Source organism: Trinickia mobilis, assembly GCF_017315705.1.
Lineage (GTDB): Bacteria > Pseudomonadota > Gammaproteobacteria > Burkholderiales > Burkholderiaceae > Trinickia_A > Trinickia_A mobilis.
The window spans coordinates 113,592-169,303 of sequence record NZ_JAFLRF010000009.1 but is presented as its reverse complement, the minus strand read 5'-3'; the positions used below and the strand labels follow the sequence as shown (position 1 = coordinate 169,303).

52 protein-coding genes, 1 other RNA gene and 1 pseudogene (2 of these 54 cut by a window edge) are annotated in these 55,712 nt (G+C 64.8%); 31 read left to right on the top strand and 23 right to left on the bottom strand.

Annotation, left to right across the window (positions count from 1 at the left end; translation table 11 throughout):
- The 7 genes from J3489_RS15025 to J3489_RS14995 all read left to right on the top strand — a co-directional run.
- Positions 1–612: the 3' portion of a MotA/TolQ/ExbB proton channel family protein gene (locus J3489_RS15025; RefSeq protein WP_206999255.1), read on the top strand. Its footprint begins 99 nt before the window's first position; only the last 612 of its 711 coding nucleotides appear in the window; its start codon lies off the left edge, out of view; its stop codon occupies positions 610–612.
- 29 nt (positions 613–641) lie between these two features.
- Positions 642–1,085, top strand: coding sequence for an ExbD/TolR family protein (locus J3489_RS15020; RefSeq protein WP_206999253.1), 444 nt, complete (start codon positions 642–644; stop codon positions 1,083–1,085).
- A gap of 188 nt (positions 1,086–1,273) precedes the next feature.
- Entirely contained in the window at positions 1,274–3,868 is a 2,595-nt protein-coding gene (leuS, locus tag J3489_RS15015; protein WP_206999252.1) for a leucine--tRNA ligase, read from the top strand.
- A gap of 68 nt (positions 3,869–3,936) precedes the next feature.
- Positions 3,937–4,488 (top strand): LPS-assembly lipoprotein LptE, encoded by a 552-nt coding sequence (locus tag J3489_RS15010; protein WP_206999250.1) that lies wholly within the window; start codon positions 3,937–3,939, stop codon positions 4,486–4,488.
- Between the two features lie 39 nt (positions 4,489–4,527).
- Positions 4,528–5,640, top strand: a complete 1,113-nt coding sequence (gene holA, locus J3489_RS15005; RefSeq protein WP_206999248.1) for a DNA polymerase III subunit delta — start codon at positions 4,528–4,530, stop codon at positions 5,638–5,640.
- Positions 5,641–5,836: 196 nt separating this feature from the next.
- Positions 5,837–7,117 carry a glutamate-5-semialdehyde dehydrogenase gene (locus J3489_RS15000; RefSeq protein ID WP_206999246.1) on the top strand — a complete coding sequence of 427 codons (1,281 nt, stop codon included), beginning with the start codon at positions 5,837–5,839 and terminating at the stop codon, positions 7,115–7,117.
- 24 nt (positions 7,118–7,141) lie between these two features.
- Positions 7,142–7,558, top strand: a complete 417-nt coding sequence (locus J3489_RS14995; protein ID WP_206999245.1) for a CopD family protein — start codon at positions 7,142–7,144, stop codon at positions 7,556–7,558.
- Positions 7,559–7,691: 133 nt separating this feature from the next.
- Here the strand turns inward: J3489_RS14995 and J3489_RS14990 are convergent, their stop codons facing one another.
- Positions 7,692–8,534, bottom strand: coding sequence for a MurR/RpiR family transcriptional regulator (locus J3489_RS14990; protein WP_206999429.1), 843 nt, complete (start codon positions 8,532–8,534; stop codon positions 7,692–7,694).
- Positions 8,535–8,871: 337 nt separating this feature from the next.
- On the opposite strand from J3489_RS14990, the gene edd reads away from it, so the two are divergent.
- The 4 genes from edd to J3489_RS14970 all read left to right on the top strand — a co-directional run bounded on the left by edd (position 8,872) and on the right by J3489_RS14970 (position 13,534).
- On the top strand, positions 8,872–10,737 hold the full coding sequence (edd, locus tag J3489_RS14985) for a phosphogluconate dehydratase (protein WP_206999243.1): 1,866 nt from the start codon (positions 8,872–8,874) through the stop codon (positions 10,735–10,737).
- A 25-nt stretch (positions 10,738–10,762) separates the two neighbouring features.
- Positions 10,763–11,398, top strand: a complete 636-nt coding sequence (eda, locus tag J3489_RS14980; protein WP_374193453.1) for a bifunctional 4-hydroxy-2-oxoglutarate aldolase/2-dehydro-3-deoxy-phosphogluconate aldolase — start codon at positions 10,763–10,765, stop codon at positions 11,396–11,398.
- Positions 11,399–11,652: 254 nt separating this feature from the next.
- Complete coding sequence (locus J3489_RS14975; protein ID WP_206999238.1) at positions 11,653–13,014, top strand: GntT/GntP/DsdX family permease; 1,362 nt, start codon at positions 11,653–11,655, stop codon at positions 13,012–13,014.
- 25 nt (positions 13,015–13,039) lie between these two features.
- The gene (locus tag J3489_RS14970; protein ID WP_206999237.1) at positions 13,040–13,534 is read left to right on the top strand and encodes a gluconokinase; all 495 of its coding nucleotides are present in this window, start codon (positions 13,040–13,042) and stop codon (positions 13,532–13,534) included.
- Positions 13,535–13,644: 110 nt separating this feature from the next.
- Here J3489_RS14970 and purB read toward each other — a convergent pair whose 3' ends face one another.
- Positions 13,645–15,033 carry an adenylosuccinate lyase gene (gene purB, locus J3489_RS14965; protein WP_206999235.1) on the bottom strand — a complete coding sequence of 463 codons (1,389 nt, stop codon included), beginning with the start codon at positions 15,031–15,033 and terminating at the stop codon, positions 13,645–13,647.
- Between the two features lie 146 nt (positions 15,034–15,179).
- Here purB and J3489_RS14960 point away from each other — a divergent pair, with 146 nt between their 5' ends.
- From J3489_RS14960 to J3489_RS14945, 4 genes and pseudogenes are all read left to right on the top strand, one after another.
- Positions 15,180–16,136 (top strand): LysR substrate-binding domain-containing protein, encoded by a 957-nt coding sequence (locus J3489_RS14960; protein ID WP_206999234.1) that lies wholly within the window; start codon positions 15,180–15,182, stop codon positions 16,134–16,136.
- 215 nt (positions 16,137–16,351) lie between these two features.
- Positions 16,352–17,656, top strand: coding sequence for a Glu/Leu/Phe/Val family dehydrogenase (locus J3489_RS14955; RefSeq protein WP_206999233.1), 1,305 nt, complete (start codon positions 16,352–16,354; stop codon positions 17,654–17,656).
- Positions 17,657–17,876: 220 nt separating this feature from the next.
- A pseudogene (locus J3489_RS14950) lies at positions 17,877–18,008 on the top strand (amino acid ABC transporter permease); the annotation flags it as partial.
- The gene (locus J3489_RS14945; protein WP_206999232.1) at positions 18,005–18,730 is read left to right on the top strand and encodes an amino acid ABC transporter ATP-binding protein; all 726 of its coding nucleotides are present in this window, start codon (positions 18,005–18,007) and stop codon (positions 18,728–18,730) included. The pseudogene J3489_RS14950 and the gene J3489_RS14945, both read left to right, overlap by 4 nt.
- Before the next feature lie 108 nt (positions 18,731–18,838).
- On the opposite strand, the gene J3489_RS14940 is transcribed toward J3489_RS14945, so the two are convergent.
- Positions 18,839–19,744 (bottom strand): class II glutamine amidotransferase, encoded by a 906-nt coding sequence (locus tag J3489_RS14940; protein WP_206999231.1) that lies wholly within the window; start codon positions 19,742–19,744, stop codon positions 18,839–18,841.
- 255 nt (positions 19,745–19,999) lie between these two features.
- Here J3489_RS14940 and pyrC point away from each other — a divergent pair, with 255 nt between their 5' ends.
- The 3 genes from pyrC (at position 20,000) to rnpB (ending at position 22,508) form a co-directional block, all read left to right on the top strand.
- Entirely contained in the window at positions 20,000–21,088 is a 1,089-nt protein-coding gene (gene pyrC, locus J3489_RS14935) for a dihydroorotase (protein ID WP_242540028.1), read from the top strand.
- A gap of 79 nt (positions 21,089–21,167) precedes the next feature.
- A complete protein-coding gene (locus tag J3489_RS14930) occupies positions 21,168–22,025 on the top strand; it encodes a DUF3025 domain-containing protein (RefSeq protein WP_206999425.1) in 858 nt (285 codons plus the stop codon).
- Positions 22,026–22,093: 68 nt separating this feature from the next.
- Positions 22,094–22,508, top strand: an RNA gene (gene rnpB, locus J3489_RS14925) — RNase P RNA component class A.
- Between the two features lie 62 nt (positions 22,509–22,570).
- On the opposite strand, the gene J3489_RS14920 is transcribed toward rnpB, so the two are convergent.
- Positions 22,571–22,993, bottom strand: a complete 423-nt coding sequence (locus J3489_RS14920) for an OsmC family protein (protein WP_206999229.1) — start codon at positions 22,991–22,993, stop codon at positions 22,571–22,573.
- Positions 22,994–23,629: 636 nt separating this feature from the next.
- Between J3489_RS14920 and rplM the strand changes: the two genes are divergently transcribed.
- From rplM to erpA, 3 genes are all read left to right on the top strand, one after another.
- Positions 23,630–24,058: a 50S ribosomal protein L13 gene (gene rplM / locus J3489_RS14915; RefSeq protein ID WP_075158980.1), complete on the top strand. Its 429-nt coding sequence runs from the start codon at positions 23,630–23,632 to the stop codon at positions 24,056–24,058.
- Positions 24,059–24,069: 11 nt separating this feature from the next.
- Positions 24,070–24,462, top strand: a complete 393-nt coding sequence (gene rpsI / locus J3489_RS14910) for a 30S ribosomal protein S9 (protein WP_206999227.1) — start codon at positions 24,070–24,072, stop codon at positions 24,460–24,462.
- Positions 24,463–24,665: 203 nt separating this feature from the next.
- Positions 24,666–25,031: an iron-sulfur cluster insertion protein ErpA gene (gene erpA / locus J3489_RS14905; protein ID WP_206999225.1), complete on the top strand. Its 366-nt coding sequence runs from the start codon at positions 24,666–24,668 to the stop codon at positions 25,029–25,031.
- 84 nt (positions 25,032–25,115) lie between these two features.
- Here the strand turns inward: erpA and J3489_RS14900 are convergent, their stop codons facing one another.
- Complete coding sequence (locus J3489_RS14900) at positions 25,116–26,276, bottom strand: anhydro-N-acetylmuramic acid kinase (protein ID WP_206999223.1); 1,161 nt, start codon at positions 26,274–26,276, stop codon at positions 25,116–25,118.
- 192 nt (positions 26,277–26,468) lie between these two features.
- Here J3489_RS14900 and tyrS point away from each other — a divergent pair, with 192 nt between their 5' ends.
- The 3 genes from tyrS (at position 26,469) to J3489_RS14885 (ending at position 29,062) form a co-directional block, all read left to right on the top strand.
- Positions 26,469–27,719: a tyrosine--tRNA ligase gene (gene tyrS, locus J3489_RS14895; protein WP_206999221.1), complete on the top strand. Its 1,251-nt coding sequence runs from the start codon at positions 26,469–26,471 to the stop codon at positions 27,717–27,719.
- A gap of 70 nt (positions 27,720–27,789) precedes the next feature.
- Positions 27,790–28,248: a D-aminoacyl-tRNA deacylase gene (gene dtd, locus J3489_RS14890; RefSeq protein WP_206999219.1), complete on the top strand. Its 459-nt coding sequence runs from the start codon at positions 27,790–27,792 to the stop codon at positions 28,246–28,248.
- Positions 28,249–28,390: 142 nt separating this feature from the next.
- Positions 28,391–29,062, top strand: coding sequence for a histidine phosphatase family protein (locus J3489_RS14885; protein ID WP_206999217.1), 672 nt, complete (start codon positions 28,391–28,393; stop codon positions 29,060–29,062).
- Positions 29,063–29,121: 59 nt separating this feature from the next.
- Here the strand turns inward: J3489_RS14885 and J3489_RS14880 are convergent, their stop codons facing one another.
- The 7 genes from J3489_RS14880 to dusB form a co-directional block, all read right to left on the bottom strand.
- The gene (locus J3489_RS14880; protein ID WP_206999216.1) at positions 29,122–30,057 is read right to left on the bottom strand and encodes an oxygenase MpaB family protein; all 936 of its coding nucleotides are present in this window, start codon (positions 30,055–30,057) and stop codon (positions 29,122–29,124) included.
- A 30-nt stretch (positions 30,058–30,087) separates the two neighbouring features.
- The gene (ruvB, locus tag J3489_RS14875) at positions 30,088–31,152 is read right to left on the bottom strand and encodes a Holliday junction branch migration DNA helicase RuvB (protein ID WP_206999215.1); all 1,065 of its coding nucleotides are present in this window, start codon (positions 31,150–31,152) and stop codon (positions 30,088–30,090) included.
- Positions 31,153–31,337: 185 nt separating this feature from the next.
- Positions 31,338–31,919, bottom strand: coding sequence for a Holliday junction branch migration protein RuvA (ruvA, locus tag J3489_RS14870; protein ID WP_206999214.1), 582 nt, complete (start codon positions 31,917–31,919; stop codon positions 31,338–31,340).
- A 63-nt stretch (positions 31,920–31,982) separates the two neighbouring features.
- The gene (gene ruvC / locus J3489_RS14865; protein WP_206999213.1) at positions 31,983–32,525 is read right to left on the bottom strand and encodes a crossover junction endodeoxyribonuclease RuvC; all 543 of its coding nucleotides are present in this window, start codon (positions 32,523–32,525) and stop codon (positions 31,983–31,985) included.
- A gap of 235 nt (positions 32,526–32,760) precedes the next feature.
- On the bottom strand, positions 32,761–34,326 hold the full coding sequence (purH, locus tag J3489_RS14860) for a bifunctional phosphoribosylaminoimidazolecarboxamide formyltransferase/IMP cyclohydrolase (protein WP_206999212.1): 1,566 nt from the start codon (positions 34,324–34,326) through the stop codon (positions 32,761–32,763).
- A 37-nt stretch (positions 34,327–34,363) separates the two neighbouring features.
- Positions 34,364–34,597 carry a Fis family transcriptional regulator gene (locus J3489_RS14855; RefSeq protein ID WP_137333806.1) on the bottom strand — a complete coding sequence of 78 codons (234 nt, stop codon included), beginning with the start codon at positions 34,595–34,597 and terminating at the stop codon, positions 34,364–34,366.
- On the bottom strand, positions 34,594–35,649 hold the full coding sequence (dusB, locus tag J3489_RS14850) for a tRNA dihydrouridine synthase DusB (protein ID WP_206999211.1): 1,056 nt from the start codon (positions 35,647–35,649) through the stop codon (positions 34,594–34,596). Before dusB ends, J3489_RS14855 begins: the two co-directional genes overlap by 4 nt.
- A 303-nt stretch (positions 35,650–35,952) precedes the next feature.
- Here dusB and J3489_RS14845 point away from each other — a divergent pair, with 303 nt between their 5' ends.
- Both J3489_RS14845 and J3489_RS14840 read left to right on the top strand, forming a co-directional pair.
- Positions 35,953–37,185 carry a DUF6402 family protein gene (locus J3489_RS14845; protein WP_309491373.1) on the top strand — a complete coding sequence of 411 codons (1,233 nt, stop codon included), beginning with the start codon at positions 35,953–35,955 and terminating at the stop codon, positions 37,183–37,185.
- Between the two features lie 65 nt (positions 37,186–37,250).
- Positions 37,251–37,547: a hypothetical protein gene (locus tag J3489_RS14840; RefSeq protein WP_206999209.1), complete on the top strand. Its 297-nt coding sequence runs from the start codon at positions 37,251–37,253 to the stop codon at positions 37,545–37,547.
- 95 nt (positions 37,548–37,642) lie between these two features.
- On the opposite strand, the gene J3489_RS14835 is transcribed toward J3489_RS14840, so the two are convergent.
- Together J3489_RS14835 and J3489_RS14830 are read right to left on the bottom strand one after the other, a co-directional pair.
- Positions 37,643–38,896, bottom strand: a complete 1,254-nt coding sequence (locus tag J3489_RS14835) for a UbiH/UbiF/VisC/COQ6 family ubiquinone biosynthesis hydroxylase (RefSeq protein WP_206999207.1) — start codon at positions 38,894–38,896, stop codon at positions 37,643–37,645.
- Positions 38,897–38,912: 16 nt separating this feature from the next.
- A complete protein-coding gene (locus tag J3489_RS14830) occupies positions 38,913–40,397 on the bottom strand; it encodes an aminopeptidase P N-terminal domain-containing protein (RefSeq protein WP_206999205.1) in 1,485 nt (494 codons plus the stop codon).
- A 255-nt stretch (positions 40,398–40,652) separates the two neighbouring features.
- Here J3489_RS14830 and J3489_RS14825 point away from each other — a divergent pair, with 255 nt between their 5' ends.
- Positions 40,653–41,264, top strand: a complete 612-nt coding sequence (locus J3489_RS14825; protein ID WP_206999203.1) for a glutathione S-transferase C-terminal domain-containing protein — start codon at positions 40,653–40,655, stop codon at positions 41,262–41,264.
- Positions 41,265–41,440: 176 nt separating this feature from the next.
- A complete protein-coding gene (locus J3489_RS14820) occupies positions 41,441–42,283 on the top strand; it encodes an ABC transporter permease (protein WP_206999422.1) in 843 nt (280 codons plus the stop codon).
- Positions 42,284–42,296: 13 nt separating this feature from the next.
- Here J3489_RS14820 and J3489_RS14815 read toward each other — a convergent pair whose 3' ends face one another.
- The 3 genes from J3489_RS14815 to J3489_RS14805 form a co-directional block, all read right to left on the bottom strand.
- Positions 42,297–43,910, bottom strand: a complete 1,614-nt coding sequence (locus J3489_RS14815; RefSeq protein WP_206999201.1) for an FMN-binding glutamate synthase family protein — start codon at positions 43,908–43,910, stop codon at positions 42,297–42,299.
- Positions 43,911–43,973: 63 nt separating this feature from the next.
- The gene (gene mnmA / locus J3489_RS14810) at positions 43,974–45,137 is read right to left on the bottom strand and encodes a tRNA 2-thiouridine(34) synthase MnmA (RefSeq protein ID WP_206999199.1); all 1,164 of its coding nucleotides are present in this window, start codon (positions 45,135–45,137) and stop codon (positions 43,974–43,976) included.
- Positions 45,138–45,141: 4 nt separating this feature from the next.
- Positions 45,142–45,711 carry an NUDIX hydrolase gene (locus tag J3489_RS14805; protein WP_206999197.1) on the bottom strand — a complete coding sequence of 190 codons (570 nt, stop codon included), beginning with the start codon at positions 45,709–45,711 and terminating at the stop codon, positions 45,142–45,144.
- Positions 45,712–45,919: 208 nt separating this feature from the next.
- Between J3489_RS14805 and J3489_RS14800 the strand changes: the two genes are divergently transcribed.
- The 3 genes from J3489_RS14800 to J3489_RS14790 are packed head-to-tail and all read left to right on the top strand — an operon-like array spanning position 45,920 to position 48,857.
- Positions 45,920–47,071 carry a Re/Si-specific NAD(P)(+) transhydrogenase subunit alpha gene (locus tag J3489_RS14800; protein WP_206999195.1) on the top strand — a complete coding sequence of 384 codons (1,152 nt, stop codon included), beginning with the start codon at positions 45,920–45,922 and terminating at the stop codon, positions 47,069–47,071.
- A gap of 10 nt (positions 47,072–47,081) precedes the next feature.
- Positions 47,082–47,402 (top strand): proton-translocating transhydrogenase family protein, encoded by a 321-nt coding sequence (locus J3489_RS14795; RefSeq protein ID WP_206999193.1) that lies wholly within the window; start codon positions 47,082–47,084, stop codon positions 47,400–47,402.
- A complete protein-coding gene (locus J3489_RS14790; RefSeq protein WP_206999191.1) occupies positions 47,403–48,857 on the top strand; it encodes an NAD(P)(+) transhydrogenase (Re/Si-specific) subunit beta in 1,455 nt (484 codons plus the stop codon).
- A gap of 303 nt (positions 48,858–49,160) precedes the next feature.
- Here the strand turns inward: J3489_RS14790 and J3489_RS14785 are convergent, their stop codons facing one another.
- The 6 genes from J3489_RS14785 to J3489_RS14760 form a co-directional block, all read right to left on the bottom strand.
- The gene (locus J3489_RS14785) at positions 49,161–49,847 is read right to left on the bottom strand and encodes a helix-turn-helix transcriptional regulator (protein WP_206999190.1); all 687 of its coding nucleotides are present in this window, start codon (positions 49,845–49,847) and stop codon (positions 49,161–49,163) included.
- A gap of 163 nt (positions 49,848–50,010) precedes the next feature.
- Positions 50,011–50,409 (bottom strand): VOC family protein, encoded by a 399-nt coding sequence (locus tag J3489_RS14780; RefSeq protein WP_206999188.1) that lies wholly within the window; start codon positions 50,407–50,409, stop codon positions 50,011–50,013.
- Between the two features lie 286 nt (positions 50,410–50,695).
- Positions 50,696–51,988: a THUMP domain-containing class I SAM-dependent RNA methyltransferase gene (locus tag J3489_RS14775; RefSeq protein ID WP_206999187.1), complete on the bottom strand. Its 1,293-nt coding sequence runs from the start codon at positions 51,986–51,988 to the stop codon at positions 50,696–50,698.
- A 154-nt stretch (positions 51,989–52,142) separates the two neighbouring features.
- Positions 52,143–54,284: a site-specific recombinase gene (locus tag J3489_RS14770; RefSeq protein WP_206999185.1), complete on the bottom strand. Its 2,142-nt coding sequence runs from the start codon at positions 54,282–54,284 to the stop codon at positions 52,143–52,145.
- A 132-nt stretch (positions 54,285–54,416) separates the two neighbouring features.
- Entirely contained in the window at positions 54,417–55,208 is a 792-nt protein-coding gene (locus J3489_RS14765; protein ID WP_206999183.1) for a PqiC family protein, read from the bottom strand.
- Positions 55,205–55,712, bottom strand: the final stretch of a protein-coding gene (locus J3489_RS14760) for a PqiB family protein (RefSeq protein ID WP_206999181.1). Its footprint extends 1,163 nt past the window's final position; the window shows 508 of its 1,671 coding nt (coding positions 1,164–1,671); the start codon falls outside the window, past its right edge; it ends in the stop codon at positions 55,205–55,207. Before J3489_RS14760 ends, J3489_RS14765 begins: the two co-directional genes overlap by 4 nt.

The window sequence follows — 55,712 nt, the reverse complement described above, 5'->3', positions numbered from 1 at the left end:
TTTTTGATCGTGAAAAGCTGGATGCTCGCGCGTGCGAAGCGCCAAGCACCGCGTGCGCTGACGCTGTTCTGGCAGGCGCCGACGCTCTCCGACGGCGTGCTCGCGCTGCGCTTCGCCGATAAGGAGCGCGTGTTCGCGCCGCTCGCCGAAGCCGCGCTCGAATCGGCCGAGGCGCACATGCCGGGCGCGCTGCTCGCGCGCGTCGAGCGCAGCGAGCGGGTGCTGCGCGCGCTGCGTCAGGCGCTCGCCGCGTCGCAGCGGCGGCTCGAATTCGGGCAGGTGCTGCTCGCGTCGGTCGGCAGCACGGCGCCGTTCGTCGGCTTGCTCGGCACGGTCTGGGGGATCTATCACGCGCTCGGCAGCATTGCCGCGAGCGGTCAGGCGATGATCGAGAACGTTGCGGGGCCCGTCGGCGAGGCGCTCATCATGACGGCGTTCGGTCTGGTCGTCGCGATTCCCGCCGTGCTCGCGTACAACGTGCTCGGGCGCATGGCGCGGCAATTGTCGGAGGAGCTGGACGGTTTCGCGCACGACCTGCACGCCTACGTCTGCGCGCCGCAGGACGCCGCGCCCCACGAGGCGGCCTCGTCGCGCCGCGTCGAGGCGTCCTGAGCGCTAACTGAGCAACGCGGAGCGCAACCATGGCATTCGGCGGACTCGACAAGAAGCAGACTGCCGCGCCGATGGCGGACATCAACATGACGCCGCTGATCGACGTGATGCTGGTGCTGCTCGTCATCTTCATCATCACCGCGCCGCTCTTCACACACGCGATCCGGCTCGATTTGCCGAAGGTCGCTTCCGCCCCGGCACGCCAGACGCCGACGACCATCTCCCTATCGATCGACGCCGCCGGCAAGATCTACTGGAACGGCCAGCCGATTTCGCTCGACGCGATGCGCGCGAAGTTCGCCGAGGCGGGCAAGCTCGCCGAGGCACCGGAGATTCATCTGCGCGCGGCGCGTGCGACCCGCTATGAGGTGATCGCGCAAGTGATGGGCGCGGCACAGCAGGCGGGGCTCGAGCGTATCGGCTTCGTCACCGAACCGCCGGGCGCGAGCGCGCCGGCCGCCGCAACTCCATAGCGGCAGAGCGCTACGGGTAATCCGGCGCGAACGGTATAATCAGCCCTTTCCCCGCGCCGGCCGGGCGATGGGGAACCCGCTTCTCGACCGCATTTTCGTCATTTACAGCCACGCCCAACGCGCCCGGCGCCGCCCGCACGGTCAGGCGTCAAAGGGTGCGAACGCACAGCCAGCCCGAACCACACACCATGCAAGAAAGATACTTACCCGCCGACGTCGAAGCCGCCGCCCAGCAAGACTGGCGCGCCGCCGATGCCTACAAGTCCACGGAAATCGCCGGTAAGCAGAAGTTCTATTGCGTCTCGATGCTGCCGTACCCGTCGGGCAAGCTGCACATGGGTCACGTGCGCAACTACACGATCAACGACGTGATGTACCGCTATCTGCGGATGAACGGCTACAACGTGCTGATGCCGATGGGCTGGGACGCGTTCGGCATGCCCGCGGAGAACGCAGCGATGGCGAACGGCGTGCCGCCCGCGAAGTGGACCTACGACAACATCGCGTACATGAAGGGGCAGATGCAGTCGATGGGCCTCGCGATCGACTGGTCGCGCGAGTTCGCGACCTGCAAGCCCGAGTACTACAAGTGGAACCAGTGGCTGTTCCTGAAGATGCTCGAAAAGGGCATCGCGTACAAGAAAACCGGCACCGTGAACTGGGACCCGGTCGACCAGACCGTGCTCGCGAACGAGCAGGTGATCGACGGCCGCGGCTGGCGCTCGGGCGCGCTCGTCGAAAAGCGCGAGATCCCGATGTATTACATGCGGATCACGCAATACGCCGATGAATTGCTGAAAGACCTCGACGGCCTCGGCTGGCCCGAGCGCGTGAAGATCATGCAGCAGAACTGGATCGGCAAGAGCTTCGGCGTGAACTTCGGCTTCCCTTACGAGCTCGACGGCGAGCAGAAGCTCTTGCGCGTGTTCACGACGCGCCCCGACACGATCATGGGCGTCACGTTCTGCGCGGTGGCCGCCGAGCATCCGCTGGCAACGCATCTCGCGAAAGGCAAGCCGGAACTGCAGGCGTTCGTCGACGAATGCAAGCGCGGCGGCGTCGCGGAAGCCGACGTCATGACGATGGAAAAGAAGGGCATGGCGACGGGCTTTTACGTCAAGCATCCGCTGACGCAGGAGCCGATCGAGGTGTGGGTCGGAAACTACGTGCTGATGAGCTACGGCGAAGGCGCGGTGATGGGCGTGCCGGGGCACGACGAGCGCGACTTCGCGTTCGCGAAGAAATACGGCCTGCCGATCAAGCAGGTGATCGCCGCCGAGGGGCAGCAGTTCTCGACCCAGGCGTGGCAGGAGTGGTACGCCGACAAGAAAGCCGGCGTTTGCGTCGCAAGCGGCAAGTACGACGGCTTGAACTACGAGCAAGCGGTCGATGTGATCGCCGCCGATCTCAAGGCGCTCGGCCTCGGCGACAAGCAAGTCACGTGGCGCCTGCGCGACTGGGGCATTTCGCGCCAGCGCTATTGGGGCACGCCGATCCCGATCATCCACTGCCCGAGCTGCGGCGACGTGCCGGTGCCGGAACAGGACCTGCCCGTCGTGCTGCCGGAAGACCTCGTGCCGGACGGCACAGGCAACCCGCTCGCGAAATCGGCGGCATTCGTGAACTGCACGTGTCCGAAGTGCGGCGCGCCGGCCAAGCGCGAGACGGACACGATGGACACCTTCGTCGATTCGTCGTGGTACTTCTACCGCTACGCGTCGCCCGACGCGCCGACGATGGTCGACGCGCGCACCGACTACTGGATGCCGATGGATCAATACATCGGCGGCATCGAGCACGCGATCCTGCACCTGTTGTACTCGCGCTTCTGGGCGAAGGTGTCGCGCGACCTGGGGCTCGTCAAGTTCGGCGAGCCGGCGAAGAACCTGCTCACGCAGGGCATGGTGCTCAACGAGACCTTCTACCGCGAAGACGCCGCGGGCAGGAAAACCTGGTACAACCCGGCCGACGTCAGCGTCACGCACGACGACAAGGGCCGCCCGATCGGGGCGACGCTGAACGCGGACGGCCAGCCGGTCGAGCTTGGCGGCATCGAGAAGATGTCGAAGTCGAAGAACAACGGCGTCGATCCGCAGCTCTTGATCGACCAGCACGGCGCCGATACCGCGCGCTTGTTCGCGATGTTCGCGGCGCCGCCCGAGCAGCAGCTCGAGTGGTCGGGCACGGGCGTCGAGGGCGCGAGCCGATTCCTGCGGCGCGCATGGGCGTTCGGTTTTGCGAACCAGACGGTGTTGCGCGAGCGCGGCGCGTTCGACGCAGCGGCGCTTGCCGATGCCGACAAGACGCTGCGCCGTGAAATCCACAGCGTGTTGAAGCAGGCCGATTTCGACTATCAGCGCCTGCAGTACAACACGGTGGTGTCGGCGGCGATGAAGATGCTCAACGCGCTCGAAGACGCGAAAGGCGCGCAAGGCGCGGTGCTGCGCGAAACTTACGGCATCCTGCTGCGCGTGTTGTACCCGGTCGTGCCGCACGTCACGCATCAGTTGTGGAGCGAGCTCGGCTACTCGGGCGAATTCGGCGGACTGCTCGATGCGCCGTGGCCGAAGGTCGACGAAAAAGCGCTCGAGCAGGCCGAGATCGAACTCGTGCTGCAAGTGAACGGCAAGGTGCGCGGCGCGCTGACGGTCGCGAAGGACGCGCCGCGCGAGGCGATCGAGCAGGCCGCGCTCGCGCATGAGATGTTCGCGCGCTTCGCCGAAGGCCGGCCGCCGAAGAAGGTCATCATCGTGCCGGGCCGCCTCGTGAACGTCGTGGCATGAGAATGAGCCGGGCGCCGCGCGGCCGGCTTCACCGCGCGCGCCTCGTCACTGCGAACCAAGGAGGTCATGTGACTCGCAGATCGTTTTTGACGCTTGCGTGCAGCGTGATGATGCTGTCCGCATGCGGCTTCCAGTTGCGCGGTCAGCAGGACTACGCGTTCAAGCGGCTCGCCATCTCCGGCGCCCCGGCACCGGTCGCGGCGCGCCTGACGCGCATGGTGCAGGGCGGCAGCGATACGGTCGTCGTCGATTCGACGGCCAACGCGGACGCGATTTTGACGATGTCCGAAGGGCGCGGGATCAGCACGTTGACGATGAACTCGCAGGGTCTCGTCGAGGAGTATCAGATCAGCTATTCGCTCAGCTACCAGCTCGTCGGTAAGGACGGAACCTTGTTGATTCCGCCGAGCGTGATTTCGTTGAATCGGGCGATGACCTATAGCAACCAGTACGCGACGGCGAAGGTGCAGGAGGCCGATCTGTTGTTCGCCGACATGCAGAACGACGCGGTCGATCAGCTTACGCGGCGACTTTCCCTCGTGCGTTCGCTGCATCCGGCTCCAGGACAGCAAGTGCCGGGTGTCGCGCCGCGCATCCCGTTGCCGTCGCCGCCGCTTTGATCGCTTCGTCCCTCCCGCTTTCGGTAATCGCACGCCCTCATGCAACTGCGACTTGACGCTCTCGAACCGCATCTCGCGAAGGGACTGGCGGGCCTGTACGTCGTGTATGGCGACGAGCACCTGCTCGCCCAGGAGGCGTGCGACCGCATTCGTGCGGCGGCTCGCGCCGCAGGGTTTACCGATCGCTCGGTGTTCACCGTCGAGCGCGGATTCGACTGGAGTTCGCTGCTCGGCGCCAGCCAGTCGATGTCGTTGTTCGGCGAGCGACAGCTCGTCGAGCTGCGCATCCCGTCGGGCAAGCCCGGCAAGGAAGGCGCCGACGCATTGAAGACGCTCGCGTCGGCCGGCAATCCCGACGTGCTGACGCTCGTCACGCTGCCGCGTCTCGACGCCGCGACGCAGAAAGCCGCCTGGTTCACCGCGCTCGCCGACGCGGGCGTGGCGTTCAAGATCGATCCTGTCGAGCGCGCGCAACTGCCGAACTGGGTGGGGCAGCGCCTCGCGCAGCAGGGCCAGCGCGTCGCCGCGGGCGAAGAAGGGCGGCGCGCGCTGCAATTCATTGCGGAGCGCGTCGAAGGCAATCTGCTCGCCGCACACCAGGAAATTCAGAAGCTCGGCTTGCTCTATCCGCAAGGCGTGTTGAGCTTCGAACAGGTGCAGGACGCCGTGCTCAACGTCGCGCGCTACGACGTCTTCAAGCTCAACGAAGCGATGCTTGCGGGCGACGTCGGCCGGCTTGCGCGGATGCTCGACGGGTTGAAGGGCGAAGGCGAGGCGACGGTCCTGGTGCTGTGGGCGATCGTCGAAGAGCTGCGCACGCTGCTTCGCATCAAGCGCGGCGTCGAGGCGGGCAAGCCGCTCGCGATGCTGCTGCGCGAAAACCGTGTCTGGGGGCCGCGCGAGCGGCTCGTCGGGCCGGCGCTGTCGCGCGTGACCGAACCGGCGCTGGAGCAAGCGCTATCGCTTGCCGCGCGCCTCGATCGCCAGGTCAAGGGCTTGTCCGGCTCGGCCGCCGACCGCCGCAACGGTCCGCCGCCAAACCCATGGGACGGGCTGTTCGAACTGGCGATGACGGTCGCGGCGCCAGGCAGATCGGCGCCGCGCCCCCCACCGGGCACGCCGTCGCAACAGCCGGCGCGTCGCGCAGCCTGATCGAGCACCGGCCGGCGACGCTAAGCGGAGCGCGTCACGCCACGCTACAATCGACTGCTGTTCGGGTTCAAATGCGGAAGTGCCGATGTATGCAGCAGGTTTGCGCAGCATCGCTTGGCCGTTCGCGTGTTCCGGCATTTCCGCCATTTTGTATGCACGTGCCTTTATGCATTCGCGCGGCACGACGAGAATCACCATGGATATCGACGAATACATGACCGGCCTCGGCCGCAGAGCGCGCCAGGCGTCGCGTGCGATGGCGCGGGCCAGCACCGCTGCGAAGAACGCCGCTCTCGAGGCGGTCGCGCAAGGCATCGAGCGTGATGCTCAAGCACTGACGGACGCCAACGCCCGCGACGTTGCGCGTGCGCGCGACAACGGCCACGATGCCGCTTTCATCGATCGCCTGACGCTTTCCGACAAGGCGCTGAAGACGATGATCGAAGGTCTGCGCCAGGTTGCGGCGCTGCCCGATCCGATCGGCGAGATCAGCAATCTGAAATACCGCCCGAGCGGCATCCAGGTCGGCCAGATGCGCGTGCCGCTCGGCGTGATCGGGATCATCTACGAGTCGCGCCCGAACGTGACGATCGATGCGGCCGCGCTGTGCTTGAAGTCGGGCAACGCGACGATTTTGCGCGGCGGTTCAGAGGCGCTCGAATCCAACACGGCGCTCGCGAGGCTGATCGGCGAGGGGCTCGCGGCAGCCGGCCTGCCGCAGGACGCGGTGCAGGTGGTCGAGACGGCGGATCGCGCGGCGGTCGGCAAGCTGATCACGATGACCGAGTACGTCGACGTGATCGTGCCGCGCGGCGGCAAGAGCCTGATCGCACGGCTCATCGAGGAAGGGCGCGTGCCGATGATCAAGCACCTCGACGGGATTTGCCATGTCTACGTCGACGATCGCGCGGACCTCGCGAAGGCGCTGAAAGTCTGCGACAACGCGAAGACGCATCGCTATGGCACCTGCAACACGATGGAGACGCTTCTCGTCGCGCGCGATATCGCGGATAAGGCGCTGCCGCCGCTCGGCGCGATGTATGCGCAAAAGGGCGTCGAGCTGCGTGTCGATCCGGCGGCGCGCAAAGTGCTGAGCACTGCTGCGGGGATTTCGCCGGGATCGCTGGTCGATGCGACCGAAGAGGACTGGCGCACCGAATATCTCGCGCCCGTGCTCGCGATCAAGGTCGTCGACGGCCTCGATGACGCGATCGGCCATATCAACACATACGGCTCCGCGCACACGGATGCAATCGTGACCGAAGACCACGACCGCGCGATGCGATTTTTGCGCGAAGTCGATTCTGCGAGCGTGATGGTGAACGCATCGACGCGTTTCGCGGACGGCTTCGAATACGGCCTCGGCGCGGAAATCGGCATTTCGAATGACAAGCTGCATGCGCGCGGGCCCGTCGGGCTCGACGGGCTCACCTCGCTGAAGTACGTCGTGCTTGGACATGGCGAAGCACGTCAATAAGGAAAAACAAACCTAGGCCGCCTGATGCTCTGGATCAAGACTTTTCACATTGTTCTTATCGCCTCTTGGTTTGCCGGTTTGTTTTATCTGCCGCGCATCTTCGTGAATCTGGCCATGGAGACCGAGCCAGCCGCGCAGCGGCGCCTTCTCACGATGGCGCGCAAGCTGTATCGCTTCATGACGTTCATCGCCGTGCCGGCGCTCGCGTGCGGCCTGTGGCTGTGGCTCGCGGTCGGGATCGGCCGCGGACAGGGCTGGATGCACGCGAAGCTCGGCGTGGTCGTGCTGCTGGTTATCTATCACGCCTATTGCGGACACTTGCTGGCGGTATTCGAGCGCGGCGAAAACCGACGCTCGGACAAGTGGTATCGCTTCTTCAATGAGTTGCCGGTGCTGGGCTTGCTCGCAGCGGTTGCGCTGGTGGTGCTCAAGCCGTTTTGACGTGTTGCCGCGCGCTCTGATTGACGGCTGACAGTTGATGAGCAGAAACAAAACGGGCTGCCGATTTCGGAGCAGCCCGTTTTGCATTGAAGTCGGTCCTGGCAGGGCCATTTTAGAAACGAGGCGCAGCCGCCTAGGTTCCCGTTCCAATCCGCCGGCGCGTAATCGTTTCCTTCGCCTTGCCCAGCTTGTCGACGAGATCGGGGCCGCGCTGCAACGCGACGCCCACTGCCAGGATGTCCCCGATCGCGAGATGCGACATGCGCGACGTCATCGGCGAAAACACATCCGCTTCCTCGGCGATGTTTGCTGAAAGGCTGACTGTCGCGATCTGCGCAAGCGGCGAGTTGCTGTGCGTAATCGCAATGACTTTTGCGCCGCAGGCGAGCGCGGAGCGGGCGGCGTCGACGATGTCGCGCGTGCGGCCGGTGTTCGAGATCGTCACCACGACGTCTCCGGCGCCCAGCAGCGCTGCGGACATCGAATAGGTGTGCGGATCGGCGTAGGCCACGCTCGGGATGCCCAGCCGGAAGAACTTGTGCTGGATATCCTGCGCGGCTATCCCGGAGCCGCCTGCGCCGTAGAACTCGATGCGCGACGCGTGCGCGAGCAAGTCAATCGCTGCCGCGATGCTGTCGGTTGACAGGCTGTTGCGCACTTCGATCAAGGCCCCGATTGTCCGGTCGAACACCTTGGCGACGACGCCCGGTGCCGGCTCGTCGGGACGCACGTCGCGATACACCGACGGCACGCCGTGCGCGATGCTCTGCGCGAGCCGAATCTTGAACTCGCGAAATCCGCTGCAGCCGAGCGCATGACAAAAACGGGCAATGGTGGGCTGACTCACGCCCGCGCGTTGCGCAAGCTCGGTCATCGCGAGATCCAGCACTTCGCGCGGCGCGTCGATCACATAGTCGGCCAGTTTGCGTTCGGATGGGCGCAATTGCGCGCGCATCGATTCGATTCGAGAGAGCATGATGGGCGTGGCCGCGGCGCGCGGCATGGCGAAATCGTTCGATAGAGTATCGCCGTTTGCGTGTAGAAAATCTACATTTTCGTGTGTCGCCACCGTCGCAAAACTGTGCGGGGCTGGGTGCCGAACAGTGCGCCGCAGCAATTTGACCAGGCGTTGTGTAAGCCCATATGCAGTATGGATGCCGGTTCCGTTCCTTTCCGCAATTCACACTCCTCCTGATTGATTGTCTGTAGTTTTTCTACTAAACTCGCGTCGTCCGGTCGAACTTGCGGCCGTCCCCACGATCCCATCTACTCGCGCGCCTCGCTGCCGCGCGGTTCTTCAGGAGCGTCTGTCCATGGCCTCGCTGCATTCCACGCTGACCACCGTCACCAAGCGCATCGTCGAACGCAGCAAGCCGACGCGCTCGGCCTATCTCGCGCGCATCGACGCCGCGCAAGGCCGGTTCCCGGCGCGCGGCGCGCTCTCGTGCGCGAATCTCGCGCACGGTTTCGCGGGCCTCGAAGGCAACGACAAGCTCGTCATCAAGCAGATCCGCCAGCCGAATATCGGCATCGTGTCCGCGTACAACGAAATGCTGTCGGCCCACGCGCCGTACATCACGTACCCGGACATCATCAAGCAGGCCGCGCGCGAAAACGGCGGCGTCGCGCAATTCGCGGGCGGCGTGCCCGCGATGTGCGACGGCGTCACACAGGGCAACGCGGGCATGGAGCTGTCGCTCTTTTCGCGCGAAGTGATCGCGATGAGCACGGCGGTCGCGCTCACGCACAACATGTTCGACGCGGCGCTGTGCCTCGGCATCTGCGACAAGATCGTGCCGGGCCTCTTGATCGGCGCGTTGCAGTTCGGCCATCTGCCGACGATCTTCGTGCCCGCCGGTCCGATGACGAGCGGCCTGTCGAACGACGACAAAGCCAAGATCCGCCAGCAATACGCGACGGGCCAAGTAGGGCGCGATGCGCTCCTCGAGGCGGAATCGGCGGCTTACCACGGTCACGGCACCTGCACGTTCTACGGCACCGCGAACAGCAATCAAATGCTGATGGAGGTGATGGGCCTGCATTTGCCGGGCTCGGCCTTCGTCCACCCGCACACGCCGCTGCGCGACGCGCTCACCGCCGCGGCCGCGCGCCGCGTGCTCGATCTCACCGCCGAGCGCGGCCACTACACGCCGATCGGCCACGTGATCGACGAGAAGGCGGTCGTCAACGGCATCGTTGCGCTGCTCGCGACGGGCGGCTCGACCAATCACACGCTGCACCTCGTCGCGATTGCGCGCGCGGCCGGCATCCTGATCGACTGGGACGACTTCGACACCCTCTCGCAAGCGGTGCCGCTCCTCGCGAAGATCTATCCGAACGGCAAGGCCGACGTGAACCACTATCACGCGGCGGGCGGCATGGCGTTCCTGGTCCGCAATCTGCTGGAAGGCGGCCTGCTGCACGACGACGTCACGACGGTCGCCGGCAAGGGCCTTGCGCACTACACCGAAGAGCCGAAGCTGATCGACGGCCGATTGACGTGGGTGCCGGGCGTCGCCGAGAGCGGTGACGCCAATGTGCTGCGCCCGATCGGCGAGCCGTTCCAGCCGGACGGCGGCCTGCGCCTGATGCAAGGCAAGCTGGGGCGCGGCGTGATCAAGATATCGGCAGTCTCGCCCGATCATCGCAAAGTGACGGCGCCCGCGGTCGTCTTCGATTCGCAAGAGGCCGTGCAGGAAGCGTTCGACAACGGCGAACTGAAGCGCGATTTCGTCGCCGTGGTCCGCTTCCAGGGCGCGCGCGCGAACGGCATGCCCGAGCTGCACCGTCTGACGCCGCTTCTCGGCGTGCTGCAAGATCAAGGTTTTCATGTCGCGCTCGTCACCGACGGGCGCATGTCCGGCGCGTCGGGGAAGGTCCCGGCAGTGATCCACGTCTCGCCCGAGGCGCTGCTCGCCGGGCCGCTCGGCAAGGTCCGCACCGGCGACACGATCGTGATCGATGCCGAAGCCGGCGTGCTCGACATCGATATCGAACCGGGCGAATGGGCCGCGCGCGAGGTGGCCGCCCCCACGCACCAGGCGGAAAACGAAGTCGGCTTCGGCCGCGAATTGTTCGGCGTCTTCCGTTCGGCCGCGGCGCCGGCGGAAATGGGCGCTTCGGTGTTCGGTCCGCTCGTCGGCGAGACGGCCGAACGACTTGCAGATGTACGCCAATGAGGCACACCAATAAGGAGTCTTGCAAATGAAGACGGTCAGCGAAATCGTACGACTGGGTCCCGTGATTCCGGTGCTGGCATTCGACTCGGTCGAGCAGGGCGAGCACGTGTCGCGCGCGCTCCACGCGGGCGGCGTGAAGGTGCTCGAAATCACGCTGAGGACCGAGGCCGGGCTGCAGGCGATCGAGCGGGCAAGCCAACTGGCGTCCGATATCGTGGTCGGCGTCGGCACGATCACGAAGCCTGAGCAATGCGCGCTCGCGAAGAAGGCCGGTGCGCAGTTCGGCGTGTCGCCAGGGCTCACCAAGGAAATGCACCGGGCCGCGCAGGATGCAGGACTGCCGCTCCTGCCCGGCGTGATGACCCCGACCGACATCATCGTCGCGCTCGAGCTCGGCTACGAAATCGTCAAGTTCTTCCCGGCGCAGCAGGCGGGCGGCGTGCCGATGCTGCAAGCGTTCCACGGGCCGTTCCCAACGCTGAAGTTCTGCCCGACGGGCGGCATCACCGCCGAGTCGGCGCCGACGTTCCTCGCCCAGCCGAACGTCGTCTGCGTCGGCGGATCATGGCTCACGCCGAAGGCGGCGCTCGCCGCTCAAAACTGGGACGAAGTGACCCGCCTCGCGCATGCCGCGACCGAACTGGCTGCGCATCGCAATTGACCCCGCGGCGCTACCGCCAGCCGGGTTCTATCTCATAACCCTCGCCAAACACACTTTTTGCCCCGTTCGGTGAGGGTTTGTGCTTATGGAACCGGTTCTATCTCGAAAGAATAAACAAAAGTAAAATTCAGCGTCTTTGCGTACGCACTGCAGACGGCTTTGCCGAGTCGTCGGGAGGCGCGGCACGTTGTACGCTGGGGATCGATGCACCCGCCGTTTCGTGCCCTGGTCGAATAATCACAAGGAGGAGCTTCATGGGAGCTGTCCAAGGCAGCATGCTGCTGGTCTATACGGTGATCGCCATCGCGGCGCTGATTCTCTTGATCGCCCGCTACAAGGTCTACCCATTCCTGGTCCTGATCATCGTGTCGCTGCTGCTCGGTTTGGCGGTCGGCATGCCGATGGACAAGATCGTGAAGTCGTTCGAAGCCGGCACGGGCGGCACGCTCGGCCACATCGCGATCGTGGTCGGCCTGGGCACGATGCTCGGCAAGATGATGGCGGAGTCGGGTGGCGCGGAGCGCATCGCAACCACGCTGATTAGCTGGTTCGGCGAAAAGAACATCCACTGGGCGATGATGTTCGTCGCGATCATCGTCGGCCTGCCGGTGTTTTTCGAGGTCGGCTTCGTGCTCTTGATTCCGATCGCGTTCAACGTCGCGAAGCGCACCGGCAAGTCGCTGCTGCTGGTGGGCTTGCCGATGGTGGCGGGGCTCTCGGTCGTCCACGGGCTGATTCCGCCGCACCCGGCCGCGCTGCTGGCGGTGCAGGCGTACGGCGCCGATATCGGCAAGACGATCGCGTACGGGCTCATCGTCGGCGTGCCGACGGCGATCGTTGCCGGTCCGCTCTTTGCCTTGCTCGTACACCGGCAGGTGAAGCTGCCCGAGAACAATCCGCTTGCCGCGCAGTTCGTGGAAACGCACGCACAAGGGAGCCAGCGCGAGCTGCCGGGCTTCGGCGTCACGCTGTTCACGATTCTCTTGCCGGTGATTCTGATGCTGATCGGCAGTTGGGCCGATCTCGTCTTCACGCCCAAGACGCTGCCGAACAATCTGCTGCATTTCATCGGCAATTCCGACGTCGCGCTCTTGATCGCGGTGCTCGTCAGCTTCTGGACGTTCGGCACGCAACGCGGCTTCAATCGCGACCAGATCCAAAAGCTCTGCGGCGAATGTCTCGCGCCGATCGCGGGCATCACGCTCATCGTCGGTGCGGGCGGCGGCTTCGGCGGCGTGCTGCGCGACAGCGGCATCTCGACCCAGATCGTCGAGACGGCGAAGCACGCGCATCTGTCGCCGCTGCTGCTCGGCTGGCTCGTGGCCGCGCTGATCCGGCTTGCGACAGGCTCGGCCACCGTCGCGATGACGACCGCTTGCGGCGTGGTCGCACCGATCGCGTCCGCGAGCGGCATCGTCGTGAAGCCAGAGCTGCTCGTGCTTGCGACCGGCTCCGGCTCGCTGATCTTCTCGCACGTGAACGACGGCGGCTTCTGGCTGATCAAGGAGTACTTCGGGATGACGGTGGGGCAGACCTTCAAGACCTGGTCGCTTTGCGAAACCATCATCTCGCTGTTGGGTTTGGGTCTGACTTTCGCGCTCGCGACGGTGCTGTAACGCGTTTTAGCTTTAGGAGTGGGAGATGATTTTGATCGTGATGGGCGTGTCGGGCGCGGGCAAGACGCGGATTGGCGAGATGCTCGCGGAGCGCCTGTCGTGCAGCTTTACCGATGGCGACGCCTTCCACAGCGAAGCCAACAAGGAGAAGATGCACCGGGGCATTCCGTTGACCGATGACGACCGCTGGCCGTGGCTCAGGACGATCCGCGCCGCGATCGAGGAGAAGGAGCGCGCGGGGGCGACGGCGGTGTTGACGTGCTCGTCGCTCAAGCGCTCGTATCGCGACATCTTGCGCGGCGGCGATGACAATGTGCGCTTCGTCTACTTGAAGGGCACGTTCGATGTTCTCAAGGCGCGGCTCGGTGCGCGCAGCGGGCATTTCTTCGACGCGTCGTTGTTGCAAAGCCAGCTTGATACGCTCGAAGTGCCGGGGCCGGACGAGGCGATCGAGGTCAGTATCGAGCTGACGCCCGAGCAAATTGTCGAGAGCGTGCTGGTGCAAATCCAGCGGTGTTGAGCGATGGCGGATGACAACGGCCTGCGCGGTTGAGAATGACAAAAGGCGCTCTGAGGGGCGCCTTTTGTCTGTGAGCGGTCTGGCGCGTGCTGGACCAGCCTCTTAAGCCGTCAGCCGATCCGCTTCGCCAATTCCACGGCCTTGCCGACATACGAAGCGGGCGTCATCGCAAGCAGCCGTTCTTTCGCGTCGGCCGGAATCGCCAGGCCGCCGATGAACTGCTGCAGCGCCTCGCGCGTGATGCCCTTGCCGCGCGTCAGCTCTTTCAACTGCTCGTACGGATTCTCGATGCCGAAGCGGCGCATCACCGTCTGCACCGGCTCGGCCAGCACTTCCCAGCAGTTGTCGAGGTCTTCGTTCAGGCGTTGCGGATTCACTTCGAGCTTGTCGAGGCCGCGGTTCAGCGCGTCGTAGGCCAGCAACGAATAGCCGAACGCGACACCCATGTTGCGCAGCACGGTCGAATCGGTGAGGTCGCGCTGCCAGCGCGACACAGGAAGCTTGTCGGCCAGGTGACGCAGCGTTGCGTTCGCGAGGCCGAGGTTGCCTTCGGAGTTCTCGAAGTCGATCGGATTGACCTTGTGCGGCATCGTCGACGACCCGATTTCGCCGGCCTTCGTCTTTTGCTTGAAGTAGCCGAGCGAGACGTAGCCCCAGACGTCGCGGTCGAGATCGAGCAGGATCGTGTTCGCGCGCGCGATCGCGTCGAACAGCTCGGCCATGTAGTCGTGCGGCTCGATCTGGATCGTGTATGGATTGAACGTGAGCTTGAGGCGCGTCTCGACGACGTCGCGCGAGAACGCCTCCCAGTCGAACTCGGGATACGCCGACAAGTGCGCGTTGAAGTTGCCGACCGCGCCGTTCATCTTGCCGAGCAATTGCACTTGCGCGATACGGTCGATCGCGCGCGCGAGGCGCGCGGCGACGTTCGCGATTTCCTTGCCGAGCGTCGTCGGGCTGGCGGGCTGGCCGTGCGTGCGCGAGAGCATCGGCTGCCCGGCTTGCGCATGCGCGAGCGCGACGAGGCGCTGGTGCACCGAGCGCAGCGCCGGCAGGACCACGTGCTCGCGCGCGCCGGCGAGCATCAAGCCGTGCGACGTGTTGTTGATGTCTTCCGACGTGCAAGCGAAGTGGATGAATTCGCTCGCGCGCTCGAGTTCCGGCTGGCCCTTCACCGATTCCTTCAGCCAATATTCGACGGCTTTCACGTCATGGTTCGTGACGCGCTCGATTTCCTTGATGCGCGCGGCGTCGTGCGCGGTGAAGCGCTCGACGAGCTGCAGCAGGAACCGCTCGGACGCGTCCGAGAAGCGCGGCACTTCGGCAAAGCCGGCATGCGACAGCGCGATCAGCCAATGAACTTCGACCGTCACGCGATGGCGCATGAACGCGGCTTCGGAGAGCCAGTCGCGCAGTGCTTCGGTCTTGGCGGCGTAGCGGCCGTCGAGCGGCGACAGGGCGGTGAGGGCGAAGAGGGTGTCGGGGCGGGTGTCGGACATGATGAGGGCGGGACGGCTCGCTAGCCGGTTAGAACGGGGGAGAACCGCGAATTTTACCACTGGTGCGGGTCGCTTTCCCCCGCATCCGCGCCGGTAAAATGCCGGCTTCGCTGCCTTCGGCATCGCTCGCACTCGCAAAGGTCCGCATGGAACTGAAATGGCTCGAAGACTTCGTATCGCTCGCGGAGACGCGCAGCTTCAGCCGCTCCGCGGAGCTGCGGCATGTCACGCAGCCTGCGTTTTCGCGGCGCATCCAGGCGCTCGAGGCGTGGCTCGGCACCGAGCTCATCGATCGCTCGGTGTATCCGACGCGCCTCACACCGGCAGGACAGGTGTTCTACGAGCAGGCGCTCACGATGCTGTCGCAGTTCCGCGAAGCGCGCACCGTGCTGCGCGGACACACGGGCGCGCCGGCCGCGACGATCGAATTCGCGGTGCCGCATACGATCTCGCTCACGTATTTCCCGCGCTGGCTGCAGCGCATCGAAGCGCAGATGGGGCAAGTGCACGTGCGCCTGCGTGCCCTGAACGTGCACGACGCGGTGCTGTCGCTCGTCGAAGGTGGCTGCGACCTGGTGATGGGCTATCACCATCCGAGCCACCCGGTCGCGCTCGACCCGGCACGCTATGACATGCTGACGCTCGGCACCGAGCCGATCAGCCCGTTCTCGGCGCCGTCGCGCCCGGGGCGCGCGCGCTACACGCTGCCCGGCACGCCGGACGCGCCGGTGCCGTACCTCTCGTACACCCCGAACGCCTACCTCGGCCGCATGACGGAATTGATCATCGCCAATGCGCCGGCGCGGCTCTATCTCGATCGCGTCTACGAGACCGACATGGCCGAAGGGCTGAAGGCGATGGCGCTCGCCGGTCACGGCGTCGCGTTCCTGCCGCACAGCGCCGTCGAAGACGCGGTGGCGGGCGGCACGCTGATCCGCCTCGATCGGGCGGCTCGCGGCGCGGGCGCGAATCCGTTCACGCTGACGATGGAGATCCGCCTGTACCGCGACAAGCTCGCGGCCAACGGCGACGACCCGCGGCAAGCGCTCGTGCGCCGGCTGTGGGACGTCGTGACGCAGGAACTGGCTCAGCAATCCGCGTAGACTTCCGGCCCGCTCGATCCCGAACCGCGCGCCGCTCCGGACGTGCGGCTCGCGAGCCGAACCCGCACCATTGCCGTTTGGCGCGGGCGCGTACCACGCCCAACGCCCCAAAACGGCGTTATGCACGATATGCATAATGGGATAATGAATCGGCATTGGATTTCGGAAATGGCCTTCCCGACAATTGCAGTCACCTGTTGACCGTCGGAGATTTCATGTCCTCGCAATTGCAGTCCTCGCCCGCTGCGCAATCCATTCCCTCGTATCTGCACAGCGACGATCTCGGCCCCTGGGGCAACTACCTGCAACAAGTCGATCGCGTCGCGCCTTACCTCGGCTCGCTGTCGCGCTGGCTTGAAACGCTGAAGCGTCCGAAGCGCATTCTCATCGTCGACGTGCCGATTGAACTCGACAACGGCACGGTCGCGCACTTCGAGGGCTACCGCGTGCAGCACAACGTGTCGCGCGGCCCGGGCAAGGGCGGCGTGCGCTACCACCAGGACGTGACGCTCTCAGAAGTGATGGCGCTCTCCGCCTGGATGTCGGTCAAGAACGCTGCAGTGAACGTGCCGTACGGCGGCGCGAAGGGCGGTATCCGCGTCGATCCGCGCAAGCTGTCGCGCGGCGAGCTCGAGCGCGTGACGCGCCGCTACACGAGCGAAATCGGCATCATCATCGGACCGAACACCGACATCCCCGCGCCGGACGTGAACACGAACGAGCAGATCATGGCGTGGATGATGGACACCTACTCGATGAACCAAGGCCAGACGGCCACGGGCGTCGTGACCGGCAAGCCGATCTCGCTCGGTGGCTCGCTCGGCCGCAAGGAAGCGACCGGCCGCGGCGTGTTCACCGTCGGTACGGAAGCGGCGCGCCGCGTCGGCGTCGAGATCGAAGGCGCACGCGTCGCGGTGCAGGGCTTCGGCAACGTGGGCGGCATCGCAGCACGCCTGTTCCAGGAGGCGGGGGCGAAAGTCATCGCCGTGCAGGACCACACCGGTTCGCTCTGCAAGTCGTCGGGCATCGACACCGCGGCGCTGCTCGAGCACGTCGCCAAGACGGGGGGCGTGGGCGGCTTCGCAGGCGCTGAGCCGCTCGCGAACGACGAGTTCTGGACCATCGAGACCGACATCCTGATTCCGGCCGCGCTCGAAAACCAGATCACCGAAAAGAATGCATCGAAGATCAAGACGAAGATCATCGTGGAAGGCGCGAACGGCCCGACCACGACGGCCGCCGACGACATCCTGCGCGACAAGGGCGTGCTCGTGATCCCCGACGTGGTCGCGAACGCCGGCGGCGTGACGGTGTCGTACTTCGAATGGGTTCAGGACTTCTCGAGCTTCTTCTGGACCGAAGACGAGATCAACCATCGTCTCGAACGCGTGATGCGCGAAGCGTTTGCCGCGGTGTGGCAAGTGGCGAGCGAGAACAACGTGTCCGTGCGGACGGCGGCGTTCATCGTCGCGTGCAAGCGGATTCTGATGGCGCGCGAAATGCGCGGCCTGTACCCCTGATCCCCTGCTGATCGAAAGATCAGATCCTACCGGCGCGGTCCACAAGACCGCGCTAGCATCTGAGAGACGGGCGGCATCGATAAGATGCCGCCCGTTTGCGTTTGTGGAACGGGCGCGTTCTCGACGAAGCCGCCTTGCTTTCGATTTGCCATTTCACTTCTTTCACAATAGTTGTGCTGCACTTACGCGATTCCACTTACTCCGGCCCCATGCAGAGCCCACGGCAACGAATATTGGCGACCGGGACGGCTCGATCGTCGAAATGATACTGTTCGCCGGTGCGTGTTATTTCGTGAGTTGCATGATCGCATCGGGCCTCGTCAAAGGTCTTCAGAAAAAGGTCGCAAGATGATTTCCATTAAGAACGTGTCGAAGTGGTACGGTCACTTTCAGGTGCTGTCCGACTGCACGACGGCGGTGAGAAAAGGTGAGGTGGTCGTGGTGTGCGGGCCGTCGGGCTCCGGCAAGTCGACGCTCATCAAGACCGTGAACGGCCTCGAGCCGTTCCAGCAGGGCGAAATTTTGATCGACGGCCAGTCGGTCGGCGACAAGAAGACGAATCTGTCGAAGCTGCGCTCGAAGGTCGGCATGGTGTTTCAGCACTTCGAGCTGTTTCCGCATCTGTCGATCGTCGAGAACCTGACGCTCGCGCAGATCAAGGTGCTCGGCCGCTCGAAGGACGAAGCCACCGAGAAGGGGTTCAAGCTGCTTGATCGAGTCGGGCTCAAGGCGCATGCGGAGAAGTTCCCGGGGCAGCTCTCGGGCGGCCAGCAGCAGCGGGTGGCGATTGCGCGCGCGCTGTCGATGGACCCGATCGCGATGCTGTTCGACGAACCGACCTCGGCGCTCGACCCCGAGATGATCAACGAAGTGCTCGACGTGATGGTCGAACTCGCGCAGGAAGGCATGACCATGATGTGCGTGACGCACGAGATGGGCTTTGCGAAGAAGGTCGCCCATCGCGTGATCTTCATGGACAAGGGGATCATCGTCGAAGACGATCGCAAGGAGGATTTCTTCGCGAATCCGAAGTCGGACCGGGCGAAGGATTTTCTGGCGAAGATCCTGCATTGAGCGTGGCGCGCCGTCCGTTGGGGCGGCGACCCGATGGCCGACTGCCCTGTATGGGACACCGAGGCGGCCTTTTTGCATGAGGCGTTCTGCTAGCGCGTCGATGCGCCGTCACGACTCGCACGCAGCGGTATCGTCCGATTCGATATCGAGTTCCGCTGTCGCCGGCAGCATCGACGCCGATGCTGTTTCGTCGCACTCCGGATTGCGCGCTTTATCGAGTACGAACTGCGGCACCGGGATATGGGTCCGCGCGACCACGTCGCCATGCTGGAACATCAGCAGATCGCCAGGCACGAAGGCGCTCCAGATTTCGTTATCCGTCAGCGGCTGTGTGGCGATCACGGCGACGCGATCTTCCGGTGTCGTATATTTCGCGAAATCGATCGACATGTCCGCGTCGATCAGATGCGCGGTCGAGAACGGCCAGCTTCGCACGAGGTAGTGCAAATGCGTCGAGCAGTGTGCAAAGAGCGCCTGTCCGTTCGACATCAGGAAGTTGAACACGCCGAAGTTCGTAACTTCGCGCGTAAGGGTGCCGAGCGCGTCGAACAACTCGTCAAGCGGCGGCTGCGAGCCGGGAAACGCCGTGCGCAAGCCTTGCATCAAGGCACAGAACGCGAGTTCGCTGTCGGTCGTGCCGACCGGCTGATAGACGCCGTTCATCGCCGGGCCATAGTCTTTCAAGTCGCCGTTGTGCGCGAAGATCCAATGGCGCCCCCACAACTCGCGCATGAACGGATGGCAGTTTTCGAGCTGGATGTGCCCTTGCGTCGCCTTGCGGATGTGCGCGATCGTGTTCTTCGACTTGATCGGATAGCGCTTGACCATCTCGGCGATCGGCGACGTGGCCGACGATTGATGATCGATGAAGAGACGGCAGGCTTTGTCTTCGAAGAACGCGATGCCCCAGCCGTCGGCATGGTGATCGGTGACGCCGCCACGCGCCGCAAAGCCGGTGAAAGAGAACGTGACGTCCGTCGGCGCGGCGCAGTTCATTCCGAGAAGTTGGCACATGGTGCAGATAAAGCGGAGCGTGTGTGGCGGCCGGACCAGCGGGCGAACCAGCGGGTGAACCCGCCGCTGAGTCGCTAGGCGAACCCGTTACAATATGTTTTTTGAAGCATATCACCGAGCCCCAAGCGGCAAAAAGCGAAATTCCGGGTGTCGCGGCGCGCACGTTGCAGTTTTTCCACGTCGCGAGCCGGGTTATTCGCCGAAGCTTTGCTGCGCATGGGGCGCTGCGCTTGCCACTCTCGTTACACCCTCGCCATGACCGCTTCCATTCCTTCTTCCATCGCCGCGTCGGCTGGCGCGGCTCAAGACACGCTCACCTTCGCCCGTCCCGACGACTGGCACCTGCACGTGCGCGACGGCGCGATGCTCGCCGCGGTGCTGCCGCATACCGCACGCCAGTTCGGCCGCGCGATCATCATGCCGAACCTGAAGCCGCCCGTGACGACGACGGCGCAGGCGCAGGCGTACCGCGGGCGCATCCTGGCCGCGCTGCCGGCAGGCACGAAGTTCGAGCCGCTGATGACGCTCTATCTCACCGACAACACCCCGCCCGACGAGATTCGCCGCGCGCGCGAAAGCGGCTTCGTGCACGGAGTGAAGCTCTACCCGGCGGGCGCGACCACGAATTCGGACGCCGGCGTGACGAACCTCCTGAAATGCGCGAAGACGCTCGAGGCGATGCAGGAAGCCGGCATGCCGCTCTTGATCCACGGCGAGGTGACGGACCCGTCTATTGATTTGTTCGATCGCGAGAAGGTCTTCATCGATCGCGTGATGACGCCGCTGCGCCGCGACTTCCCGGCGCTCAAAGTCGTGTTCGAGCACATCACGACGAAGGACGCCGCCGACTACGTACGTGATGCGGGCGTCGCGCCGGGGCTGCTGGGGGCGACGATCACCGCGCACCACCTGCTTTTCAACCGAAACGCGATCTTCCAGGGCGGCATTCGCCCGCATTACTACTGCCTGCCGGTGCTGAAGCGCGAGACGCATCGCGTGGCGCTCGTCGAGGCGGCGACGTCGGCCAATCCGCGCTTCTTCCTCGGCACCGACAGCGCGCCGCATCCGAAGGGTCTCAAAGAGCACGCGTGCGGCTGTGCGGGGTGCTACACCGCGCTGCACGCGCTCGAACTTTACGCGCAGGCGTTCGACGAGGCGGGCGCACTCGACAAACTCGAAGGCTTCGCGAGCTTCTTCGGCGCGGACTTTTACGGGCTGCCGCGCAGCGAGGAGCGTGTGACGCTGCGGCGCGAGACGTGGACGCTGCCCGCCGAGATCGAAGCCGGCGGCGCACCGGTGGTGCCGTTGCGCGGCGGCGAGGAAATCGGCTGGCGGCTGGTTTGAGCGTTTCGGCAGGAAGCTGACGGTGGCGGTGCACACATCAAGCCTCGACGCGGCGAGCGCGTCTCTTTCAGGCGACGGCATGTCGCCGGACGAAGTCCGAGCGCCTTCGAGCGCTCGCATTTCCGCAGCCGACGCATCGGCCTTCGAACACATCGATTGGTCCAAGCCGTGGTTTGCGCCGCTCGCCGAGCGCGGCGCGCGCTGGCAGCGAGCGGCGCTCGAGAGCGAAGCCGCCTATCTCGCCGAACTCAATCGCGACGCCCGCGCAAGCGGTCAAACGACGGGCCGCGGCAAATCGCTTGCGTTCATCGAGCAGGACGACCTCCCGCCCGGCGCCGCGTACGAGGCGCATATCGGCGCCACCGGCTGCGTGCCGACGCGGCACAACCTGCACGACTTTTTCAACGCGCTGATGTGGTTCGCGTTTCCGCGCATCAAGGCGGCGCTGAATGCGCGGCAGTCGGAGGCCATCGATCAGCTCGGCGTCGGACCGACCCGCGGCGGCGTGCGCGATACCCTTACCTTGTTCGACGAAAATGCGCTGCTGTTCGCGACGGCCGATCCGGCGCTCGCCGCCGCATTGCGCAACTTCGACTGGCAGACCTTGCTGGTGGCAAATCGCGCAGCCTGGGGCGAGCGTTGCGAGGTTCGCTCGTTCGGCCACGCGCTCCTGGAAAAGCTGATCGCGCCGTACAAGGCGTGCACCGGACACGCCTGGATCGTCGAGGTGTCAGGCGAGTACTTCTCGCGGCCCGATGCGCAGCAACGGGCGCTGCTCGACGAGACCGTCAGCGCATTCATAGCGCGCGAACCGCTTGCGAGCCGAATGTTCGCGCCGCTGCCTGTGCTCGGTATTCCCGGCTGGTGGCCCGCGAACGACGATCCCGCGTTCTACGACGATAAGCAGGTGTTCCGCTTAGGGCGTCGCGCGCGCTGAAGGGCGGCAACGGCGCCGGTCTATGGCCCATGGGTGCTCAAATCCCGCATGATAGAATCACCGCTTGCAAAGCGGGCCAGGCAGTCGCGGCTTTTCCGGCTTTAAGCCGGGGAGGGCGAGGAAAGTCCGGACTCCATAGGGCAGGGTGATGGCTAACGGCCATCCGTGGCGACACGCGGAACAGGGCAACAGAAAGCAAACCGCCGATGGCCCGGCTCAGCCGGGATCAGGTAAGGGTGAAACGGTGCGGTAAGAGCGCACCGCGGCTGCGGCGACGCAGTCCGGCACGGTAACCTCCACCCGGAGCAATTCCAAGTAGGCAGGCGTGCATCCTCGCGATGCAGGACGGGGCCCCCGTCTCGTCTGCGGGTAGGAAGCTTGAGCGCGTCAGCAATGGCGCGCCTAGAGGAATGGCTGCCACGCGCGCGGCGCTCTCGGAGCGCTGGGCGTGCACAGAATCCGGCTTATCGGCTCGCTTTGCCGCGCAATCAAAAAAGCCGGCGTCTTGATCGACGCCGGCTTTTTTTTGTTGCGCTTGGCTGGATTCAGTCCGCGACGATATCGAACGAATGCGTGAGCTCGGCCGTCTTCGCCATCATGATCGACGCCGAGCAGTACTTGTCGTGCGAAAGATTGATCGCGCGCTCGACAGTCGACGGGTTCAGGTTCTTGCCGGTGACCGTGAAGTGGAAGTGGATCTTCGTAAAGACCTTCGGGTCTTCGCTCGCGCGCTCCGCTTTGAGTGTCACCGAGCAACCGGAGATTTCCTGGCGGCTCTTCTTGAGGATCATCACGACGTCGTAAGCGGTGCAGCCGCCGGTGCCGAGCAGGACCATTTCCATCGGACGCGGCGCGAGATTGCGGCCGCCGCCCTCGGGCGCGCCGTCCATCACGACCAGGTGGCCGCTGCCGGTTTCGGCAGCGAACGACATGCCGTCCTGTCCCATCCAGCTCACTTTGCATTCCATGCTTGCACTCCAGCAAATCGGTAATTCGAGACGGGCATTGTAGCCCGCTGACATGAGCTACGCCGGACGCGATCGAAGGCGAGAGCCGTAGTCTTGACGGAGCGGGCCGATGTCGTTTTGCGTCTTCTCGGGATTCTTTAGGGATTCCCCGCTCCCATTAGGGGTTTTACTCTAGTTTTTGCGGCATCCTGCGTGCGCCTGATTTGCCTACATCGTTGATCTTTAATCATATTTTGCCTATTTGAGGTTGCGTTTTTAATTTCACAATATGAAGTCATATTTCGCAATATAAATCCTCTTGCGTCGTGCAAGGGGCGTTCGTATAATGCGACGCATTGGTTGTCGTTGTTCGGCAACCTTCGCATGTCTCCTCCACCCTCCTCCTTAGGTGGATTAAGCCCGAACCGAGCGTTCGGGCTTTTTTTCGTCTGTTCAATACGGTCGGATCTACCGATGCGCGGGTCGTCCGGCGCGTTGCGGGGAGTTTTTGACTTGCGCGCGGAATTCCCTTTATAATTCAGGGCTTTTCCGCATCAATGCCCGCGGAAGAAGAACAGGGAGAGCCTGCACCGACGCCTCGATGCGCCAACTCAAGCAGGAAAAAACACAGGGCACAGCAATTTTATTGGATCGATCATGAAGACATTTTCCGCAAAAGCCCATGAGGTGACGCGCGAATGGTACGTGATTGACGCGACGGATAAGGTTCTCGGCCGTGTCGCCAGCGAAGTGGCACGCCGTCTTCGCGGCAAGCATAAGCCTGAGTTCACCCCGCACGTCGACACCGGTGATTTCATCATCGTCATCAACGCCGGCAAGCTGAAGGTCACGGGCAACAAGACCACCGACAAGAAGTACTACCGTCACTCGGGCTACCCGGGCGGCATCTATGAAACGACGTTCGGCAAGATGCAGGAACGCTTCCCGGGCCGTGCGCTCGAGAAAGCGGTCAAAGGCATGCTGCCGAAGGGCCCGCTCGGCTACGCGATGATCAAGAAGCTGAAGGTCTACGCCGAAGCCACGCACCCGCATTCGGCACAACAGCCGAAAGCGCTCGAGATCTAAGGGGAGCCCACATGATCGGTAATTGGAACTACGGTACGGGCCGTCGCAAGAGCGCAGTCGCTCGTGTCTTCATCAAGGCAGGCAAGGGCGACATCGTCGTCAACGGCAAGCCCATCGCCGACTACTTCTCGCGCGAAACGTCGCTGATGATCGTGCGCCAGCCGCTGGAACTCACGAACCACGCCACGACGTTCGACATCAAGGTCAACGTGACGGGCGGTGGCGAAACGGGCCAGGCAGGTGCAGTTCGCCACGGCATCACCCGCGCGCTGATGGACTACGACGCGACGCTCAAGCCGGCACTGTCGAACGCCGGCTTCGTGACGCGCGATGCACGTGAAGTCGAACGTAAGAAGGTCGGCTTCCACAAGGCACGCCGCAGGAAGCAGTTCTCGAAGCGTTAATCGCTTTGGCGTTGCGCCCGCTTTACGGCGCAACCGCTGTACGAAAAGCCGCCACGCGCATATGCGCTGGCGGCTTTTTCGTTTCTTGCCACTCGTGGCTCAACGCGCGGTCTACTGCGAAGAACCTATTGATTTCATGGACTTCGGCACGATATCGAGATCAGCCCTACAATAGCGTCTAGAAGCTTTTTTGGAGAGTTCGAATGAACGCTGTCACCGACACCCCCGTGACCGAGATGCCGAGTCCCTTCGTCTTCACCGACGCAGCGGCCGAAAAGGTCAAGCAACTGATCGACGAGGAAGGCAATCCCGACCTGAAACTGCGCGTGTTCGTGCAGGGTGGCGGCTGCTCCGGCTTTCAGTATGGCTTCACGTTCGACGAGGCCATCAACGAAGACGACACCGTGATGAACAAGGGCGGCGTCCAGTTGCTGATCGATTCGATGAGCTACCAGTATCTGGTTGGCGCTGAGATCGACTACAAGGATGACATCAACGGCGCGCAGTTCGTCATCAAGAATCCGAACGCGACGACCACTTGCGGTTGCGGTTCGTCGTTCTCGGTCTGATAGGCCGGGACGTCTGTTTGCCGGCTTTTGCCGGAAATCGATGCAAGAAAACGGGGCTTCAAGCCCCGTTTCTCGTTGGTACCTTCAGCGCGGATAGATCGCGCCCAGCACGCGGTCGCCCGACGCGCCCGTGACCGCCGGTAGATTGCCAGGCGCGCGGTCCACGCAGCGCATCGCCAGCCACGCGAACGCCAGCGCTTCCACATGATGCGGCGGCACGCCGAGCGCATCGGTCGTCTTCACCGGCACGCCGCAGACGCCGCTTTGCGCAAGCGACGTCTCGAGCGCCTTCATCAGCTCGGGATTGCGCGCGCCGCCTCCACAAACGTAGACCGCTCGGCAGTCCGATGCGTGACGTTCGATTTCGCGTGCAACGGTCGTCGCCGTGAGTGCTGCGAGTGTGGCCTGCACATTGGCAGGGCTCACGGTGGAAAATCCGCTGAGTTTGGCGTCGAGCCACAGCGCGTTGAACAGGTCGCGGCCGGTGCTTTTCGGCGGTGCGGCTTCAAAGAAAGGTTCGTCCAGAAGCGCGTTCAAGAGCGGCTGATTCACGTGGCCGCTTGCCGCAAGCCGCCCGCCTTCGTCGAAGGGCGTGCCCAAATGCCGGTGCGCCCATTCGTCGAGCAGCACGTTGGCCGGGCCGCAATCGAAGCCGCGCACGTTGACTGCGCTGCCCTGGCCGCTGCCGGCGGGAAGGATCGTGATGTTGCTGATACCGCCGAGATTGCAGACGACCCGCGTCTCATCCGCCGCGCCGAAGACCGTCGCATGGAACGCGGGCACGAGCGGCGCGCCCTGGCCGCCCGCGGCGACATCGCGGCTGCGGAAATCGGCGATGACGTCGATATGGGTCATCTCCGCGAGCAGCGCCGGGTTGTTGATCTGGCGCGTGTAGCCTTTTTCCGGCCGATGCCGCACGGTCTGTCCGTGTGCGCCGATCGCCCGCACCTGCGACGGCGACAGATTCGCCGCACGCTGCAATTCATGGCAGCAGACCGCATAACGCGCGGCGAGCGCCGTTGCGGCCAGCGCCTCGCGTTCGATTTCGTTCTCGCCCGGCTGCTGGAGGCCGAAGAGCGCTTCGCGCAGCCCTTCGGCGAAACCGACGAACGCTTCCGCCAGCACAACGGGAGGCTTGCCTGCTGCGAATTGGACCGCGACGCCGTCCACGCCATCCATGCTGGTGCCGGACATCAGCCCGAAATACACGCCGTCCGCCGGGTTCTTGACCGTGCTGTGCGCCACGTTTGGCTCCTGTCTGTCGTTGTCGGCGAGGGCGGGGGCAGACGGCTCGTAGCCGTCCGTTGCCGCTGGTCGCCGTTGGCTTGCGTCAGATTATCCTTGTTAGCGCGGCAATCGTTAAGCGCGAACAAAGGGGCCAGCCGCGAGATATGGGACAATCTTACTTTTTGCAACGTCCCGATTACCCGTTCAAAGATGAGCACCGAGTCCACCTCCGCCATGCCCGCCTCGCCATTCCCGATCACCGACGAGGTCCGTCACGCACTGGCCGTCACCAAGCGCGGCGTCGATGAGCTGCTGATCGAAGAGGAGTTTGCGCAGAAGCTCGCGAAGAGCGCGGCGACCGGCACGCCGTTGCGCATCAAGCTCGGGCTCGATCCGACGGCGCCCGACATCCATATCGGCCACACCGTCGTGCTGAACAAGATGCGCCAACTGCAGGACCTAGGGCACACGGTGATCTTCCTGATCGGCGATTTCACGTCGCTGATCGGCGATCCGTCGGGCCGCAACGCGACGCGTCCGCCGCTCACGCGCGAGCAGATCGAATCGAATGCGAAGACGTATTTCGAGCAGGCCGCACTCGTGCTCGACCGTGAGAAGACCGAGATCCGCTACAACAGCGAATGGTCGATGCCGCTCGGCGCCGATGGCATGATCAAGCTTGCGTCGCGCTACACGGTGGCGCGGATTCTCGAGCGCGAAGACTTCACGAAGCGTTTCCAAGGCGGCGTGCCGATCTCGATTCACGAATTCCTCTACCCGCTGATGCAGGGCTACGACTCGGTCGCGCTCAATGCCGACCTCGAGCTCGGCGGCACCGACCAGAAATTCAACCTGCTCGTTGGCCGCGAACTCCAGAAGCAGTATGGGCAGGAACAGCAGTGCATCTTGACGATGCCGCTGCTCGAAGGGCTCGACGGCGTCGAGAAGATGTCGAAGTCGAAGAACAACTACGTCGGCATCAGCGAGAGGCCCACCGACATGTTCGGCAAGCTGATGAGCATCTCGGATGTGCTGATGTGGCGCTACTTCGAGCTGCTGTCGTTCCGTCCGCTCGACGAGATCGCGCAATTCAAGCGCGAAATCGAAGAAGGGCGCAACCCGCGTGACTTCAAGGTGCTGCTCGCGCAGGAGATCGTCGCGCGTTTCCATTCGCAGGCCGATGCCGAGCGCGCGCTCGAAGACTTCAACCACCGCGCGAAGGGCGGCGTGCCGGACGACATTCCGTCGGTGACGCTCGCGGGCGCGCCGGTCGCGATCGGGCAGCTGCTCAAGCAAGCGGGTCTCGTGCCTTCGACGAGCGAAGCGCTGCGCAACATCGAGCAGGGCGGCGTGAAGATCGACGGCGCGATCGTCTCCGACAAGGGGTTGAAGCTCGAAGCCGGCGAGTACGTCGTGCAGGTCGGCAAGCGCCGCTTTGCGCGCGTGACGGTGTCGGCGTGAGGATGGTCGCGGCGATCTGGTTGGCGGCGCCGCTTTCCGCGCCGTTGTGTCCTCGCGGCGGGTGCTGCGCATGATCGCGCTGATTCAGCGCGTGAAGTGCGCTGAAGTGCGCGTCGGTGAGCGCGTGACGGGCGCGATCGACGCTGGCCTGCTCGCGCTCGTCTGCGCCGAGCGCGGCGACACCGATGCGAGCGCCGACAAGCTCCTCGCTAAAGTCCTCGGCTATCGCGTCTTCAGCGACGCAGCGGGCAAGATGAACTTGCCCGTCACGAACATCGACGGCGAGGGCCGCGCCGGCGGCCTGCTGCTCGTATCGCAGTTCACGCTCGCCGCTGACACCAACAGCGGCTTGCGGCCCAGCTTTACGCCCGCCGCTCCGCCCGACGAGGGCAAGCGCTTGTTCGACTATTTCGTCGCGGCAGCGAGGGCGAAACATCCAGTCGTCGAGACTGGCGAATTCGGCGCGGAGATGCAGGTTTCGCTCGTCAATGACGGCCCTGTTACGTTCTGGTTGCAGACGCGCGGCTAGGGTCTGTTACTAGCGGTGCGAACGGGGGACGTCGGGCTTAGATCCTGCGATGGCGCTGCAGGCCCTGCCGGCGCGATCCTCTAACTCGTCTGGGGATCGTTTTTGCGACAATGACGGTTCTGCTCTTCGCCCCTGGCACCCCATGCCCACCCAAGTCCTTTTCATCCGACACGGCGAGACCGACTGGAATCGCATCAGGCGTATCCAAGGCCATATCGACATTCCGCTTGCGCAGAGCGGCGTCGCGCAAGCCCAGCAGCTTGCCGCACGTCTGGCGCGCGAGGCGCAGTCGGGCGCCAGGCTCGATGCAATCTATTCGAGCGATCTGCAGCGCGCGCAGCAAACCGCGCAACCTGCTGCGTCCGCGCTTGGCCTGCCGCTGCGATTGAAGCCCGGCCTGCGCGAGCGTGCGTACGGCGTCTTTCAAGGTCACGACAGCACAGAGATCGAGGCGCGCTTCCCCGACGAATACGCGGTCTGGCAGACGCGCGATCCGGGCTTCGCTCCGGAGGGCGGCGAATCGTCCCGCGCGTTCTACCATCGCGTGGTGCACGCGGTGGAGTCGATCGTCACCGAAAATCCGGAAGGACGTATTGCGTGCGTTGCGCACGGTGGCGTGCTCGACTGCGTGTATCGCTTCGCCAACGGCCTTCTGCTCGACGCGCCGCGCAACTACGCGTTGCTCAACACGAGCATCAACACAGTGGAATTCAACGGCGGCCGCGCGCGGGTGCTGGCTTGGGCTGATATCGACCACCTCGCCGGCAATAGCGATGACGACGGGTACGTCAAGGATCCGGCGTTGTTCCGCTGATCGACCGTTGCTGCTCTTCAGGCTGCCGGTCGCGCGTCCCGCTGGCGCAGGCTCGATTGTCAAGACTGGCGAGCTGCCACGCGCCGCCGTGCGCGTTTCGAGACGCCGTTCACGAGCGCCCAGCGAATCACCGGGGCAATGATGTGCACACCAGGCCGCACCAGTACACGGCGCGCGCCGGCAAAGCGCTCGAAGCCGAGCATTTGCTGCGCCCAGTCCGGCAGAAGGTCGACGCCGGCGTTCAGCATCAGCGTGCCGGCGGGCCGCATTCGCGAGCCGGGCGGTGGCGCGTTCATCAGAATCTTCACGATTTCATGGGTGCGCGGCCCGGCTTCGAGTTCGGGCCGCATCGACATCAGGTACGCGTCGATTTCGGCCTTTGAGCTCGGCACGTGCGTCGCGCCGAGCATCCGCGCGATGCGGGCGGTTTCCGCATAGTACTGATCCTGCGCCGCGACCGGCAGCGACGGACTCACGTAGCGCAGATGGGCGGTGAGAAAACTCGACACTTCGGCGACATGCACCCAGGTCAACAGCTCCGGGTCGCTTGCCCGGTACGGCCTGCCGTCCGGCGCGGTGCCGCTGATGCCGAGATGGATCTGCTTGACTCGCTCGATCAGCGCCAGCGCATCGCTGCGGCTGCCGTAGGTGGTGCCGGCGATGAACGTTGCGGTGCGGCGCAGACGCCCGAGGATATCGGTGCGAAACGACGAATGATCCCAGACGCCCGCGAGCGCCAGCGGATGCAGCGCCTGCAGCATCAACGCGCTGATGCCGCCGACCATCATCGACGTGAAATCGGCATGGACTTTCCAGCAGACGGCGTCTGGCCCGAAGAGGCCAGGGTCTCCAGGCGGAGAGGAATAGTCGAGCTTCGGGCCGCTGCCGGTGGTCAGGTGCGTGACGCTTTGCGCGAGTTTCGAACGCAGCCGCTGGAGGACCCGATGGCCGGGACTCGCGCGCTCTTCGTGGGGGCTGCTTGCGTGATCGGACATCGTTGAGCGTCTCCGTGCGCGGACGGCCGATCAGGTGTTGCCCGCGCCCCAGAGATCGCGTACCGGGCTCGACGAATCCGGAGCCGCGAGGCCGAAGTGCCGGTAGGTCAGGAGTGTCGCCACACGGCCGCGCGGCGTGCGTTGCAGGAAGCCTTGTTGAATCAGGTACGGCTCCAGCACGTCTTCGATCGTGTCGCGCTCTTCGCCGATGGCCGCAGCCAGGTTGTCGACGCCGACGGGGCCGCCGTCAAACTTGTGGACGATGGCCTCGAGCAGTTTGCGGTCCATCAGGTCGAAGCCGACCGGGTCGACATCGAGCATCGCGAGCGCGGCGTCGGCGACTTGCGCGGTGATGTTGCCGTCCGCCTTGACCTCCGCGTAGTCGCGCACCCGGCGCAGCAGGCGATTCGCGATCCGCGGCGTGCCGCGCGAGCGCTTTGCGATTTCGAGCGCGCCGTCGGGATGGATCTGTGCGCCCAGGAGCGTTGCCGAGCGGCGCACGATGCGCGATAACTGCTCGGCATCGTAGAACTCGAGACGCGCGACGATGCCGAAACGGTCGCGCAGCGGATTGGTCAGCATGCCGGCGCGCGTCGTTGCGCCGACCAGCGTGAACGGCTGCAGGTCGAGCTTGACGCTGCGCGCCGCCGGCCCTTCGCCGATCATGATGTCGATCTGATAATCCTCGAGCGCCGGATACAGAATTTCCTCGACGACCGGCGACAGCCGGTGGATCTCATCGATGAAGAGGACGTCGTTCGCTTCGAGGTTCGTCAGCAGCGCCGCGAGGTCGCCGGCGCGCTCCAGCACCGGCCCTGACGTTTGCCGCAAATTCACACCCATTTCACGCGCGATGATGTGCGCGAGCGTGGTCTTGCCGAGCCCTGGCGGGCCGAACAGCAGCACGTGGTCGAGCGCTTCGGAACGGCGTTTGGCCGCCTCGATGAAGATCGCCAGTTGACCGCGCACTTTTTCCTGGCCGACGTACTCGTCGAGCTGACGGGGGCGCAACGCGCGCTCGAACGCCTCTTCGTGCGACGACGCGGGCGTGGCGGCAATGATGCGTTCGGCGGCGAGTTTGTCGGTTTCGATCATGCAGGCATTGTACCGCGCAGGGCGCCCTGACAAAGCTGGCCGACTGGCCTAAGGCGATTGGCGTGAATACGCCCTAGGCCGAATGGCCGAATCGCGCCGCAGGTCGCCGCGTGCGAAAGTCGGTTCGTTGGTGCGGTTGCCGCGCAGTGCGGCTCAGGCGAGGGCCGCCGCGCGTTCGATGCGCGTCAAGCCTTCGACAGGGCCTTCAGCGACAGCTTGATGCCCTCGGAGACCCCCGTGCCTGCCGGCACGTTCTTGATAGCGGCCAGCGCCTCTTTTTCGGAGTAACCCAATGCGAGCAATGCGTTCAGGATATCGGTCGCATGGCCGGATGCCGACGCGGCAGCGGCCATCGTGCCGAGGTCGGCGCCCAATTTGCCCTTCAGCTCGAGGAGCAGCCGTTCCGCCGTTTTCTTGCCGATGCCGGGCACGCGCGTCAAGCGAGCCGCATCCTGCAGCGTGACCGCCTGGGACAGCTCATGCACGCTCATGCCCGACAGCACTGCAAGCGCCATCCGTGCGCCGATGCCGGTGATTTTCAACAGCTCGCGGAACGTCGAGCGTTCTTGCGCGGTGCCGAACCCGTACAGAAGGTGGGCGTCCTCGCGCACGATCAACTGCGTGAGCAGCACCACTTTTTCGCCGGTCGAGGGCAGGTTGTAGAACGTGCTCATCGGCACGTCGACTTCGTAGCCCACGCCGCTGCAATCGACGAGCAGATGAGGCGGATTTTTTTCCAGCAGGACGCCGGCGATGCGACCGATCATGGCGGATTCAATCGTGAAGGAAGCGGTGAAAGAAAGCGCGAGTGTAGCGCAACGCTCACGCACTCAGCCGATAAGCCGCCCGCGCCGCACCCGCAACCCTTTTTTCGCGAGCGCGGGCGCAATGCCGCCCAGCGTGCTGAGCGTATCGCCGCCGTGCGCGTGACAGATCGCCATGCCGAGGGCGTCGGCTGCGTCGGTGCTGGGCACGCCGGAGAGGTTCAACAGGCGTACGACCATCTGCTGCACCTGCTCCTTCGTCGCGCGGCCATAGCCGACCACCGCCTGCTTCAACTGCAGCGCCGTGTATTCGGCCACCGGCACGCCGCCCGCGACAAGCCCGCAAATCGCCGCGCCCCGCGCCTGGCCGAGCAGGAGTGTCGACTGCGGATTGACGTTGACGAATACTTTTTCGATGGCCGACTGATCGGGCCGGTGCTCGCGGATCAGCGTCGAGATTCCCTCGAAGATCGTGCCCAAGCGCTCGGGCAGCGAGGCATCGGCGGTCTTGATCACGCCGCTCGTCACGTACGTGAGCTGGTGGCCGGTCTGCTCGATCACGCCGAAACCGGTCACACGCAAGCCGGGGTCGATGCCGAGAATTCTCATGGGAAACGGGGGAAAAGAGTGCTTGCGATACTACAACGAATAGGGCGATCGGCGATCGGCGACGGGCGACGGGCGACGAACGCGAGCGTCCTGCAAAAGAAAGCCGTGCGATATGTCGCACCAACAGCGGTGCATGAGACCCGAGTAACCGCTAAAGCGCCAACTCGGGTCGACAAAAAACCCGGCTGCCGCAAAGCCGCCGGGTTTCTCGGCAGACGCCGCAAGCGCGCCGGACTCAGTGACGGAAGTGCCGCACGCCCGTCACCACCATCGCGATGTTGTGCTCGTCGGCGGCGGCGATCACTTCGTCGTCGCGCATCGAGCCGCCCGGCTGGATCACACAGGTCGCGCCTGCTGCCACCACGACGTCGAGGCCGTCGCGGAACGGGAAGAACGCATCTGACGCCACCGCCGAGCTGTTCAGCGAGAGGCCCGCGTTTTGCGCCTTGATGCTTGCAATGCGCGCCGAATCGACGCGGCTCATCTGGCCTGCGCCGACGCCGAGCGTCATGCCCTTGCCGCAGAACACGATCGCGTTCGACTTCACGAACTTCGCGATGCGCCATGCAAACAGCAGATCGTCCATTTCCTGGGGCGTCGGATGACGCTTTGTGACGACGCGCAGCTCGTGCGGCTGCACGTTCTTCGCATCGAGCGACTGCACAAGCAGACCGCCGCCGACGCGCTTCAAATCGAACGTGTTGTGGCCTGCGCCCAGCGCGATTTCGAGCAGGCGCACGTTCTGCTTCGCGGCGAACACCTGCTTCGCAGCATCGGAGAACGACGGTGCGATCAGCACCTCGACGAACTGCTTCGCGACGGCCTGAGCCGTGACCTCGTCGACTTCGCAATTGAACGCGATGATGCCGCCGAATGCAGAGGTCGGATCCGTCTGGAACGCCTTCGCATACGCTTCGCTCGCGTTCGCGCCGATCGCCACGCCGCACGGGTTCGCGTGCTTGATGATCACGCAAGCCGGCGCGTCGAAGGTCTTCACGCATTCCCAGGCCGCGTCGGAGTCGGCGATGTTGTTGTACGACAGCTCCTTGCCCTGCAACTGGCGATAGTTCGCGAGCGCTCCGGCCGGCACGGCGATGTCGCGGTAGAACGCCGCGCTCTGATGCGGGTTCTCGCCGTAGCGCAGATCCTGCACTTTCTCGAATGCGAAGTTGAACGTGGCCGGATACGTGTTGCGCTGCGCGTGCTGCAGCTCTTCGGTCAGGCTGGTCAGGTAGTTCGTGATCGCGCCGTCGTATTGCGCGGTGTGCGCGAAAACCTTCGTCGCCAGACGGAAGTTCGTCTCGTAGCTGACCTTGTTGCCGTGCGCGCGCATTTCGTCGAGCACCGTCGCGTAGTCGGCCGGGTCGACCACCACCGTCACGTCGCGATGGTTCTTCGCGGCGGAGCGCAGCATCGTCGGGCCGCCGATGTCGATGTTTTCGATCGCGTCCTCGAGCGTGCACTCGTCCTTCGACACCGTCGCGACGAACGGATAGAGGTTCACGACGAGCAGGTCGATCGTCGGGATGTTGTGCTTTTTGAGCGCCGCCATGTGCTCGGGCAGGTCGCGGCGCGCGAGGATGCCGCCGTGCACCTTCGGATGCAGCGTCTTCACGCGCCCGTCCAGCATCTCCGGAAAGCCGGTGTAGTCGGCGACTTCGGTGACGGAAAGCCCCGCGTCCGCGAGCAGTTTCGCGGTGCCGCCGGTCGACAGGATCTTGACGCCGAGCTCCGACAGCGATTTGGCGAATTCGACGATGCCGGACTTGTCGGAAACGGAGATGAGCGCTTGCTTGATCATGATGAAAAGGCCGAGGAGGGACGGGGGCTTCGCGAATTTACAACAGGCCGTGCTGCTGCAGCTTTTTGCGCAACGTGTTGCGGTTGATGCCGAGATATTCGGCGGCGAGCGATTGGTTGCCGCCCGCTTGCTCGAGCACCACCTCGAGCATCGGTTTTTCGACGCACGACATCACCATTTCATAGACGTCGTGCGGATTCGAGCCGTCGAGATCCTGGAAGTACATGCCCAGGCTGTCGCGGACGCATTGTTCGATGTTGTGCTTGCTCATGCTGCTAATCGGTCGGTTTTGTCCGGCTCGCCGGTTTCGTCGTCGACGTAGACGAGACGATCGGAGAGCGTTTTCTGCTCGTCGAAGAACGCATTGACGGCGAGCAGTTGTTCGCGTGTCGTATCGAGCGTGTTCATCCGGTGACGGAATGCATTGGCGCCCGAAAGGCCGCGAGTGTACCAGCCGATGTGCTTGCGCGCAGTACGCACGCCGGTAAATTCGCCATAGAACGCGTAGTGGTCTTCCAGATGCTCGTTCATGACCTGCTGGATTTCGTCGATGCGCGGAGGCGGCAGCAACTCGCCGTTTTGCAGGAAATGCTCGATTTCACGGAACAGCCACGGCCGTCCCTGCGCCGCGCGGCCGATCATGATCGCGTCGGCGCCGGTGGCCGCCAGCACGGCCTTGGCTTTTTGCGGCGACGTAATGTCGCCGTTCGCGACGACCGGTATGCGCACCGCGGCCTTCACCGCGGCGATCGTCTCGTACTCGGCTTCGCCGTGATAGAGATCGGCGCGGGTGCGGCCGTGCACGGTCAGCATCGAAATGCCGGCGTTTTCGGCAAGCCGCGCCACCTTGACGGCGTTCTTGTTCTCGCGGTTCCAGCCGGTGCGGATCTTCAGCGTGACGGGGACGGCGTCCGGCCCGATGCCGACCGCCGCGACGACGGCCTCGACGATCCGCACGACGAGCGGCTCGTTTTGCAAAAGCGCCGAGCCGGCCGCGACGTTGCAGACCTTCTTGGCTGGGCAGCCCATGTTGATGTCGATGATCTGCGCGCCGTTTGCCACGTTGTAGCGCGCGGCTTCGGCCATCATCGCCGGGTCGGCCCCCGCGATCTGGACCGCGATCGGCTCGACTTCGCCTGCGTGGTTCGCGCGGCGCATCGTCTTCTCGCTCTTCCAGAGCTGCGCGTTCGACGCGACCATCTCGGACACCGCGTAGCCCGCGCCAAGCCGCTTGCATAGCTGGCGGAACGGCCGGTCCGTCACACCGGCCATCGGGGCGACGAACAGGTTGTTGCGCAGATTGTGGGAACCGAGCGTAGGCATGGCTGGACGGGCGGGCGCGCCTGAGGGCGGTTAAGCGAGGTGCTACGGGAAACGCATATTTTAGCGTTAACGGGCCGGCCTTCGCCCACGTCTCTCGGCGTGGCGTGCCTGTCTACGTGATCCTTCTATGTTGCCTCGGATGCGGACGTACTGGCGCGTTATGCGCCCGACCCACAGAACTGGCCCGGGTCGGCGCGCTGCGACGACAGGGACATCCCGCTCTGATTTAGGAGTTTGCTGATTTATTTCCAAGCCCCTTTGGGCGCTGATGGAGGGCTATCAACTGAAACGGAGGCTGACACTGTGGCTGGCAACAACGAACAACTTCCCTACTACACGCCGGGCTTGCTCTTGCCGTGGAAGTGGAAACGCAATGAGAGTTGCACGCCTTTGAACATTGAAGAGTTTGCACTCGCCAGCGACAAACTCGCGCTGCCCTTGCGCGACCAACCGCCGCCGACCCCGGTGCCGGAGAGGCCGCCCGAACCCAAGCGCTCGCCCAAGGATCCATGGGTGAATCTGATTGAACTCGGGCTGGATTTTCGCGATTGGCTGAATACACCGTCGCCGCCCAAGCCCCCGCCTGCCGCCGCAGCACCAGCCGTCAAGAAGCCGCGCGTCAAGCCGTTCGATTTGCAAGACATTCCGGACGCAATGGAACGAATCGGCTGGCCGATGTCGGCCAAAGTCATGCGCAAGTGGTTTGCCGGGGAATTGAACTACGCCAATACCGACGACGGAGCCAGGTTTGGCATCAATCAGAATGGGAAGCCGTTTCCGCCAAGCATGATTGATACAAACATGTTCAAGCTGGATTGGATATTGGGTTTTCCGCGTGCAAAAGAGAAGTATGATGAGCTAATAGATGTGGAGATCCACTCGAACGCGGCAAGGCGAGAGATCATTAGAATGTTTGGGCGCCACAATCCGTCACCCTACTATCGCGACGGATGGAAATTAAGCGAAAGAAATATGCATCAGTACCATAAGGAATTTCAATTTCAGTTAACGAAGGTGGATTCCGGTTTTTCGGATAAATTATTCATGTTCTTGAGAGGTGCTGCTGCGCCAAATGGCCTGTTCATGGATGATCTATATGGATCACTTGGTGCTTTTACTCTTAATGCTGCAATTGGTGGCCACTATTTTTATGGGAGGCAAGGCGGGCGCATGCGCGTCGAGGTGCACGACATCGCAATCTACATGCGAGATGTTTTTACATTCCATGATCGCAATAATTCATACCTGCACGGCGCTATCAAGAGCGGTTCGCAATACTTGGGGCATTGGAATAAAAAGGGATTTATCATCGTGCCTGGGGCCACTCTCGCCGGAGAGATGACAACGTGGGATTGGCCTATGTTTCCCGTTGCCAGGGACGGCATGATTTCAGACGGCAACATCTATTACCCCGTCCGCAATAAGGATTATCGGCAATGGCAACTCAAGCACGGGCAAGGTGGCGATCTGGTTTTGTACTCGGATAAAAGGCTGCTCAGGTTGAAAGTGCCACTAATTGTCGAGTTTGACCTATGAGGGATCCCAAGCCAAGGCGAGTGCGACTTTTCAGACTAGCTGTGTTGGCAGTGGTAATTGCGAGCATGCCATATTGCTATGATGCGCTGAACCGGTCCGGGGCGCGTGAGTGCCGGCGCGAAACCGTCGAAAACTACATCGGGGAAACGTGCTATTTGCCGAACGAGTGGGGTGTAGTGTTCCGGCTCTATGACGCGCGTAGTGGCGAACTGCTGGCGGAGCGAAGCTATGTCGACCCCGAGGTTCCACGCTTGCTTTGGATAGGCAACGATGTGCAATACGACTTCAACGCCAAGGACGGGGAAGGATTCGTAACGCTGCCCCCAACATGGTTAGACAAGCTGCGGGCCAAACTGCCGTAACCCAAGTAGCGGTGCTTCCACCAGTGTCGCTTTTTTCTGATGAACTGCCCCTACCTCTACGACTCGTAAGCTCGGATGAGCGGGGGAGCGGAACGTCAGCGACGTTGCCCGAACATCATTTGTCGCGCGAGCGCCGTCTTGGCCGCGGGCATCAGTTCGAGCGCCGCCAGCGCCAGCCCGCGCAGCGTCGCGAGCGGCGCGAAGTCGATCGTGAAGAGGCGGGCGAGCGTGTCGGTGGCGCCGATCGTCAGGCGCCGGTCGAGCGCGCGGCGTTCGGCGAACGACGCCAGCGCAAGCGGCGTCGCGCCGAATTCGGAAAGCGCATCGGCGAGCGCATGCGCATCGCGCAAACCGAGGTTCAGCCCTTGGCCTGCGACCGGATGCAGCGTTTGCGCGGCATTGCCGATGGCGACGATGCGCCCTTTGACGAGCATGTCGACGGCATTCAGTCCGAGCGGGAACGACGCCCGGCCGGTGATCGCTTCGAAGCGCCCCATGCGCGAGCCGAACGCCGTGCCGAGCTCGGCGAGGAACTCGGCGTCCGGAAGCTGTGCCCGGCGCGCGGCCTCGTCGGGATCCGAGCACCAGACGAGCGAGTAGTCCGCGTTGCGCGGGCCGCCCATCGGCAAGAGCGCGATCGGCCCTTCGGACGTGAAGCGCTCCCACGCGACATGCGGCTGCGGCGCCGACACGGTGACGGTGCCGACAAGCGCGGTCTGCTTGTAGTCGCGCGTGCTGCCGGCCTGGCCGCCGTCCGCGCGCTCGAGGCTCGAGCCGGTGCGGCGCTGGTCGTGATACACGCCGCCTTCCGCGTTCACGAGAACGCGCGTGCGCAGGCTGCGTGCGCCCTGTGCGTTCTCGATCGGCAGCGTGACGCTGTCGTGTCCGCGCAGCGGCGGCAGGGCCGACGTCGATGTGAACCAGCGGACGTGCGTGCCACGCACGGCGCGCGCAAGCGTATTCACGATCGACCCATAGCGCGCGACGTAGCCGAGCGCGGGCAGTTCATGCTCGTCGTGTTCGATCAGCGTGCGTCCGAAGTGGCCGCGCTGCGACACGTGAATGCGTTCGATGGCGGTCGCGTCCGCGGGCCATGCTGCGAGCGGTTCGAGCAGCATGCGGCTGCCTTGCGAGACGGCGATCGCGCGCGGGTCGCCGGACGCGCTTTCGGGTTCGCGCGCGTCGACGAGCGCAATCGACAGCGCCCGCGTCGCGCTGCGCCGCGCGAGCCAGGCGGCGAGCCCGAGGCCCACTGGCCCGGCGCCGACGATCGTCACGTCGAAATCGAATGGCTGCTCGGCAGCGGCGGTGGTTGCCGGGTGCGCGCCGGCCGCGGGTGCGTCTTTCATCGTACGGATTCGCTGTTCATTCGCCCGGCGTGCCGGCCTGTGCTTCACGCATCAGCGCTTCGATCTCGTCGGCCTTGACCGGCACGTCGCGCGTCATCAGCTCGCAGCCGCCGGGGGTGACGATCGCGTCGTCTTCGATGCGAATGCCGATGTTCCAATAACGCTCCGGCACGTTTTCGCTCGCGCGCACGTAAAGGCCGGGTTCGATCGTGAGCGTCATCGACGGTTTCAGCAAGCGCGACGACGGCGTGCCCGTTTCGTCCGGCGCGGCATGCCGTTCGCGGTAGTCGCCGCAGTCGTGCACGTCCATGCCGATCCAGTGGCCCGTGCGGTGCATGTAGAACGGCGCGTAGGCGCGCTCGGCGATCACGTCGTCGACCGACGCGAAGCGCTGGCGGTCGACGATGCCCGTGTCGAGGAGCCCTTGCGACAGCACGCGCACGGCGGCCTGGTGCGGGGTGTCGAAGTGCGCGCCGGCGCGGGTCGCGTCGATGGCGGCTTGCTGGGCGGCGAGCACGATGTCGTACAGCTCGCGCTGGGCCGGGGAGAAACGGCCGTTCGCCGGGAAGGTGCGGGTGATGTCGGACGCGTAGCCGTCGAGTTCGCAGGCGGCGTCGATCAGGATCAGGTCGCCGTCCTTGGCGACCGCGTTGCCGGCTGGGTAGTGCAGCACGCACGCGTTGGCGCCGGCGGCGACGATCGAACCGTAGGCCGGAGCCTGGGCGCCGCGGCGGCGGAACGTGTACAGCAGTTCCGCTTCGAGTTCGTACTCGCGGACTCCCGGGCGGCACGCCTGCATCGCGCGGCGGTGCGCCTCGGCCGATATTCTGGCGGCGCGGCGCATGATCGCGAGCTCGTGGTCGTCCTTGATGAGCCGCATCTCGTCGAGCACCGGCAGCAGGTCGCGCAGCGCGGCGGGCGCCACCACGCCGCTGCGGCTTTGCGCGCGCACCGCGTCGAGCCAGCGGCGCACCTGGTCGTCCAGTTCCGCCGACGCACCGAATCCGTAGTGCAGCGCAGGGGCATCGGCGATCAGGCGCGGCATCTTGGTGTCGAGTGCGTCGATCGGGAACGCGGCGTCGACGCCAAACGTTTCGCGCGCGCCTTCCGGGCCGAAACGGAAGCCCTCCCAGGTCTCGCGCGCCGGGTCCTTCTCGCGGCAGAAGAGGATCGACGCCGGCTCGCCCGGCGCTGCGCCGGCATCGAGCACGAGCACGGCTTGCGGCTCGGCAAAGCCGGTCAGGTAATAGAAGTAGCTGTCGTGCCGGTAGGGGTAGTCGGCGTCGCGGTTGCGCAGCGCTTCGCGCGCGGTCGGGACGATGGCGAGTCCGCCGCCCGCGGCGCGCAGCGCGGTGAGCACGCGTTCGCGGCGGCCGCGGTAGATGTCCTCCACTCCCCGAAGGGGGCTTCCTGCGAGGCGAGGGACTTCCTTCCGGGCGTCCCCCAAGGGGACTTCCTTCGGGGCGCCGGCGGCAAGGGAGAGTTCGGTCGGCTGATTCATCGTGCGATTGTAGCGCTCTCAAGAAAACGCCGGGCCGCCCCAAGTTGGGGGCGCTCCATTCATCAACACTTTTAAGTCGAGCGCGCGCCGGTCATCCGGCGGGCACCGTGCCGCGTTGTCGTTAGAGGGGGGCCCCGCCGGCCGCGCTGTTGCATTCCATCCACATGCCTGAAACGGCCGATATGATGGCGTCTGGCGACCGCCGGTATGATCGTCGGCAACGTATACTCTTCCTCTCAAAATTGAGAAAAGCAGATGATGAAATTAATCGGTTCGCTCAGCAGCCCGTTTACCCGCAAGGCGCGGGTCGTGCTCGCCGAAAAGAAAATCGACTACCAATTGGTGCTCGAGGATGTCTGGGCGCCGAACACGGGTATTCACCAGTTCAATCCGCTCGGGAAGGTGCCGTGCCTGGTGATGGAAGACGGGGAAGCGGTGTTCGATTCGCGTGTGATCTGTGAATACGTCGATACGTTGTCGCCGGTCGGCAAGCTGATTCCGCAGTCGGGGCGCGAGCGCATCGAAGTGCGCTGCTGGGAAGCGCTTGCCGATGGCATTCTCGACGCGGCCGTGCTGATTCGCGTGGAGAGCACGCAGCGTCCGGAGGCGCATCGCGTCGAATCGTGGGTCGAGCGCCAGCAGCGCAAGGTCGACGAAGGGCTCGTCGCCATGTCGCAGGGGCTCGGCGGCAATGCTTGGTGCACCGGCAACCACTATTCGCTCGCCGACATCGCGCTGGGTTGCGTGCTCGGCTATCTCGACTTCCGCTTTCCGGAATCGAGCTGGCGCGACAAGCACCCGAATCTCGACAAGCATTTCGCGAAGCTGTCCCAGCGGCAGTCGTTTATCGATACCGTTCCGGCTTGAGCCGAAGCGCTGCGCGGTAAAGGAAAATATTGCCGCGCAGCCGCCGATAGTCCGACATTCCGATCATCATTCGCCGCGCCGGCAAGCCATTGTTCGTGTCCGCACGGACCCCGTGCGGGCCGACGTGTACGGTGTTCTCAAGAGCTCAGTCAAGGCGGACGGCGATGAATCAACCCATGTCTCATGGCGTGCCGTCTCGCATCGCAGATGCGGGACCCGGGCAAGCCGAACTCACCGGACGCAAGCCACCACGCTCGCGGCGCAAGCTCGTGATCGGCCTGCGCGTCGCGCTGGTGCTGCTGGTGGCGATCGGATGGGAATTCGCCGCGCGGCGCAATTGGCTCGATCCGTTCTTCTATTCGATGCCGTCGGCGATCGCGCTGCAGCTCTTTTATTGGTTTCGCGAAGGCACCGCTCAAGGGCCGCTTCTCGTGCAACTGCAGGTCACGTTCGAGGAGGCCTTGCTGGGACTCGTCGTGGGATCGATCGCGGGGGCGGGGGGCGCGATCGTTCTCGTTCGCAATACGCTGCTTGCCGAGGTGTTCGGCTTTTACATCAGGATCGCCAACGCGTTGCCGCTGATCGTGCTCGGCGCGATCTTCGTGATCGCGCTGGGTTCGGGGATGACGTCGAAGATCGCGCTCGCCGTTGTGATGGCGTTCTTCATCGCGTTCGGGAATGCGTACCAGCGCGCGTCCGAGGTCGACAGCACGCTTCGCGGTGACGGTTCGACGTCTGCGGCGCGGCGCCCGACCGTCCCCGAGGTGATTTCCGCAGCGCTGCGCGGGGCGCTCGCGAGCCTGCGCATGGCGTTTGCGCTGGCGCTCGCCGGAACGCTCGCCGGCGAGTTTCTCGGCGCGACGCAGGGAATCGGGTGCGTGATCGCGAGTTCGCTGCGCGAGTTCAACGCGAGCGGCGTGTTGGCGGCGATGATCGCGTTGGGCGGGGTGGCGTTGATCGCCGACTACTTGTTGGCAGCCCTTCAGCGTTGGTCGCTGATGTGCCGGCCGCAAACTTGAGCGCTTGCCTCGCTCAGGCCGCCATCGCGCCGTCGTCCTTCAACGCAAACGAATCGCTGCGCGCGAGCGGCCACCAATTCTCGTACAGCCAGTAGCGATAGTTGCCGGTCAAGAGATCGTTCGGCTGGAGATAGCACAACAGCTGCGACATCAGCTTCACCTCATGAGACGACACGCGCCGCACGATGTGATGGGCGCGCAGGTCGGACGGATGTTCGAGGCCCGCCGCCTGGATGATCTCCTGCAGCGCGTGCAGCGTGTTGTGATGGAAGTTGAAGACGCGGTCGGCCTTGTCGGGCACGACGATCGCGCGCTGGCGCACCGGGTCCTGCGTCGCGACGCCGGTCGGGCAGCGGCCGGTGTGGCAGGTCTGCGCCTGGATGCAGCCCACGGCGAACATGAAGCCGCGCGCGGCGTTCACCCAGTCTGCGCCGATCGCGAGCGTCTTCGCGATATCGAACGCGGTGATCATCTTGCCGCTCGCGCCGATACGGATCCTGTCGCGCAAACCGATGCCGACGAGCGTGTTGTGAACGAGGAGCAAGCCCTCCTGCAGCGGCACGCCCACGTGGTCGGTAAATTCGAGCGGCGCCGCGCCCGTGCCCCCTTCGGCGCCGTCGACGACGATGAAGTCCGGCGCAATCCCCGTCTCCAGCATGGCCTTCGCGATGCCGAAGAATTCCCATGGATGGCCGATGCAGAGCTTGAAGCCGGTCGGCTTGCCGCCCGACAGGTTGCGCAGACGGTCGACGAATTCGAGCAGGCCGCGCGGCGTCGAGAACTCCGAGTGCGACGCGGGCGAGATACAGTCGCGGCCCATCGGCACCCCGCGCGTCTCCGCGATCTCCGGCGTGATCTTCGCGGCCGGCAGCACGCCGCCGTGGCCGGGCTTCGCGCCTTGCGACAGCTTCACTTCGATCATTTTCACTTGCGGCTCGCGTGCCTGCTTCGCGAACTTGTCGGCGTTGAACGTGCCGTCGTCGTTGCGGCAGCCGAAGTAGCCCGAGGCGACCTCCCAGATGATGTCGCCGCCGTGCTCGCGGTGATATTTCGACATCGAGCCTTCGCCGGTGTCGTGCGCGAAGTTGCCTTTCTTGGCACCTAGGTTCAGCGCGCGGATCGCGTTCGCCGACAGCGAGCCGAAGCTCATCGCCGAAACGTTGAAGATCGACATCGAGTACGGCTGCGCGCGGTCGGCGCCGACGGTGATGCGGAAATCGTGTCCGGCGAGCTGGGTCGGGGCGAGCGAATGGCTGATCCACTCGTGCGCGACGGCTTTGACGTCGAGCTCGGTGCCGTACGGGCGGCTGTCGACTTCGTTCTTCGAGCGCTGGTAGACGATGCTGCGCTGGGCGCGCGAAAACGGTTTTTCGTCGGTATCGTCTTCGACGAAGTACTGGCGGATCTCCGGCCGGATGAACTCGAACATGAAGCGCAGGTGGCCCCACAGCGGGTAGTTGCGCAGGATACTGTGGCGTTCCTGTCTCAGGTCGAAGAGGCCGAACGCGACGAGCGCGAGCGGGAGCAGGACCCACGGCCACGAGATCGAATGCCGCGCCGCGAGGATGGCGCCGGCCACCAAGAGCAGCACGGCGCACCACATTGCAAGATAGCGTCGAGAGAACATAAGGGCTCCAAAGCGGTCACGGGCCGCCGCAACGGCGAGCGCCAAGTCTACCCGCAATAAGTTTCAGCGTGCTGCGAGGAGCGCCGCTTCGGGGCGGCGGGTGGCCGGCTGAGCGGTGGCGGCGTGCTCGATGATGCCGCCGCCGAGGCAGATGTCGCCGTCGTAGAGCACGGCGGACTGGCCGGGCGTGACGGCCCATTGCGCGGTAGCGAACCCCAATTCGAAAGGCTCGCCTTCGGATCCGTTGGAGCCGCTAAAGGCGTCGGCCGTGGCGAACGTGCAGGCCGCGTCGGCCTGCCGGTAGCGGGTCTTCGCGCCGCAGCGCTTGCCGGGCTCGGGTGCCGCACCCGCGACCCAGCTCGGGTTGCCCGCGATCAGCGTTTCCGACAGCAGCCACGGATGGTCGTGCCCCTGTGCGACGTAGAGCGTATTGGACGGAATGTCCTTGCCCGCGACGAACCACGGCTCGCCGCTGCCCGTCTTGCTGCCGCCGAGCCCAATCCCCTTGCGCTGCCCGAACGTGTAGAACGCGAGCCCGATATGCTCGCCGACGGTCTTGCCGTCCGGCGTCTTCATCGGTCCCGGTTGCGTCGGCAGGTAGCGGTTCAGAAAGTCGCGGAACGGCCGTTCGCCGATGAAGCAGATCCCGGTCGAATCCTTCTTCTTCGCGTTCGGCAGGCCGATCTGCGCGGCGATCTCGCGGACTTTCGTTTTCGGAATCTCGCCCAGCGGGAAGAGCGTCTTCGAAAGCTGCGCCTGGTTCAGGCGGTGCAGGAAGTACGACTGGTCCTTCGTTGGGTCGAGCGCTTTCAAGAGCTCGAAGCGGCCGTCGAATTCGCGCACGCGCGCATAGTGCCCGGTCGCGATCGTCTCGCCGCCAAGCGACATCGCGTGATCGAGAAACGCCTTGAACTTGATCTCGGCGTTGCAGAGCACGTCGGGGTTCGGCGTGCGGCCGGCCGAGTACTCGCGCAGGAACTCCGCGAAGACGCGGTCCTTATATTCGGCGGCAAAGTTGACCGCCTCGACGTCGATGCCGATCAAGTCGGCGACCGAGACGACGTCGATCCAGTCCTGCCGCGTCGAACAGTACTCGCTGTCGTCGTCGTCTTCCCAGTTCTTCATGAAGAGGCCGACGACTTCGTACCCCTGTTCTTTGAGCAGCCACGCGGTCACCGACGAATCGACGCCGCCCGACATGCCCACCACCACTCGTTGCTTGCTCATGGATTCACTGACTTTCTGTCTTGGGCCCGACCGAATGCGTGTGCACGAAGTCGAGCGGGAAGCGCCGGCCTGCGAGGTAATCGTCGACGCAATGCATGACGAGCGGCGTACGGTGGCGCTCGGTGCAGGCGCGCAACTCGTCGGCGGTGAGCCACAGCGTGCGGACGATGTCGGCGTCGAGCGCGCGTTCCGCCAGCACCTTGCCGCTTTTCCCGCAGAACGTGAAGCGCAAGTAAGTGGTGCCGCAGCTATCCGGCTGGGCTGAAACAGCCCCCACGCTCACTGCGTTCGCTGCCCCCCGAGGGGGCGTCAGTACGCCTGGGGCGGCCCGGCGCGTACTGAAGAAATGCGCCATGTAGACGCCGACCAGCGCCTCGGGCGTGAACGGATGCGCCGTTTCCTCGAGGGTCTCGCGCACGACTGCTTCGACGAGCGTTTCGCCCGCCTCCAAGTGACCGGCCGGTTGGTTGATGCGCAAACCGTCGGAGGTATGTTCTTCGACGACGAGAAAACGCCCGTCGCGCTCGACGATCGCCGCCACCGTCACATGCGGGGCCCAGGTTTCCGGTTTCATAGACGCGCATTTTACCGTTTGCCCGGCCGGGCTGCCGGACCTGCGCCGGCACGCGACCTGTCGGGTTGGACCAAATTCCAGCGCTCGCGCAGTTTCGGTTAAAGTGACGCGGTGAATCCGTGGCCCTAAGTGGCCGTTACTGTAAGAGCCGGCGTGCTTCGCCGGTCGATCTTCGCTTTACAACAAGAAGGCAGAGGAGGAATCAACAATGCACATCGGAGTGCCAGCCGAGACACGTGCGAACGAAACGCGCGTCGCCGCGACGCCCGAGACAGTCAAGAAATACGTCGGCCAGGGTCATCGCGTCACGATTCAGAGGGGCGCCGGCACCGCGGCGAGCTTCACCGACGAAGCATTCGCCGCCGCGGGCGCGGAGCTCGTCGATGCGGCTGCCGCGTTCGGCGCCGATCTCGTTCTCAAGGTCCAATCTCCCACCGAAGCCGAGCTGCCGCTGATGAAGCGCGGCGCCGTGCTCGTCGGCATGCTCGATCCTTTCAACGCCGAGAACGCCGCGCTGCTGGCGAGCGCCGGGGTTGCCGCGTTCGCGCTCGAAGCCGCGCCGCGCACGACGCGCGCGCAGAGTCTCGACGTGCTGTCGTCGCAGGCGAACATCGCCGGCTACAAGGCGGTGCTCGTCGCCGCCGAGCGCTATCCGCGCTTCCTGCCGATGCTGATGACCGCCGCGGGCACCGTAAAAGCCGCGCGCGTGCTGGTGCTGGGCGCGGGCGTCGCGGGCTTGCAGGCGATTGCCACGGCCAAGCGCCTGGGCGCGGTGATCGAAGCTTCCGACGTGCGGCCCGCCGTCAAGGAGCAGATCGAATCGCTCGGCGCGAAGTTCATCGACGTGCCTTACGAAACGCAAGAAGAGCGCGAAGCGGCCGAAGGCGTCGGCGGCTATGCGCGGCCGATGCCGCCGAGCTGGCTGGCGCGGCAGTCGGTGGCGGTCCACGAGCGCGCGAAGCAAGCCGACATCGTCATCTCGACCGCGCTGATCCCGGGGCGCCCCGCACCGACGCTGATCTCCATCGACACCGTGCAGGCCATGAAACCCGGCTCGGTGATCGTCGACCTGGCGGCCGGACGCGGCCCCGAGTTCGAAGGCCACAATGGACGACGGGGCGGCAACTGCCCGCTCACCGAGGCCGATCAGGTGGTGGTGAGGCACGGCGTGACGATCGTCGGCTTCACGAATCTTGCGTCCATGGTCGCGGCGGACGCCTCGTCGCTCTACGCGCGCAACCTGCTCGACTTCCTGAAGCTGATCGTCACGAAGGAAGGCACGCTCAACATCGATCTCGCGGACGACATCGTCGCGGCCACGCTGCTGGCCCGCGACGGCGAAGTCACGCGCAAGGCTTAAGGGGACGGCGATGGAAATCATCAATCACACGGTCATCAATCTGATCATCTTCGTGCTGGCGGTGTACGTCGGCTACCACGTCGTCTGGAACGTGACCCCCGCGCTGCATACGCCGCTCATGGCGGTCACCAACGCGATCTCGGCGATCGTGATCGTCGGCGCGATGCTCGCCACGGGCCTGACGGTCGGCCCCGGCAAGTTCTTCGGCCCGGTCGCGGTCGCGCTCGCGGCGGTCAACGTGTTCGGCGGGTTCCTGGTCACCCGGCGAATGCTCGAGATGTTCAAGAAGAAAGAGCCCAAAAAGATCGCCGGTCCGAAGGAGGGTGCGTAAATGAGCATGAACGTCGTTACGCTGCTGTACCTCGTGGCATCGGTGTGCTTCATCCAGGCGCTCAAGGGGCTGTCGAATCCGAAGAGCGCGCGCGCCGGCAATATGTTCGGGATGGTCGGCATGGCGATCGCGATCGGCACGACCGTCACGCTGATCATGAAGCAGGCAGCCGCGCTCGGCTCGAATCTGGGCCTCGGGCTCGGCCTGCTGTTCGCGGCGCTGGTGGTGGGCGGCGCGGTGGGGGCGTATATCGCCGCGCGCGTCGAGATGACGAAGATGCCGGAACTCGTCGCGGCGATGCACTCGCTGATCGGTCTGGCGGCGGTGTGCATCGCCTATGCGGTGGTGTCGGAGCCGGCTGCGTTCGGCCTCGTCGATCCCGACAATTCGGTGCCGGGTTTCCTGCCCTACGGCAACCGCATCGAGCTCTTCATCGGCACGTTCGTCGGAGCGATCACGTTCTCCGGTTCGGTGATCGCGTTCGGCAAGCTCTCGGGCAAGTACAAGTTCCGCTTGTTCCAGGGCGCGCCAGTGGTCTACCCGGGGCAGCACCTGATCAACCTGATGCTCGCGCTCGGCATGATCGGCTTCGGCGTGATCTTCTTCCTCACGCAATCGTGGCTGCCGTTCATCATCATGACGCTGATCGCGTTCGCGCTCGGCGTGCTGATCATCATCCCGATCGGCGGCGCGGATATGCCGGTCGTCGTGTCGATGCTCAATTCGTACTCGGGATGGGCGGCGGCGGGCATCGGCTTCTCGCTGAACAACGCGATGCTGATCATCGCCGGGTCGCTGGTCGGCTCGTCCGGTGCGATTCTGTCGTACATCATGTGCAAGGCGATGAACCGCTCGTTCTTCAACGTGCTGCTGGGCGGCTTCGGCACCGAGCCGGGCGCGGCGGCGGCAGGCGGCGCGGCCGAGCAGCGGCCGGTGAAGTCGGGCTCGGCCGAGGATGCGTCGTTCATGCTCGGCAACGCGGAGACGGTGGTGATCGTGCCGGGCTACGGGCTGGCCGTCGCACGCGCGCAGCACGCACTGAAGGAACTCACCGACAAGCTCGTCGAGAAGGGCATCGACGTGAAGTACGCCATTCACCCCGTCGCGGGCCGCATGCCGGGGCACATGAACGTGCTGCTCGCGGAAGCCGAAGTGCCGTACGAGATCGTCCACGAGATGGAAGACATCAACGGCGAGTTCGGCCAGGTCGACGTGGTGCTGGTGCTCGGCGCGAACGACGTAGTGAATCCGGCGGCGAAGAACGATCCGCAGTCGCCGATCGCGGGCATGCCGATCATCGAGGCGTACAAGGCGCGCACGGTGATCGTCAACAAGCGCTCGATGGCGGCGGGCTACGCGGGGCTCGACAACGACCTCTTCTACATGGACAAGACCATGATGGTTTTCGGCGATGCGAAGAAGGTGATCGAGGATATGGTGAAGTCCGTCGATTGAGCGGGTGCAGCGCGCATACCGTTTTCGGTATGCGCGTTTGGCTTGGCGTCAGCAGGCGCGGCGCAGTCTTATTGAGCTGAGCCCTCGTATGGTTTGGTGGCTTTGAATGGGCGGATAGTGAATTTTTCGCCGTGGGCCGCGCAGTCGTCGGCGATAGCGTGCCACCACTTATTCGTGACTAAGGAACCCAACAGTCTATGTGAAAAGTTATACTAATTGAATGCGCAATTTGCCGCTGCTTGTAACGCGCTCAACGCCTGCTTGCAGTTGTATGCAACCGGCATCGAGCTCTTCATCAGCCCGTCAGTTCGAAGGCGCGTTGACGCGCCGCAGATAATCCGCGAGCCGCCTTCCCTCGACATCGGGAAACGGTTCGTGCGGCTCGACGCTCGTCATGCGCGCGATGTCGAAATTGCGGAAGTCCGAACGCAGCTCGCACCACGCGCCGATTGTCCAGCGCCCGCCCCAGTAGACAAGTCCGAGCGGCCATACGCGCCGCTCGGTCTCCTGCCCCAGCCGGTCCCGATACGCGAAGCTCACGACGTGGTGCGTATCGACGGCTCGATGAAGCGCATCCACCTTTGCCGAAAAATCCCGGTCGATATGAAACGACGGCGCGAACACCGCGAGGCGTTCGAGCGTCGCGCGCTTGTCGGCGGGCATCGCGGACGCGATTTTCGCGAGCGCGCTGCGGGCGCCGCCTGCGAGCCCGGCGCCGCCCCAGGTCTCGATCATCCGCGCGCCGGCCGCGAGTGCGGCCAGTTCGTCGGCGGTGAACGTGAGCGGCGGCAGGCTCGCGGAACGGCTCAGCCGGTAACCGATCCCCGCTTCGCCTTCGATCGGCACGCCGGACAACTGCAGATCGCGCACGTCCCGGTACACGGTGCGCGGCGACACGGACAGCCATTCCGACAACTGCTGTGCGGTGGTGAGACGCCGGCCGCGCAACAACTCGGCGATCTGAAACAGGCGGTCGGCGCGGCGGGTCATGTCAGTGCGCGCCGGGCCGCCCCAAGTGCACTGACCGCCCCCTCGGGGGGCAGCGAACGAAGTGAGCGTGGGGGCTGTTTCATGTTAGAAGGACGGCGAACAGTCGAATCGCGGCGATTCCGCGATGATAGCGCCGCGCTCCGGACGCCGCCGTCTACTCACATCACGCGAGCTTCAGCGAATGCAGGCCGACGCGGTTGCCTTCGCTATCGGCGAAGTACGCGATATAGCCGATGTTGTTCGGCAGCTCGACGGCCGGGCCGTGCTTCTTGCCGCCGGCACGCTCGATGCGCGCGAGCGCGCCGGTGACGGTGGGCGTCGCGTCGAGATACACGAGCACGCCATCGGCGGCCGGCTTCGCGTGCTGCGGGTTGAAGACGATCGCGCCGCCCGTGGCGCCTTCTTCGTGCGCGAACACGGCCATCGGCACGCCGCCGAAGATTTCGCGCTGGAGCGGGACGTCGAGCGCGGCTTCGTAGAAGCGGACGGCGCGTTCGAAATCCATCGCGGGAATTTCGAACCAGGACAGCACGCGGGTGGATGCGAGAGTGGCGGCAGACATGACGGTCTCCGAAAAGAGTGGCGGTAAGCCGGACAAAGCGCCGGATGGCGCGTGATTGAAGTCTGCGACGGGCCTGCTGACAGCGTTCTGTCAGCAGCCTGGCTGTCGAGCTTGAAGTCGTTTCTCGAGACCGGGCGTCCGCTGCCGACGACGGCTTCGCGCTCAGGCTGGCCGCCGCGGGATTGAGGTGATGCGCGGCACGCCTTTGCCGCGTGCCGCGTTGGCTCCGCTGCGCTTCGAGCGGGCAACGCGGTGTCCGCGCAGGATCACCCGCGCGGCTCGCAGTTCAAGCCGGCGTATCGCCCGCCGGCCGCTGCTTGACGCTGCCCGTCACCAGATCGAAGCGGAACAGGCGGCATTCGAGCGCGCCGTTGAAAAGCGGCGTCTTCGCCGATTCGCGCAGCCGCAACTGACCGGGCAGCTTGCGATCGGACGTGAGGATGAACGCGCGCCACCCGGAAAAGCGCTGCTTGAGCGCGTCGCCGAGCGATTGGAAGAATTCGCTGTCGGGCGTATCGGTATGCACGCGGCGGAAACCTTCGTTGTCGTCGCCGCGCCGGGGCTCGCGGATCTCGCCGCGCGGGCCGCGGCCGCGCACTTCGATCCGCTCGCCATACGGCGGATTCGCGACGAGGATGCCCGGCGCCGCCGCGGGCGGCGTCATGCCGCGCGCGTCGACCTGCTTGAGCGAGATCGGCGGCAAGCCTGCGCGCTCGAAGTTCGCGCGCGCCTTCTCGAGCATGTCGCCGGAGATATCGCTGCCGAAGATCTCCAGGTCCGCGCGCGGTGCACGGGCCGCGCGCTTCGCATCCATGGCTTCAACCTTGAGCGCCTGCCACGCGGCGACGTCGTATTGCTTGAGTTTTTCGAATCCGAAGCGGCGCTCGACGCCCGGCGCGATGTTCAGCGCGACCTGCGCGGCTTCGGCGAGGAACGTGCCGCTGCCGCACATCGGATCGTAGAGCGGCGTGCCCGCCGTCCATCCGGTGAGCCGCAGGATGCCCGCGGCGAGATTTTCGCGCAGCGGCGCCGCGCCCTTGTCGAGCCGCCAGCCGCGCTTGAAGAGCGGCTCGCCCGAGGTGTCGAGATAAAGCGTGCAGTCGGTCGCGGTCAGGAACGCGAAGATGCGCACGTCGGGCTGCGCGGTGTCGATGCTCGGACGCGCGCCGCTGACTTCGCGCAGCCGGTCGCAGACGGCGTCCTTCACGCGCAGCGTCGCGAATTCGAGGCTGCGCAGCGGCGATTTGATCGCGGTGATGTCGACGCGCAGCGTTTCGTTCGCCGAGAACCACTGTTCCCAGCGCTGCTCGGCGGCGAGTGCGTAGATGTCCTGCTCGTTTCGATACGGGCGATGCGCGATTTTCAGGAGCACGCGGCTCGCGATCCGTGAATGCAGGTTCGCCGCCATGCCGGCTTTCCAGCCGCCGCGAAAATGCACCCCGCCCGGCACTTGCGCGCCCGCTTCGAGCTGACCCGCACCGGCGTGGCGCGCGCCGATCTCCGCGAGCTCGGCGGCAAGCGCGGCTTCGAGCCCGCGCGGGCAGGGGAGGAAAAAGTCGAACGGGGCAGGGGAGGACATGGAGCGGCGCCGATTATTGCAAAGTACGCCATTGTACGCGGCGCGGGCTCCGGCGCCGCCGGCCCATTCGCCGAGCTGGCGACATGGGCCGGGAAGCCGTCAGGCTGCGCGACGTTCGACGACGAAGTCGCGCGGCGAGCGAGTCATGTACGGCTCAATCCGTCTTCAACCCGCTGACCGAGCGCTCATCGCCGGATTTGACCGGCCACACGAGCTGCAGCGGATTCTTCAGCACCGAACTGCGCACGGCACGCACGAGCGAGCGCACGGCCGTGGGACGCAAGCTGCGCGAACGCACGGCCATATGGAACGCGAATGCAAAGCTGACAGCGACGTTCAGGATCGCCATGCTCATCACGCCAGCCACCGCCCACCAGAATTCGCCGGTGTGCAGGATGTCCGTGCCGAGCACGCCGGCCGCGACGCCGATCGAACCCGCGGATAGCGTCACGTGGCGCACTTCGAACGTGAACGCGAACGCGGTGAGAATCGCAGGCACGAGGCCGAGCATCAGGCCGAGGCCCACGTTGCCCACCACGCCCGCAATGTTCGAGCGGCAGAACTTCGCGAGCCGCGCCGCGCCGGCCGCGCCGAGCGTCATCCTCAAGCGCCGGTTGTAGGCGAGCGCGTCGCCTACGCGGTGCAGCACGAACCAGTTGTCGGCCCATCCCGCGATCAGGCTCGACGACCATAGCAGCACGCCCGTCAGCGCAGCGTAGAACGGCGTCGGTCCGAGGAGCGAGAACGATTGCAGCGTGTGATGCGCTTTTTCGTGCGAGATCACGTCCGTATGCAGCACGGCCCTGAACAGTATCTGGACGAGCAGGCAAAACGGCACCACCAGCATCACGTTGCCGAAAATCGCGGCCGACTGCGTGCGGATCAGCGCGATCACCGACGCGACAAACGCGTTGAGGCCGCTCGGCGTGCCCGTGCCGTCGAGCTCGCGCGCGATGGTCGGCGCGGTCATCGCCGGCTGCTTGGTCGCCAGCGTGAAATGCAGGAAGTGCATCAGCGTGAAGCTCGCCGCGTAGTTGATGCCGGCGAAGAGGCCCTCGATCATCGATTGCAGATGCACGCCCGTGATCCCGAATTTCACGCACACGGTCACGACCGTCACGAGGCCGCCGCCCGCCGCCATCCGCAGCATCGTCAGATACTCGCTGCGGTCGCGCGCGATGTAGTGTTCGCCGACGTCCGCGCTCGTCTCGACCACCTTGCGCGCGAGCAGCGCGAAGTTGCTGCGCAAAAGGTGCGATACGCTTTGGCTCGCCTGATTCGCGTCGACGAGCTCGGCGGCGAGGCGCGCTCCTTCGCGCAGATCGTCGCCGGCCATCCAGGCGTCGAGCAGGTGCTCGGCGCGCAGGATGCGCATGCGCATCCGTTCCACCTGGAACACGATGTCGACGCTCACGCCGTTGCGGTACAGATGCGCGAACACCCGGTCGACGGCGGCGCGGCACTCGTCGAGCAGCACGCGCAGATAGTTCACTTCGTGCAGCAGTTGCTGTTCCGGCTCGCCGCCTTCCTCGACGGCGGTATTGGCGGTCTCGACCGCGAGCATCGCGCGCGTCAGCCGGTAGAACGATTGCTTCTCGAGCGGCATGCGGGAATCTTCGTCGTCGAGACGGCTTCTCACCGTTTGCGACAGGCCCGTCGAGCTGATCTGGCAGATCAGGCTGTGCAGCGCCGTCAGCAGATCGCCTGACAGCGCGACAGGTTTGTGCTTGTCGTTTTCCGCCGCCTCGTAGTCGAGCAGCGCGCGCAATTGCGCTAGCAAGTCGAGCGGCAGCGACTCGATCCATTCGGCGTCGTTCTCCGACGGGAACATCAACGTGACGAGCGCGCTCAAGTCGCGCTGATTCGGAGCAGGAGGGATCAGCGACGATTGGAAGCGATCGAAGATCGCCCCGAAAAAACCCGACTGAACCGGCATGCCCGCGTCGCACAGCAGCGAAATGGCGTCGCTTTCGTGCAGCGTCGCCTGCAGGATGGCGGCGACGTTCGCCCTCCATTCAGGATTGCGATCCAGCACGCGGAACAGATGGCGCAGCCGCGTGTGTTCGGATTTGGGGCGCTCGGCGTCGCGTGGCCCGGCGCCGGCATCGTTCGCCTCGCTGCCGGCGGCCTGCACGGTGCCTTTGCGGCGAATCCAGTGTGCGAGTTCGATGAGCCATTCGCTGCGCTCTGCAAATGGCGCGCCGGCATCGGCCGTTGCGAGCAGCGTGTCGAGCTGGTGGCCGGCATTGCGCGAGGCTCGCCATTTTTTGACGAGGGTGGTGAGGGATCGAAACATAAGCTTGCTTTTGGCATCCAGCGGCACGAGGGCCGTGGGATTCCATTCACATGGTTAGGAAAACGAAGATCGGTTCGCAGACCGGCGCAGCGCGCCGGTCAGGAGCCCGAAGCATCGACTCGACCGGATGCGTCAGCCGGCGGCCGGCGCCGTGGCTCCGGCCGTGGGAGCCGGGGAGGGCATCGCCGCGGGGCATGGCACCGCGGCGGGCTGTGCAGTCGCGGTGTCCGAGCCCGCCTTCCCGGGCGTTTCGCGCGCCGGTCGGGCGGTGGCGAGTGCGCGCACGCCGGTGGCGATCTCGTCCGACATCTGATCGACCGCGCGCCGGTGACCGTCGACGAGCGCGTCGATGCCGGGGCCAACCGGCTCGGCGGCGAGCGTGCGGCACGTGAGCACCGAGCGCGTACCGACCGCGCGCACGCTCCACACGGCTTCGAGGACGGCCTGCGACCCGGGCCACGATTCGAAGCGCTGCACGTTGACGCTGATCCGGTAGACGGGCACGCCGCCCGGGTAGGGCGAGCCGGATACGTCGATGGTGCCGAGCCGCCGCGTCAGGTCGCCCGACAGCGCGCGACGGATCTCGTCGCCAGGCAGCGACGCCCAGCGTTCCTGTTCGAGCACGTCGACTTGCGAGCCGTTCGAGCGCACGACGATTTGATTCCTCGCGACCTGCGATGGGACGTCGATAGGCGGCACTTCGATCAAGAGCGCGGGATTCGCCGGAGCCGGCGATGCCGCGGCAGGCGCGGAGGCGCCGACGGGCGCGCCGCCCGCACCGAGCGTGTAGAAGCGGCTGGGCGGCGACGAACAGGCCGCGAGCGCGGCCACGCCCGCGGCGCAAGCGGCGAATCGCAGCGCAGTCTGCAGCGCGGACGTTGGGCCGGACGCACGCGCGGCAGAGGTCAGCCGGTCGACGCTCATGGTTTATCTCCTGGTTTGCCGCGCAACAGCGACTCGGGGTGTCGTTCCAGATAATCGGACAGCGCATTCAGCGACTGCAGCGTGCGCGTGAGTTCGGTGAGCGCCTGATGAACATCGGACTGCAGCGGCGAATCCTGCTCCAGCGTGGCCTGCGCGGCGCCGAACGTCTGCTTCGCGGCCGCCAGCGTGTCGCGCGCTTGCGGCGCCACTTGCGTGTCGAGCTGCTTGAACAGGTTGTCGGCGTTCTTCAAGGCGCTGTTCAGGTTTGCGCCGATTTGATCGAACGGCACCTGATCGAGTTTCTTCGCGATGTCCGCCACTTGCAGCTGCAGTTCGTCGAGCGTGTTCGGCACGGTCGGCAGCTCGAGCGGCGCGCGGTCCGCGTCCACTTTCACGGGCGGCGCCTTCGGGAACATGTCGAGCGCGACATAAAGCTGGCTCGTCAGCAGGTTGCCGGTTCGCAATTGACCGCGCAGGCCGTGCGCGACGAGTTCCGTGAGCAGT

Excerpts from the sequence above, each read along its gene's own strand:
- J3489_RS14990 (WP_206999429.1), bottom strand. The coding sequence starts at position 8,534 with ATGCTCTCTCGAATCGAATCGATGCGCGCGCAATTGCGCCCATCCGAA.
- J3489_RS14825 (WP_206999203.1), top strand. The coding sequence starts at position 40,653 with ATGATGAAATTAATCGGTTCGCTCAGCAGCCCGTTTACCCGCAAGGCG.
- rplM (WP_075158980.1), top strand. The coding sequence starts at position 23,630 with ATGAAGACATTTTCCGCAAAAGCCCATGAGGTGACGCGCGAATGGTAC.
- holA (WP_206999248.1), top strand. The coding sequence starts at position 4,528 with ATGCAACTGCGACTTGACGCTCTCGAACCGCATCTCGCGAAGGGACTG.
- purB (WP_206999235.1), bottom strand. The coding sequence starts at position 15,033 with ATGTCCGACACCCGCCCCGACACCCTCTTCGCCCTCACCGCCCTGTCG.
- dtd (WP_206999219.1), top strand. The coding sequence starts at position 27,790 with ATGATCGCGCTGATTCAGCGCGTGAAGTGCGCTGAAGTGCGCGTCGGT.
- mnmA (WP_206999199.1), bottom strand. The coding sequence starts at position 45,137 with ATGAGCAAGCAACGAGTGGTGGTGGGCATGTCGGGCGGCGTCGATTCG.
- J3489_RS14840 (WP_206999209.1), top strand. The coding sequence starts at position 37,251 with ATGCCATATTGCTATGATGCGCTGAACCGGTCCGGGGCGCGTGAGTGC.
- J3489_RS14820 (WP_206999422.1), top strand. The coding sequence starts at position 41,441 with ATGTCTCATGGCGTGCCGTCTCGCATCGCAGATGCGGGACCCGGGCAA.
- edd (WP_206999243.1), top strand. The coding sequence starts at position 8,872 with ATGGCCTCGCTGCATTCCACGCTGACCACCGTCACCAAGCGCATCGTC.
- ruvB (WP_206999215.1), bottom strand. The coding sequence starts at position 31,152 with ATGATCGAAACCGACAAACTCGCCGCCGAACGCATCATTGCCGCCACG.
- J3489_RS14940 (WP_206999231.1), bottom strand. The coding sequence starts at position 19,744 with ATGTGCCAACTTCTCGGAATGAACTGCGCCGCGCCGACGGACGTCACG.
- rpsI (WP_206999227.1), top strand. The coding sequence starts at position 24,070 with ATGATCGGTAATTGGAACTACGGTACGGGCCGTCGCAAGAGCGCAGTC.
- tyrS (WP_206999221.1), top strand. The coding sequence starts at position 26,469 with ATGAGCACCGAGTCCACCTCCGCCATGCCCGCCTCGCCATTCCCGATC.
- J3489_RS14975 (WP_206999238.1), top strand. The coding sequence starts at position 11,653 with ATGGGAGCTGTCCAAGGCAGCATGCTGCTGGTCTATACGGTGATCGCC.
- leuS (WP_206999252.1), top strand. The coding sequence starts at position 1,274 with ATGCAAGAAAGATACTTACCCGCCGACGTCGAAGCCGCCGCCCAGCAA.
- J3489_RS14795 (WP_206999193.1), top strand. The coding sequence starts at position 47,082 with ATGGAAATCATCAATCACACGGTCATCAATCTGATCATCTTCGTGCTG.
- J3489_RS14920 (WP_206999229.1), bottom strand. The coding sequence starts at position 22,993 with ATGGAATGCAAAGTGAGCTGGATGGGACAGGACGGCATGTCGTTCGCT.
- J3489_RS14775 (WP_206999187.1), bottom strand. The coding sequence starts at position 51,988 with ATGTCCTCCCCTGCCCCGTTCGACTTTTTCCTCCCCTGCCCGCGCGGG.
- J3489_RS14835 (WP_206999207.1), bottom strand. The coding sequence starts at position 38,896 with ATGAAAGACGCACCCGCGGCCGGCGCGCACCCGGCAACCACCGCCGCT.
- eda (WP_374193453.1), top strand. The coding sequence starts at position 10,763 with ATGAAGACGGTCAGCGAAATCGTACGACTGGGTCCCGTGATTCCGGTG.
- J3489_RS14955 (WP_206999233.1), top strand. The coding sequence starts at position 16,352 with ATGTCCTCGCAATTGCAGTCCTCGCCCGCTGCGCAATCCATTCCCTCG.
- erpA (WP_206999225.1), top strand. The coding sequence starts at position 24,666 with ATGAACGCTGTCACCGACACCCCCGTGACCGAGATGCCGAGTCCCTTC.
- dusB (WP_206999211.1), bottom strand. The coding sequence starts at position 35,649 with ATGCCTACGCTCGGTTCCCACAATCTGCGCAACAACCTGTTCGTCGCC.
- J3489_RS14780 (WP_206999188.1), bottom strand. The coding sequence starts at position 50,409 with ATGTCTGCCGCCACTCTCGCATCCACCCGCGTGCTGTCCTGGTTCGAA.
- ruvA (WP_206999214.1), bottom strand. The coding sequence starts at position 31,919 with ATGATCGGTCGCATCGCCGGCGTCCTGCTGGAAAAAAATCCGCCTCAT.
- J3489_RS14815 (WP_206999201.1), bottom strand. The coding sequence starts at position 43,910 with ATGTTCTCTCGACGCTATCTTGCAATGTGGTGCGCCGTGCTGCTCTTG.
- J3489_RS14765 (WP_206999183.1), bottom strand. The coding sequence starts at position 55,208 with ATGAGCGTCGACCGGCTGACCTCTGCCGCGCGTGCGTCCGGCCCAACG.
- J3489_RS14830 (WP_206999205.1), bottom strand. The coding sequence starts at position 40,397 with ATGAATCAGCCGACCGAACTCTCCCTTGCCGCCGGCGCCCCGAAGGAA.
- J3489_RS14790 (WP_206999191.1), top strand. The coding sequence starts at position 47,403 with ATGAGCATGAACGTCGTTACGCTGCTGTACCTCGTGGCATCGGTGTGC.
- J3489_RS14805 (WP_206999197.1), bottom strand. The coding sequence starts at position 45,711 with ATGAAACCGGAAACCTGGGCCCCGCATGTGACGGTGGCGGCGATCGTC.
- J3489_RS15000 (WP_206999246.1), top strand. The coding sequence starts at position 5,837 with ATGGATATCGACGAATACATGACCGGCCTCGGCCGCAGAGCGCGCCAG.
- J3489_RS14930 (WP_206999425.1), top strand. The coding sequence starts at position 21,168 with ATGTCGCCGGACGAAGTCCGAGCGCCTTCGAGCGCTCGCATTTCCGCA.
- J3489_RS14785 (WP_206999190.1), bottom strand. The coding sequence starts at position 49,847 with ATGACCCGCCGCGCCGACCGCCTGTTTCAGATCGCCGAGTTGTTGCGC.
- J3489_RS14970 (WP_206999237.1), top strand. The coding sequence starts at position 13,040 with ATGATTTTGATCGTGATGGGCGTGTCGGGCGCGGGCAAGACGCGGATT.
- J3489_RS15020 (WP_206999253.1), top strand. The coding sequence starts at position 642 with ATGGCATTCGGCGGACTCGACAAGAAGCAGACTGCCGCGCCGATGGCG.
- pyrC (WP_242540028.1), top strand. The coding sequence starts at position 20,000 with ATGACCGCTTCCATTCCTTCTTCCATCGCCGCGTCGGCTGGCGCGGCT.
- J3489_RS14885 (WP_206999217.1), top strand. The coding sequence starts at position 28,391 with ATGCCCACCCAAGTCCTTTTCATCCGACACGGCGAGACCGACTGGAAT.
- purH (WP_206999212.1), bottom strand. The coding sequence starts at position 34,326 with ATGATCAAGCAAGCGCTCATCTCCGTTTCCGACAAGTCCGGCATCGTC.
- J3489_RS14995 (WP_206999245.1), top strand. The coding sequence starts at position 7,142 with ATGCTCTGGATCAAGACTTTTCACATTGTTCTTATCGCCTCTTGGTTT.
- J3489_RS14960 (WP_206999234.1), top strand. The coding sequence starts at position 15,180 with ATGGAACTGAAATGGCTCGAAGACTTCGTATCGCTCGCGGAGACGCGC.
- J3489_RS14855 (WP_137333806.1), bottom strand. The coding sequence starts at position 34,597 with ATGAGCAAGCACAACATCGAACAATGCGTCCGCGACAGCCTGGGCATG.
- J3489_RS14800 (WP_206999195.1), top strand. The coding sequence starts at position 45,920 with ATGCACATCGGAGTGCCAGCCGAGACACGTGCGAACGAAACGCGCGTC.
- J3489_RS14770 (WP_206999185.1), bottom strand. The coding sequence starts at position 54,284 with ATGTTTCGATCCCTCACCACCCTCGTCAAAAAATGGCGAGCCTCGCGC.
- ruvC (WP_206999213.1), bottom strand. The coding sequence starts at position 32,525 with ATGAGAATTCTCGGCATCGACCCCGGCTTGCGTGTGACCGGTTTCGGC.
- J3489_RS14945 (WP_206999232.1), top strand. The coding sequence starts at position 18,005 with ATGATTTCCATTAAGAACGTGTCGAAGTGGTACGGTCACTTTCAGGTG.
- J3489_RS14880 (WP_206999216.1), bottom strand. The coding sequence starts at position 30,057 with ATGTCCGATCACGCAAGCAGCCCCCACGAAGAGCGCGCGAGTCCCGGC.